This is a genomic window from Pseudomonas sp. PDM18, assembly GCF_014852585.1.
Classification (GTDB): domain Bacteria; phylum Pseudomonadota; class Gammaproteobacteria; order Pseudomonadales; family Pseudomonadaceae; genus Pseudomonas.
This window is the reverse complement of the sequence record NZ_JACVBX010000011.1, coordinates 226,880-268,018: the sequence shown is the minus strand read 5'-3', so window position 1 is coordinate 268,018 and position 41,139 is coordinate 226,880. Positions and strand designations below refer to the sequence as shown.

33 protein-coding genes (1 of these 33 running past the window's edge) are annotated in these 41,139 nt (G+C 66.2%); 15 read left to right on the top strand and 18 right to left on the bottom strand.

What is annotated here, in order from left to right; all coding sequences use genetic code 11:
* The first annotated feature begins 409 nt into the window (after positions 1–409).
* From imuA to lysA, 5 genes are all read left to right on the top strand, one after another.
* On the top strand, positions 410–1,024 hold the full coding sequence (gene imuA, locus IB274_RS22070) for a translesion DNA synthesis-associated protein ImuA (protein ID WP_192434778.1): 615 nt from the start codon (positions 410–412) through the stop codon (positions 1,022–1,024).
* Between the two features lie 2 nt (positions 1,025–1,026).
* Positions 1,027–2,436, top strand: coding sequence for a Y-family DNA polymerase (locus tag IB274_RS22065; protein WP_192434776.1), 1,410 nt, complete (start codon positions 1,027–1,029; stop codon positions 2,434–2,436).
* A complete protein-coding gene (locus tag IB274_RS22060; protein WP_192434773.1) occupies positions 2,433–5,522 on the top strand; it encodes an error-prone DNA polymerase in 3,090 nt (1,029 codons plus the stop codon). Before IB274_RS22065 ends, IB274_RS22060 begins: the two co-directional genes overlap by 4 nt.
* Positions 5,523–5,790: 268 nt before the next feature.
* Entirely contained in the window at positions 5,791–6,726 is a 936-nt protein-coding gene (locus IB274_RS22055; protein WP_192434771.1) for a LysR family transcriptional regulator, read from the top strand.
* Between the two features lie 79 nt (positions 6,727–6,805).
* Positions 6,806–8,050, top strand: a complete 1,245-nt coding sequence (gene lysA, locus IB274_RS22050) for a diaminopimelate decarboxylase (RefSeq protein WP_192434769.1) — start codon at positions 6,806–6,808, stop codon at positions 8,048–8,050.
* Positions 8,051–8,225: 175 nt separating this feature from the next.
* On the opposite strand, the gene IB274_RS22045 is transcribed toward lysA, so the two are convergent.
* Positions 8,226–8,654 (bottom strand): Lrp/AsnC family transcriptional regulator, encoded by a 429-nt coding sequence (locus IB274_RS22045; RefSeq protein WP_192434767.1) that lies wholly within the window; start codon positions 8,652–8,654, stop codon positions 8,226–8,228.
* 237 nt (positions 8,655–8,891) lie between these two features.
* Here IB274_RS22045 and IB274_RS22040 point away from each other — a divergent pair, with 237 nt between their 5' ends.
* Both IB274_RS22040 and IB274_RS22035 read left to right on the top strand, forming a co-directional pair.
* Entirely contained in the window at positions 8,892–10,574 is a 1,683-nt protein-coding gene (locus IB274_RS22040) for a flavin monoamine oxidase family protein (protein ID WP_192434765.1), read from the top strand.
* Positions 10,575–10,666: 92 nt separating this feature from the next.
* Complete coding sequence (locus IB274_RS22035) at positions 10,667–11,455, top strand: carbon-nitrogen hydrolase family protein (protein ID WP_192434763.1); 789 nt, start codon at positions 10,667–10,669, stop codon at positions 11,453–11,455.
* Between the two features lie 113 nt (positions 11,456–11,568).
* Here the strand turns inward: IB274_RS22035 and IB274_RS22030 are convergent, their stop codons facing one another.
* From IB274_RS22030 to IB274_RS21975, 12 genes are all read right to left on the bottom strand, one after another.
* Positions 11,569–11,940 carry a cytochrome c3 family protein gene (locus IB274_RS22030; RefSeq protein ID WP_192434761.1) on the bottom strand — a complete coding sequence of 124 codons (372 nt, stop codon included), beginning with the start codon at positions 11,938–11,940 and terminating at the stop codon, positions 11,569–11,571.
* Positions 11,937–12,641, bottom strand: coding sequence for a ferric reductase-like transmembrane domain-containing protein (locus IB274_RS22025; protein WP_192434759.1), 705 nt, complete (start codon positions 12,639–12,641; stop codon positions 11,937–11,939). Before IB274_RS22025 ends, IB274_RS22030 begins: the two co-directional genes overlap by 4 nt.
* 426 nt (positions 12,642–13,067) lie before the next feature.
* On the bottom strand, positions 13,068–14,588 hold the full coding sequence (locus tag IB274_RS22020; RefSeq protein ID WP_192434757.1) for an aldehyde dehydrogenase family protein: 1,521 nt from the start codon (positions 14,586–14,588) through the stop codon (positions 13,068–13,070).
* A 782-nt stretch (positions 14,589–15,370) separates the two neighbouring features.
* Positions 15,371–17,140, bottom strand: coding sequence for a methanol/ethanol family PQQ-dependent dehydrogenase (locus tag IB274_RS22015; RefSeq protein WP_192434755.1), 1,770 nt, complete (start codon positions 17,138–17,140; stop codon positions 15,371–15,373).
* A gap of 266 nt (positions 17,141–17,406) precedes the next feature.
* Positions 17,407–18,357 carry a PDR/VanB family oxidoreductase gene (locus IB274_RS22010; RefSeq protein WP_192434753.1) on the bottom strand — a complete coding sequence of 317 codons (951 nt, stop codon included), beginning with the start codon at positions 18,355–18,357 and terminating at the stop codon, positions 17,407–17,409.
* A gap of 335 nt (positions 18,358–18,692) precedes the next feature.
* Positions 18,693–19,433, bottom strand: coding sequence for an SDR family NAD(P)-dependent oxidoreductase (locus tag IB274_RS22005; protein WP_192434751.1), 741 nt, complete (start codon positions 19,431–19,433; stop codon positions 18,693–18,695).
* Positions 19,434–19,443: 10 nt separating this feature from the next.
* A complete protein-coding gene (locus tag IB274_RS22000) occupies positions 19,444–19,941 on the bottom strand; it encodes an aromatic-ring-hydroxylating dioxygenase subunit beta (RefSeq protein ID WP_192434749.1) in 498 nt (165 codons plus the stop codon).
* The gene (locus IB274_RS21995; protein WP_192434747.1) at positions 19,938–21,221 is read right to left on the bottom strand and encodes an aromatic ring-hydroxylating oxygenase subunit alpha; all 1,284 of its coding nucleotides are present in this window, start codon (positions 21,219–21,221) and stop codon (positions 19,938–19,940) included. The genes IB274_RS22000 and IB274_RS21995 overlap by 4 nt, the downstream gene beginning before the upstream one ends.
* Positions 21,222–21,231: 10 nt before the next feature.
* Positions 21,232–22,383, bottom strand: coding sequence for an amidase (locus IB274_RS21990; protein ID WP_192434745.1), 1,152 nt, complete (start codon positions 22,381–22,383; stop codon positions 21,232–21,234).
* On the bottom strand, positions 22,380–22,880 hold the full coding sequence (locus IB274_RS21985) for a nuclear transport factor 2 family protein (RefSeq protein WP_401091875.1): 501 nt from the start codon (positions 22,878–22,880) through the stop codon (positions 22,380–22,382). Before IB274_RS21985 ends, IB274_RS21990 begins: the two co-directional genes overlap by 4 nt.
* A gap of 3 nt (positions 22,881–22,883) precedes the next feature.
* Positions 22,884–23,255, bottom strand: coding sequence for a hypothetical protein (locus tag IB274_RS21980; protein WP_045207771.1), 372 nt, complete (start codon positions 23,253–23,255; stop codon positions 22,884–22,886).
* Positions 23,256–23,284: 29 nt separating this feature from the next.
* A complete protein-coding gene (locus IB274_RS21975; protein WP_192434743.1) occupies positions 23,285–24,436 on the bottom strand; it encodes an acyl-CoA dehydrogenase family protein in 1,152 nt (383 codons plus the stop codon).
* Positions 24,437–24,648: 212 nt separating this feature from the next.
* On the opposite strand from IB274_RS21975, the gene IB274_RS21970 reads away from it, so the two are divergent.
* Positions 24,649–26,124 (top strand): ATP-binding protein, encoded by a 1,476-nt coding sequence (locus IB274_RS21970; protein WP_192434809.1) that lies wholly within the window; start codon positions 24,649–24,651, stop codon positions 26,122–26,124.
* 473 nt (positions 26,125–26,597) lie between these two features.
* Here IB274_RS21970 and fusA read toward each other — a convergent pair whose 3' ends face one another.
* Positions 26,598–28,706: an elongation factor G gene (gene fusA, locus IB274_RS21965; RefSeq protein WP_192434741.1), complete on the bottom strand. Its 2,109-nt coding sequence runs from the start codon at positions 28,704–28,706 to the stop codon at positions 26,598–26,600.
* Positions 28,707–28,964: 258 nt separating this feature from the next.
* On the opposite strand from fusA, the gene IB274_RS21960 reads away from it, so the two are divergent.
* The 4 genes from IB274_RS21960 (at position 28,965) to IB274_RS21945 (ending at position 33,951) form a co-directional block, all read left to right on the top strand.
* Positions 28,965–29,468, top strand: a complete 504-nt coding sequence (locus IB274_RS21960; protein WP_192434739.1) for a sigma-70 family RNA polymerase sigma factor — start codon at positions 28,965–28,967, stop codon at positions 29,466–29,468.
* Positions 29,468–30,403, top strand: coding sequence for a FecR domain-containing protein (locus tag IB274_RS21955; protein WP_192382970.1), 936 nt, complete (start codon positions 29,468–29,470; stop codon positions 30,401–30,403). Before IB274_RS21960 ends, IB274_RS21955 begins: the two co-directional genes overlap by 1 nt.
* Before the next feature lie 301 nt (positions 30,404–30,704).
* The gene (locus tag IB274_RS21950) at positions 30,705–33,116 is read left to right on the top strand and encodes a TonB-dependent receptor (RefSeq protein WP_192434737.1); all 2,412 of its coding nucleotides are present in this window, start codon (positions 30,705–30,707) and stop codon (positions 33,114–33,116) included.
* 175 nt (positions 33,117–33,291) lie between these two features.
* Positions 33,292–33,951, top strand: a complete 660-nt coding sequence (locus IB274_RS21945; protein WP_192434735.1) for a DsbA family oxidoreductase — start codon at positions 33,292–33,294, stop codon at positions 33,949–33,951.
* 328 nt (positions 33,952–34,279) lie between these two features.
* On the opposite strand, the gene IB274_RS21940 is transcribed toward IB274_RS21945, so the two are convergent.
* Entirely contained in the window at positions 34,280–34,615 is a 336-nt protein-coding gene (locus IB274_RS21940) for a ribonuclease E inhibitor RraB (protein WP_024762270.1), read from the bottom strand.
* Positions 34,616–34,822: 207 nt separating this feature from the next.
* On the opposite strand from IB274_RS21940, the gene ptrC reads away from it, so the two are divergent.
* Positions 34,823–35,023, top strand: a complete 201-nt coding sequence (gene ptrC / locus IB274_RS21935) for a type III secretion system co-regulatory protein PtrC (protein WP_192434733.1) — start codon at positions 34,823–34,825, stop codon at positions 35,021–35,023.
* Between the two features lie 72 nt (positions 35,024–35,095).
* Here ptrC and IB274_RS21930 read toward each other — a convergent pair whose 3' ends face one another.
* The 3 genes from IB274_RS21930 to IB274_RS21920 form a co-directional block, all read right to left on the bottom strand.
* Positions 35,096–37,339, bottom strand: coding sequence for a xanthine dehydrogenase family protein molybdopterin-binding subunit (locus IB274_RS21930; protein WP_192434731.1), 2,244 nt, complete (start codon positions 37,337–37,339; stop codon positions 35,096–35,098).
* 11 nt (positions 37,340–37,350) lie between these two features.
* Entirely contained in the window at positions 37,351–37,809 is a 459-nt protein-coding gene (locus IB274_RS21925; protein ID WP_081516800.1) for a (2Fe-2S)-binding protein, read from the bottom strand.
* A gap of 453 nt (positions 37,810–38,262) precedes the next feature.
* Positions 38,263–39,282, bottom strand: a complete 1,020-nt coding sequence (locus IB274_RS21920; protein WP_081516799.1) for a zinc-dependent alcohol dehydrogenase family protein — start codon at positions 39,280–39,282, stop codon at positions 38,263–38,265.
* Positions 39,283–39,595: 313 nt separating this feature from the next.
* Between IB274_RS21920 and IB274_RS21915 the strand changes: the two genes are divergently transcribed.
* Complete coding sequence (locus IB274_RS21915) at positions 39,596–40,510, top strand: LysR family transcriptional regulator (protein WP_017517481.1); 915 nt, start codon at positions 39,596–39,598, stop codon at positions 40,508–40,510.
* A gap of 400 nt (positions 40,511–40,910) precedes the next feature.
* Positions 40,911–41,139, top strand: partial view of a multidrug efflux RND transporter periplasmic adaptor subunit MexE gene (mexE, locus tag IB274_RS21910; protein WP_192434729.1) — the start only. It continues 1,007 nt past the right edge of the window; the window shows 229 of its 1,236 coding nt (coding positions 1–229); it begins with the start codon at positions 40,911–40,913; its stop codon lies beyond the right edge, outside the window.

Genomic DNA, 41,139 nt, shown 5'->3' with positions numbered 1-41,139 from the left:
AAGTGGCCTTGGTCGCTTGCATGCGCAAGCTGCTCACCATCCTCAACGCAATGCTCCGTGACCAGGCACCTTTTCGGCCCAAAATAGCTTGACGCCGAACACGGTTGCTCGCCCGAGGGGGCGAAACAAGAAATTTGGGCGCACGCCGGTGCGGCGCAGAAACACCCAAAGCACAAGCAACGGCATCGCGTAGAAGCTCCGCTCCTACGCAAACCACAGCGCCGAAACCGCTCCTACAGTGAGCCCCATGGCAGTCAGACCAACCGCCATTGACGGCGCCTTCCCACCAGATAAACTGTATATCCATACAGCTATTTCCGAGCAACCCCATGCAACCCTCAACTCCTTCCCTCCCCCGGCCCTCTCGCCGGACGCATGACCGTCGCCGCTCGCCGGCCGGGAGGCCGTGATGGGCAGTGTGGTCGCACTCGACACCCTGTTCCACCAGCGCCAGGTCTGGAAGGGGCAGCCCCAGGGCCTGCCGCCCAGCCAGCAGCCCACCGGCCACGCGGTGCTGGATGCCGCCCTGCCCAGCAGCGGCTGGCCGGAAGCGGCGCTCAGCGAAATCCTCCTGGCCGCCGAAGGCACCGGCGAACTGCAACTGGTCTGGCCGACCCTCGCCCGGCTCAGCGCAGCGGGCGAACGCATCGTGCTGGTCGCACCGCCCTATATTCCCTACCCGGCCACCTGGCAGGCCGCCGGTGTCGCGCTGGAGCAGCTCGCCATCATCCATGCGACCGGGCGGGATGCGCTCTGGGCCGCCGAACAGTGCCTGCGCTCGGGCAGCTGCGGCGCCGTGCTGTGCTGGCCGCAGCAGGCCGACGACCGCGCCCTGCGCCGCCTGCAGGTAGCCGCCGAAACCGGGCAGACTCTGGCCATCGCCTACCGCCCGCAGCGCGAAGCGCTCAATCCGTCGCCCGCCGCGTTGCGCCTGGCGCTGGACGCCAACCCGGCGCAACTGCGCGTGCTCAAGTGCCGTGGCGGCCTGGCGCCGGCGCGGCCCATTCCGCTGCCCTGGCACTGACTATGCTCTGGGCCTGTATTCTCCTGCCGCAACTGGCGATGGACGGCGTGCTGCGCGGCCGTCCCGAGCCGGACGCCGCCCTGGCGCTGCTCGCCGGACCGACTCAGCGTCGCCTGCTGCAGGCGGTGAACCCGGCCGCGCGGGCGCTGGGGCTCAAGCCCGGCCAGTCGCTCACCGCCGCCCAGGCCTTGAGCCGCGACTTTGCCACCGCCGAATACGACCTGCACGACGTGCAACGCTGGCAGAACCTGCTGGCCGCCTGGGCCTACGGCTTCAGCTCGCAGGTCAGCCAGCACTACCCGCGCGCGCTGCTGCTGGAGGTAGAGTCCAGCCTGCAGCTGTTCGGCCCCTGGCCGCGCTTCGAAGCGCGCCTGCGCGAGGAGTTGAACGGGCTTGGCTTCCGCCATCGCATCACCGCCGCGCCCAATCCGGCCGCCGCGCGCATCCTCGCCAACGGCCACGACGGCCTGGCAATCCATGACAACCAGCAACTGCGCCAGTACCTAGGCCGGATGCCGCTGGAACGTCTGGGCCTGGAGCGCGACGTCGCCACTTCGCTGGGCCGAATGGGCCTGCGCAGCCTGCAGCAACTGCTCGCCCTGCCGCGCGAAAGCCTGGCCCGGCGCTTCCCGCCACAGGTGCTGCGGCAGGTCGACACCCTGCTCGGCCAACGCCCACTGGCCCTGGAGTTCTACCGGCCGCCGGACTGTTTCGAGTCGCGTATCGAGCTGAATTTCGACGTGGAGTCCACCCAGGCGCTGCTGTTCCCGCTACGCCGCCTGACCGCCGATCTCGCCGCCTTCCTCGCCGGACGCGACAGCGGCGTGCAACGCTTCGTCCTCCATCTGGAGCACCACGAAGGCAGCGACACGCTGATGCCGGTCGGTCTCCTCAGCGCCGAGCGCGAGGCGGCGATGCTCTTCGAGCTGACCCGTGGCCGCCTGGAGCAACTGCAACTGCGCGCCCCGGTGCACAGCGTGCGGCTGCTGGCCAACGACCTGCCGGCCTTCGTGCCGCAGCACCGCGAGCTGTTCGACGACCGCCCGCAACAATCGCTGCCCTGGGAACAGCTGCGCGAACGCTTGCGCGCACGACTGGGCGACGATGCCGTGCACAGTCTCGGTGGCCGCGCCGACCACCGCCCGGAGCGCGCCTGGCAAGGCAGCTCCACGCCGCTGAAAGTCGTCACCGATATCCCGCGCCCCGGCTGGCTGCTGGCCGAGCCCCAGCCACTGCGCGAATTCGCCCCGGCGCTGCTGGCCGGCCCCGAGCGCATCGAATCCGGCTGGTGGGACGGCGAGGACATCCGCCGCGACTACTACCAGGTGCGCACCCGCAGCGGCCAGCGCGCCTGGGTGTTCCGCCCGGTGGGCGACGACGGCCCGCTGCTGCTGCACGGCTGGTTCGCATGAGCACGCCGACCGAAGGCATCGACTACGCCGAGCTGCACTGCCTGTCCAACTTCAGCTTCCAGCGCGGTGCCTCCAGCGCCGCCGAGCTGTTCGAGCGGGCGAAGAAGCTCGGCTATCGGGCGCTGGCGATTACCGACGAATGCAGCCTGGCCGGTATCGTCCGCGCCTGGCAGGCGGCGAAGGAGAAGGAGATCCCGCTGATCACCGGCAGCGAGCTGAGCATCGAGCAAGGTCCGAAGCTGGTGCTGCTGGCCGAGAACCTAGCCGGCTACGAAAACCTCTGCCGCCTGCTCACCCACGCCCGGCGCCGCGCCGAGAAAGGCAGTTACCGCCTGGTACGTGTGGACTTCGACGGTAACCTCGATCACCTGCTGGCGATCTGGCTGCCACGGGACGGGCAGGACGACGACGGCCTCTGGCTGCGCGGGCTTTTCCCCGAGCGCCTGTGGCTGGGCGTCGAACTGCACAAGGGCCCGGACGACGCCGGCAAGCTGCGCCGCCTGCAGGAACAGGCCGTGCGCCTAGCCATCCCCGCCGTGGCCTGCGGTGACGTGCACATGCACGCCCGTGGCCGCCGCGCCCTGCAGGACTGCATGACCGCCATCCGCCAGCACCTGCCGGTGCACGAGGCCGGGCAGTACCTCTATCCCAACGGCGAGCGGCATCTGCGGCCGAAGGAGGCGCTGGCGTCGATTTACCCGGCCGAGTTGCTGGCGGAGACGCTGAAGATCGCCGGGCGCTGTACGTTCGATCTGGGTGAGGATTTGAAATACCAGTACCCGCGCGAACTGGTGCCCGAAGGGCATACGCCAGCCAGTTGGCTTTGCGCCCTGACGCACAAAGGTATTCACGAGCGCTGGCCAGGAGGGGTGAGAAAAAAGGTCATCAAACGCATCCGCAAGGAACTGCGGCTGATCATCGAACTGGGATACGAAAGCTATTTCCTCACGGTCCATGACATCGTCCGATTTGCCCGCTCGCAACACATTCTCTGCCAAGGACGTGGCTCAGCCGCCAACTCCGCCGTGTGCTTCACGCTGGGGATTACCGAACTCGACCCGAGACACATCAATCTGCTGTTCGGCCGTTTCATTTCCCGCGAACGCAAAGAACCACCGGATATCGACGTCGATTTCGAGCACGACCGCCGTGAGGAAGTCATCCAGTATGTGTTCCAGCGCTACGGCCGCACGCGCGCTGCACTTACGGCAGTCGTCAGTACCTATAGGGGCGCCGGAGCTGTCCGCGACGTGGCCAAGGCACTGGGCCTGCCGCCGGACCAGGTCGGCGCGCTGGCCGATTGCTGCGGACATTGGAGCCGCAAAGGTCCGCCACGCGACCGTCTGATTGAGTCCGGATTCGATCCGGACAGTCCAGTGCTTCGTCGTGTCCTCGCATTGACGGAACAACTGGTTGGCTTTCCCCGCCACCTGTCACAACACCCCGGTGGTTTCGTGATTTCCCAGCAGCCATTGGAAACCCTGGTGCCGGTGGAAAATGCCGCGATGCCCGAACGCACCTTGATCCAATGGGACAAGGATGATCTTGACGCAGTCCGTCTGCTCAAAGTCGACGTGCTCGCTTTGGGGATGCTCAGCGCCCTGCGCCGCTGTTTCGACCTGATAGAACGTTATCGTGGTCAGCGTTGGACACTCGCGACCCTGCCGCAGGAGTGCCCGAAGACCTACGAAATGATCAGCCGTGCTGACACCGTTGGCGTGTTCCAGATCGAGTCCCGCGCACAAATGGCCATGCTGCCGCGACTCAAGCCCAGGACCTTCTATGACCTGGTGATCGAAGTGGCCATCGTCCGCCCTGGGCCGATCCAGGGCGACATGGTGCATCCCTATCTGCGCCGACGGAACAAGGAAGAGCCCGTTACCTATCCGTCCAAAGCCTTGGAAAAGGTCTTCAGACGTACCTTGGGTGTTCCGCTGTTTCAGGAGCAGGTCATGGAAGTGGCCGTCATTGCCGCCGACTACACCCAAGGCGAAGCGGACCACCTGCGCCGGTGCATGGCCGCGTGGAAGCGTCATGGCGGTCTGGAGCCGCACCGCCAGCGTCTTTTCCAAGGCATGTTGAAAAACGGCTACACGGAGGATTTTGCCGAGCGCATCTTCAAACAGATAGAAGGCTTCGGCAGCTACGGCTTCCCCGAATCCCACGCCGCCAGCTTCGCCCTGCTCACCTACGCCAGCTGCTGGCTGAAATGCCACGAACCGGCGGCCTTCACCTGCGCGCTGATCAACAGCTGGCCCATGGGTTTCTACAGCCCCGACCAACTGCTGCAGGACGCCCGCCGCCATGGCCTGGAGATTCGCCCGGTGGACGTGCGCCACAGCCACTGGGACTGCACCCTGGAACCTATCCCTGACCGCCAGCCGGCGATCCGCCTCGGCCTGCGCATGGTGCGCGGGCTGCGCGAGGAAGTCGCCAATGCCGTGGCCCGGGCGCGCGAGCAACGTCCTTTCGCCGACGTCGCCGACCTCTGTCTACGCGCCCACCTCGACGGCCGCGCTCGTGAACAGCTGGCCGACGCCGGCGCCCTGCGCGGCCTCGCCGGGCACCGGCACAAGGCACGCTGGGCGATTGCCGGGGTCGAGCCGCAGTTGCCGCTGTTCGCGGGGCAGGCCACCGAGGAAGCGCCGGTCAGCCTGCCGTTGCCTAGCCGCGGCGAAGACCTGCTCACCGACTACGCGACCCTTGGCACCACCCTCGGCCCGCACCCCATGACCCTGCTGCGCGGTGCCCTCAAGACCCGTCGCTGTCGCAGTTCCAGGGAACTGGCCAGCCTGGAAGCCGACCGCCCGGTGCGCGTCGCCGGTCTGGTCGTCGGCCGCCAGCGCCCCGGCACCGCCAGCGGCGTCACCTTCGTCACCCTGGAAGACGAGTTCGGCATGATCAACGTGATCGTCTGGCGCGACCTCGCCGAACAGCAGCGTCGCCCCTTCCTCAACGCCCGCCTGATGCAGGTGGACGGCACCCTGGAAGCCAAGGACGGCGTGCGCCATGTGATCGCCGGGAGGCTGACGGACCTGAGTGAGCTACTGGAGGGGCTGGATGTGCGGAGTCGGGATTTTCATTGATGCACTCTTTGCACCAAGCGGTTCGCGAGCAAGCTCGCTCCTACAGGTCGGATTTGTACCGCTCGCTCTTCGTAGGAGCGAGCTTGCTCGCGAACCCCGCCTGACGCCGAACGTACTGGCGAAAAACGGAACAACGTAGGGCGGATAACGCCCTACATGACACCACCCTGATGATCGAGCGCTGGGCCTGTCGCAGGCATGGCCAGCCCCACTGGTGCCACACCCCGAACAACGCCACAATGACCCGCACTCCAGCATCGGACCCAGCATGATCACCCTCCGCCACATCGAAGTCTTCCGCGCGGTCATGACCACCGGCAGCGTCACCCGCGCGGCGGCGTTCCTGCATACCAGCCAGCCCACCGTCAGCCGCGAGCTGGCGAGGCTGGAGCAGCTGGTCGGCTTCGAGCTGTTCCTGCGTGAGCGTGGGCGGCTGGCGCCGACGGCGCGGGCGTTGATGCTGTTCGAGGAGGTGGAGCGTTCCTTCACCGGGCTGGACCGCATCGTCGCCTTCGCCGGCAGCCTCGGGCAGTTCGCCGAGGGCAAGTTCTCCATCGGCTGCCTGCCGGCGCTGTCCCAGGCACTGTTGCCGGAAGCCTGCAAGCGCTTCAGCCGGGAAAACCCGGCCATCAGCCTGGAGGTGGCGGCGCTGGAGTCGCCGCATCTGGAAGAGGCGCTCAGCGCCCAGCACCACGACATCGGCCTGATCGAGAACGACGACGCCCCGCGCGGCACCGAGCTGCAGCCGCTGCTGGCGGTGGACGAGGTGTGCATCCTTCCCGACGGCCATCCGCTGCTGGCTCGCGAGCGTCTGGAGGCGGCGGATTTCGCCGGCCAGCCCTTCGTCAGCCTGGCCACCAGCGACCGCTATCGGCACCTGATCGACGCCGTGTTCCTCGGCGCAGGCGTGCAACGGCAGATGCAGGTGGAAACCCACAGCGCCGTCTCGGTGTGCAGCATGGTCCGCGCCGGGCTGGGCCTGGCCGTGGTCAACCCGATTACCGCGCTGATGTTCCAGGGCCAGGGCATTCAGCTACGCCCACTGGCCTTCTCGCTGCCGTTCCAGGTCAGCGTGGCGAAACCGCTGTACCGCCCCGCTACGCCGCTGCGCGAGCGCTTCGTGGCGGCGCTCCAGGCCGAGGCCGGCGTGCTGGTGCAGCGGCTGCGCGAAGCCGGCGTCGGCTGCACCCTATATCAAAATTGAATTGATTCGATAACAAGCGGCATTATTCAGCCATCCAAAGGGCCGGTAGACTAGCGCCATCTACCTTCGGAGCCCATTCATGACTTTCCTCGCCTTGCCCCGCGCCGAACAGCTTGCCCTGCAATTCGGCACCCCGCTGTGGATCTACGACGCAGCCTCCATCCGCGGCCAGATCGAGCGCCTGAAGAGCTTCGACATCATCCGCTTCGCCCAGAAGGCCTGCTCCAACCTGCACATCCTGCGCCTGATGCGCGAACAGGGCGTGAAGGTCGACGCGGTCTCCCAGGGTGAACTGCTGCGCGCCCTGGCCGCCGGTTACTCGTGCCGCGAGGATGAATCCGAGATCGTCTTCACCGCCGACCTGCTGGACCGTGCCACCCTGGAAACCGTGGTCGAGCACGGCATCCCGGTGAATGCCGGCTCCATCGACATGCTTCGCCAACTGGGCGAAGTCGCCCCAGGCCATCCGGTGTGGCTGCGCATCAACCCCGGTTTCGGTCACGGCCACAGCAACAAGACCAACACTGGCGGCGAACACTCCAAGCACGGCATCTGGCACAGCGACCTGCGCGCCGCCCTGGACGTCATCCGCGAGCGCGGCCTGCGTCTGGTCGGCCTGCACATGCACATCGGCTCGGGCGTCGACTACGGCCACCTGGCCCAGGTCGGCGAAGCCATGCTCGGCCTGGTGCAGCAGGTGAAGGACGCCGGCCACGACCTGTCCGGCATCTCCGCCGGCGGCGGCCTGTCCATCCCCTACCGCGCCGGCGATCCGGAAGTGGACACCGCGCACTACTTCCAGCTTTGGGACAAGGCGCGCAAGGCCGCCGAAGCCGTAGTCGGTCACAAGCTGCACCTGGAGATCGAACCGGGCCGCTACCTGGTCGCCCAGTCCGGCTGCCTGCTCAGCGAAGTACGCGCCACCAAGGACGCCGGCCGTAACCACTTCGTGCTGGTGGACGCCGGCTTCAACGAGCTGATGCGCCCGTCCATGTACGGCAGCTACCACGGCATCCGCGTGCTGGCCGGCGACGTGGCCAGCCGCGAGGTGATCGATACCGTGGTGGCCGGCCCGCTATGCGAGTCCGGTGACGTGTTCACCCAGGGCGATGGCGGCGTGGTCATCCCCCGCGCCCTGCCGCGTGCCCAGGTCGGCGACCTGCTGCTGATCGAGGACACCGGTGCGTATGGCGCGTCCATGTCGTCGAACTACAACAGCCGGCCGCTGATTGCCGAGGTGCTGCTCGAAGGCGCCGAGGCGAAGCTGATCCGCCGCCGCCAGCGCGTGGAAGAGCTGCTGGCCCTGGAAGAAGACCTGGGCTGATACCAGCCGTCATGCACTGCCGGCACTGCCGGCGGTTCGCGAGCCAGCTCGCTCCTACAGGTCCAGCTCCAGCTTCGGAGCGCTCTTCGTAGAAGCGAGCTTGCTCGCGAACAATCGGGAACGCTGACTTTCCGGCGAATCTCAGCTACAGCTCAATTTCTGAGAAAGTGCCTCCTCACCGATCGATACGCGTCGACAGAATGATCGACGACATCGTCCGCTCCACCCCGTCCAGCGCGCCGATGCGGTCCAGCACCGCGTCCAGGTCGCGGATCGACAGCGCCTCGACGATCACGATCATGTCGAAGTTGCCGCTCACCGAATGCAGCGTCTTCACCTCGGCAATCTTCTCCAGCGCCTGCACCACCTGGTGTGACAGCTTGGGCAGCGCCGTCACCAGCACGTGGGCGCGCACTAGTGATTGCGCGTAGCTGTCCGACACCTTGATCGAATAGCCGGTGATGACGCCCTGCTGCTCCAGCCTTTCGATGCGGCTCTGCACCGTGGAGCGCGACACCCCGAGCTTGCGCGCCAGCTCGGAGATCGACTCGCGGGCGTTGGCGCGCAGCAGGTTCAGCAAGGCCGCATCGGATTTTTTCGTCATATTGCTCATCGTATTGGTCAATCTGCCTGAAAGCTCTCGCCAATCTTGCAGATTGTCAGGTTCATTTCAACGACGGCCTTTGTAATAGTGGACGCCACGGCGAGCCTTCACAGCTCGCCATTTCTTTGCCCGCGCGCCATCCATCGACTGGCCTCTGCGGGCCGCAAGAAGCCTTGCCAAGCTGGTGATACAAGCCGGCCAGCCGCATAAGTCGAACAAGATTGAAGGGAGCCTTCCATGCACAAGAACCGCCACCCCCACACCCCCGGCAAGAAACCGGTGACCATCTTCGGCCCGGACTTCCCCTTCGCCTTCGACGACTGGATCGAGCATCCCGCCGGGCTGGGCAGCATCCCCGCCGACAAGCACGGCCAGGAAGTGGCCATTGTTGGCGCCGGCATCTCCGGCCTGGTGGCGGCCTACGAGCTGATGAAGATGGGCTTAAAGCCGGTGGTCTACGAGGCCTCGAAAATGGGCGGCCGGCTGCGCTCGGAAACCTTCGAAGGCGCCGACGGCATCATCGCCGAGCTGGGCGGCATGCGCTTCCCGGTGTCGAGCACCGCCTTCTATCACTACGTCGACAAGCTCGGCCTGGAAACGAAACCCTTCCCCAACCCGCTGACCCCGGCCTCGGGCAGCACCGTGGTCGACCTGGAAGGCACCAGCCACTACGCCGAGAAGATGGCCGATCTGCCGGAAATCTTCCGCGAAGTCGCCCAGGCCTGGGCCGACGCGCTGGAAGACGGTGCGCGCTTCTCCGAGATCCAGGACGCCATCCGCGAGCGCGACACGGTCAAGCTCAAGGCCCTGTGGGACGAGCTGGTGCCCAAGTGGGACGATCGCACCTTCTACGACTTCGTCGCCTCCTCCAAGGCCTTCTCGCGCCTGTCCTACCGCCACCGCGAAATCTTCGGCCAGGTCGGTTTCGGCACCGGCGGCTGGGACTCGGACTTCCCCAACTCCATGCTGGAAATCTTCCGCGTGGTGATGACCAACTGCGACGATCACCAGCATCTGGTGGTAGGCGGTGTCGAGCAAGTGCCGCGCGGCATCTGGAGCCACGTGCCGGAGCAATGCGCGCACTGGCCGGCTGGCACCTCGCTGGCCTCGCTGCACAACGGCGCGCCGCGTCCGGGCGTGAAGAAGATCGCCCGCGCCGCCGACGGCACCTTCGCCGTCACCGATTACTGGGGCGACACCCGCCACTACGCCGCCGTCCTGGCAACCTGCCAGACCTGGCTGCTGACCACCCAGATCGAGTGCGAAGAAGCGCTGTTCTCGCAGAAGATGTGGATGGCCCTGGACCGCACCCGCTACATGCAGTCGTCGAAGACCTTCGTGATGGTCGACCGTCCGTTCTGGAAGGACAAGGACCCGCAGACCGGCCGCGACGTGATGAGCATGACCCTCACCGACCGCCTCACCCGCGGCACCTACCTGTTCGACAACGGCGACGACAAGCCGGGGGTGATCTGCCTGTCCTATTCCTGGATGAGCGACGCCATGAAGATGCTCCCACACCCGGTGGAAAAGCGCGTGCAGCTGGCGCTGGACGCGCTGAAGAAGGTCTACCCGAAGGTCGACATCGCCGGGCACATCATCGGCAACCCGATCACCGTGTCCTGGGAGGCCGACCCCCACTTCCTCGGCGCCTTCAAGGGCGCGCTGCCGGGCCACTACCGTTACAACCAGCGCATGTATGCGCACTTCATGCAGGACGACATGCCCGCCGAGCAGCGCGGCATCTTCATCGCCGGCGACGATGTGTCCTGGACACCGGCCTGGGTGGAAGGCGCGGTGCAGACCTCGCTGAACGCCGTGTGGGGCATCATGAAGCACTTCGGCGGCGCCACCCATCCGGAGAACCCCGGCCCGGGCGACCGCTTCGCCGAACTGGGCCCGATGGCACTGCCGGACTGATCCGCGCCATTGACTGAACAGCGGCTCGCGCGGGGCCGGGATCGGGTGCAAACTGGCTGATCCCGGCCCCGCGCGTTTCCAAGGAGAACCCCATGTACCTCGCACTCTACCAGTGCCCACCCGGCCCCGACGACGTCGCCGGCAACCTGCGCCGCCTGGAGCAGGCCGCGCAACAGGCGGTGCAGAACGGTGCGGACCTGCTGGTGCTGCCGGAGATGTACCTGTCCGGCTACAACATCGGCGCCCAGCGCGTCGCGGAGCTGGCGGAAAGCTGCGACGGCCCGTCCGCCCAGCGCATCGCCGAGATCGCCCGCGAGCACAAGCTCGGCATCCTCTACGGCTATCCCGAACGTGACGGCGACGGCGCCGTCTTCAACAGCGTGCAGTTGATCGACCGCCAGGGCGAACGCCGCGCCAACTACCGCAAGACCCACCTCTACGGCGACCTCGACCGCAGCCAGTTCAGCGCTTCCGACGAGCCGCCGGCGATCTTCGAGCTGGAGGGCTGGAAAGTCGGCCTGCTGATCTGCTTCGACGTGGAATTCCCCGAGGCCGTGCGCACGCTCGCTTTGGCCGGCGCGGATGTCGTGTTGGTGCCCACTGCGAACATGCGCCCCTACGAATTCGTCGCCCAGGTCCTGGTGCCGACCCGCGCGTACGAAAACCAGGTGTTCCTTGCCTACGCCAACTACGTCGGCAGCGAGGGGGAGATCGAGTATTGCGGCCTGAGCAGCATCGTCGCCCCGGATGGCCAGGTGCTGACCAAGGCCAAGCAAGGCGAGGAACTGCTGGTGGCCGAACTGGACCCGCAGCGCATCGCCCTGGCGCGTGAGGGGTACAGCTATGTGCACCTGCGGCGGCCGGTGCTGTATCGCAGCTGAAAAAAGCCCGGCTAAATGCCGGGCTTTCTTTTGCGCAACAGCAATCGTAGAGCGCATAACCCGGAACGGGTTATCCGCCGCAATGGCGGATCACGCCTCAGGCGTTATGCCCCCTACGGGTACGACTTCCCGGTTGTATCGCGGTGGCAGGCCTGGCAGCTACGCACCGGCCCACTGGCGTGGATCGCCTGCAAGCGCTGCAGGTGGCAGCTCTGGCAGAGCTGGTGGAAATCTGCCTCGATGCGCATGGCCAGCGCCGGGCTCTGCTTGTGGCAGAGGATACAGGTGCGGTTACCAGAGACCGAAGGCGACTGGTCCTTGTAGTCGTGATGACAGGTGATGCAGTTCACCGAAGCGTGCGGTTCATGGGGGAAGGCCAGCGGCATCAGCGGCCGGCTGCGTTGCCAGTGCTCGTGGGCGTACCACGTGCCTGCCGACAGCACGGCGATTGCGACAACGGAGACCCCGATCCAGATACGCCTCACAGCGGCAGCTCCAGATTCGCCAGCAAGCTGTAGAGCGCCGATAAGCCGATGATCGCGCCGCTGGCCGCCAGCGCGAACCAGGTAGCACGCTGCGCCGTGTTGCGCTTGCGCCCGCTGATGCCGTTGGCGGGTTTGGGCAGGCACGGCCAGATGGCCACCGCCAGCATCAGCGCCACCAGCAAGGCGCCCTTCCAGACTCCGCCGCTGTAGTAGCCCGCGCCCAGCACATGAACGGCCATCAGCACCAGGGCGAGCAGGCTGCCGCCGTAATGCCAGCGGCGGAACGAAGCGGCGCCGCTGCTCCAGCGGGGGCGGACGCGGCTCAGGCTGGAAACTGCCAGCACCAGCATCAGCATCGCCGACGCCAGCCCGGCCAGCATGTAGCCGGGGGCTGATGGCAACAGGTCCTCGATCAGCAGCGGCTCATCGATCAGCAGTACGACGATGTGCACCAGCAGCAATGCGACGGCAGCAAAACCCAGGTCGCGGTGCAGGCGCAGGAAGAACTTGCCCTCGTACAGCGGGCGCGGTTGCGGGCGGCCACCGATAACGAACAGCAGCCCTAGCAGGCAGGCGCCGAGCAGCCCTGCGGCGTTGGCGAAATCCCAGGCATAGCCGAGCCCCGGCATGGCGCCGAGGCCGAGCAGGATGGCGACCGGCAGCAGGCAGCCGAGCGCCAGGCGCGCGATCAGCGTAGGCATGGGGGATTCCGAACGAGGGATTGTCGCTGCAGGCTAGCAAGCGCCGACGGCGCGCGAGTGTCGCTGCCTGCCAGACGAATTGCCAGCTCTGCCACACCCTGTAGGAGCGAGCTAGCTCGCGAAAGGAAGCCGGCACCCACCGGGATCGCACTGTTTTCCTGCAGGAACGCGCCACGGGCGTTCGCGGGCATGGCCCGAGCGCAGAACCCTTACATTTGCTCGCGAAAAACGGCGTATCGGAAAAAGAAAACGCGGCAGAAGCCGCGTTCGACGAAGGCCATCGCCCATGGAAGTGGGCACGGAAGCGGACGGCCACCCAAACGGGCGCGTCGACACAAGGGATGCCTGATGGAGTGCCAGGCGGTGCACCAGAGAAGAGAGCCGGCGAACCTGATGGGAGAAGGCCCGCCGGCTTGCAACAACGCTTTAGAAGAAGCCCAGCGGGTTGATGTCGTAGCTCACCAGCAGGTTCTTGGTCTGCTGGTAGTGGTCGAGCATCATCTTGTGGGTTTCGCGGCCGACACCGGATTTCTTGTAGCCGCCGAACGCGGCATGGGCCGGGTACAGGTGGTAGCAGTTGGTCCACACGCGGCCGGACTGGATGCCACGGCCCATGCGCCAGGCGCGGTTGATGTCGCGGGTCCAGACGCCAGCGCCCAGGCCGAACTCGGTGTCGTTGGCAATCGCCAGGGCTTCCGCTTCATCCTTGAAGGTGGTGACGCCCACCACCGGGCCGAAGATTTCCTCCTGGAACACACGCATGCCGTTGTGCCCTTTGAGCAGCGTCGGCTGGATGTAGTAACCGCTCGCCAGGTCGCCTTCCAGACGCTCGCTGGAGCCGCCGGTGAGCAACTCGGCGCCCTCGCCCTGGGCAATGTCGAGGTAGGAAAGGATCTTCTCGTACTGCTGCTGCGAGGCCTGCGCGCCGACCATCGTATCGGTGTCCAGCGGATTGCCACGCTTGATCGCCTTGATCTTCTTCATCACCTCGACCATGAACGGCTCGAAGATCGACTCCTGCACCAGCGCTCGCGACGGGCAGGTGCAGACTTCGCCCTGGTTGAAGAAGGCCAGCACCAGGCCCTCGGCGGCCTTCTCGATGAAGGCCGGCTCGGCCTGCATGATGTCTTCGAAGAAGATGTTCGGGCTCTTGCCGCCCAGCTCTACGGTGGACGGGATGATGTTCTCCGCCGCGCAGTGGAGGATGTGCGAGCCGACCGGAGTGGAGCCGGTGAAGGCGATCTTGGCGATGCGCTTGCTGGTGGCCAGCGCCTGGCCCGCTTCCTTGCCGAAGCCCTGGACGATGTTCAGAACGCCCGGCGGCAGCAGGTCGCCGATGATCTCGGCCAGCAGCATGATCGACAGCGGTGTCTGTTCCGCCGGCTTGAGCACCACGCAGTTACCGGCGGCCAGGGCCGGGGCGAGTTTCCACGCGGCCATCAGCAGCGGGAAGTTCCACGGGATGATCTGCCCGACCACGCCCAGCGGTTCGTGAATGTGGTAGGCGACGGTGTTCTCGTTGATCTCGGCAGCACCGCCTTCCTGGGCGCGGATACAGCCGGCGTAGTAACGGAAGTGGTCGGCGGCCAGCGGCACGTCGGCGTTCAAGGTCTCACGCACGGCCTTGCCGTTGTCCCAGGTTTCGGCGACGGCGAGTTGCTCCAGGTTCTGTTCGATGCGGTCGGCGATCTTCAGCAGGATCAGCGCACGGTCCTGCACCGAGGTGCGGCCCCAGCTGGCGGCCACGGCGTGGGCGGCATCGAGGGCGCGCTCGATGTCTTCGGCGGTGGAGCGCGGGAACTCGGCGATGACTTCGCCGTTCACCGGCGAGGTATTACTGAAGTACTGGCCCAGCACCGGCGCGACGAACTCGCCGCCGATGTAGTTGCCGTAGCGTGGCTTGAGGGTGACGACGGCGCCTGGGGTTCCGGGTGCGGCGTAGATCATGGGGATGCTCTCCTGTCGGTTCCCAGCCTCCATCGGCCAGGTCATGGAGCGATCTTAGGCAACGCCCTTCCCGGCCCGGAATGCACCCATGGGAGTGGTGGGTTACTCATTTGGTAGTAGATGCGGCGAGCTTTGCAGGTTATGCGCCCTACGGTGCTGGGTGGTTCGCGAGCAAGCTCGCTCCTACAGGAGGCGGCGAGCAGCTGGTGTTGCCTGCCAGCGTAAGGTCCGCCGCGATGGATTTCGCGGACAAGGTCCGCTCCTACGGAAATCCCACAACACAGCTCTGGCTGTGGCTGTGGCTGTGGCTGTGGCTGTGGCTGTGGCTGTGGACTTTAAGGACTTCCAGAGAAGTATCCGCACACGCCGAATGCCCCGTTCAGGAGGCCTCGTTGAAGCGGAGTTTCAGGGGTTGAGCGACATGGATGTCGCGAGAGCGCTGTCGGGCCAGGGATGGTCCGTCAGCGCGAGCCCCTGAAACTTCGCTTCAACGAGGGTATTTTTCGCCCCAAGCGAAAAACCGGATGTCCGGGGCAAGACCTTTGCCTACTTTGGGGCGTTTGCCAAAGTAGGTCGCCCGAGGGGGCGAAAAAAGAAATGCGCGCGCACGCCGGAGCGACGCAGAACACCCAACCAAAAGCATCGCGCACAAAGTCCGCTCCTTCGCTTCATCCGCCGCCTGTAAGAGCCAGCGGTAGGCCATGTCCGCGAACAGCCCCGACAAGCGCGCAAAAACAAAGGGCCGGCATAATGGCCGGCCCTTTGCCTAGATCAAACGACCATCACTTCTTCGCCACCAGATCCTTGGGCAGCTTGAAGGTCCAGATCATGCCGCCCTGGTCCAGGTCCTTGATGCGCTTGGCCACCTCGCCACCCCACAGCGGCACCGCGCCGCCCCAGCCGGAGAGGACGGTCACATACTGCTCGCCGTCCATCTCCCAGGTGATCGGCGAAGCGATCACGCCCGAGCCGGTGTTGAACTGGTAGAGCTTCTTGCCGGTCTTGGCATCGAAGGCCATCAGGTAGCCTTCGGGGTTGCCAGTGAATACCAGGTTGCCGTGGGTCGCGAGCACGCCACCCCACAGCGGCGCGTAGTTCTCGTAGCGCCAGACCTGCTTGCCGGTCTTCGGATCGATGGCGCGCAGCACGCCGATGTACTTCTCGTTCAGCGGCTTGATGGTGAAGCCGGCGCCGAGGTACGCCGCGCCCTTCTTATAGGCGATGTTCTCGTTCCACATGTCCATGCCCCATTCGTTGGACGGCACGTAGAACAGCCCGGTGTCCTGGCTGTAGGCCATGGGCATCCAGTTCTTGCCGCCCAGGAAGGATGGCGCGACAAACACCGAAGTGCCCTTGGCGTCGGCACCCGGCGCTCCCGGACGGTGGGCATCGTCGTAGATCGGGCGGCCGTTTTCATCCAGGCCCTTGGCCCAGGTCACCTTGTCGACGAAGGGGAAGCCACGGATGAACTTGCCGTTGGTGCGGTCAAGCACGTAGAAGAAACCGTTGCGGTCGGCGGTGGCTGCGGCCTTCACGGTCTTGCCGCCGTCCTGGTAGTCGAAGGAGACCAGCTCGTTCACGCCGTCGAAGTCCCAGCCATCGTGCGGGGTGGTCTGGAAGTGCCACTTGATCGAGCCGTCTTCCGGGTTCAGCGCCAGGCGCGAGGAGGAGAACAGGTTGTCGCCCGGACGCAAGTGCGAGTTCCACGGCGACGGGTTGCCGGTGCCGATGAACAGCGAGTCGGTGCTCGGGTCGTAGTAGCCGCCCAGCCAGGGCGCGGCGCCGCCGGTCTTCCAGAGGTCGCCCGGCCAGCTCTTGCCCGCTTCGCCGCCGGAGATGCCGTTCTCCACCGCCTTGCCGTCCTTGTAGACGTAACCCATGTGACCTTCCACCGTCGGGCGGCTCCACAGGAGCTCGCCGTTGGTGGGGTTGTAGGCCTCGATCTTGCCGACCACGCCGAACTCACCACCGGCCACGCCGGTGATCAGCTTGCCCTTGGCGATCAGCGGTGCGGCGGAGATGGAGTAGCCGGCCTTGTAGTCCGCCACGGTCTTCTTCCACACCACCTTGCCGGTGTCCTTGTTCAGGGCGACCAGCTTGGCGTCGAGGGTACCGAAGATCACCAGGTCACCGTACAGGGCCACGCCACGATTGATCACGTCGCAGCAGGGCATGATGCCATCGGGCAGGCGCGCGTCGTACTGCCACAGCTTGCGACCGGTGCGTGCATCGGCGGCGAACACCCGCGAGTAGGAAGCGGTGACGTACATCACGCCGTCCTTGATCAGCGGTTGCGCCTGCTGGCCGCGCTGCTTCTCGCCACCGAAGGACAGCGCCCAGACCGGCCGCAGCTCCTTCACGTTGTCGCTGTTCAGGGTATTGAGCGGGCTGAAACGCTGGCCCTGCTGGTTGATCCCGTTGACCACGATCTGGTCGGTGCGCTTGGCGGAATCGCTGATGTCCTGGTCGGTTACCCCGGCTTGGGCGCCCAGGGAGGCCAGGCTGATAGCGGTGAACAGCACGGTGCGGGCGGAAGGTTGAAGCTGTCTCATGGCGGTGCGCCTCTGCGATTGTTGTTGTACCCGGGAAAATTTCCCGGTCTGTCGCAGATTCTTGGTTTGGTGGGCTGGACCAACAATTGAACGCAGTGCCGAATTTCCTAGTTCCTTGGTAGCAATACCGGCCTTCGAAGGCACGGAAATAGCGGGTTGCGCAGGAGCGCTCGAACCATCCCTGCTGGAGCGGGCCCGCAACGGAGATATCTGGGAGCGCATGGGCGGACGACTGCGCTCCACCCATCATCGAAGAACGCTGCGGTTTAAAGATCCAGCACCAACCGCGCCGACCTGGCGCGCGAAACGCAGGCGCAGATCTGCTTGTTGGCGGCCTTTTCCTTGTTCGACAGGCAGTTGTCGCGGTGCTCCGGCTCGCCTTCCAGCACGTCGACGATGCAGGTGCCGCAGATGCCTTCGCGGCACTCGGTGTCGATGTCGCAGCCATGGGCCTGGAGCACGTCCACCAGTGTCGAATCCGCCGGCACGTGAAGCACCACACCGGAGCTGGCCAGTTCCACTTCGAAGGAGCCGGCCGGCGCCGCGTTGGCGGCCGGGTCAGCCTGGAAGTGCTCCAGGTGAATGGCGTCTTCCGGGCGGCTGCGCGCGGCGATCTCCACCACCTTGTTCATGAACGGCGCCGGGCCGCAGGTATAGACGTGAGCCTGTGGCGCCGCGCGCTCCAGGCACGCGCCCAGTACATGGTCGAGGTCGGCGGGTTCGACGCCGTAGTGCAGCTCCACCTTGCCGGCGAAAGCCTCGCTGGCCAGCAGCTCGGCGAAGGCCGCGTGCTCGGCGGAACGGGCGAAGTAATGCAGGCGATAGGCCTCGCCCTTGGCGTTCAGCCGATAGGCCATGCTCAGCAGCGGCGTGACGCCGATGCCGGCGGCGAACAGCACGTGCTCGCGCGCTTCCGGCGCCAGGCGGAACAGGTTGCGCGGCGCGCCGATGTCCAGCTCCATGCCTTCGCGCACTTCGTGCAGCGCGCTGGAGCCGCCACGGGAGGCGCCTTCCTTCTTGATCGCCACCAGGTAGGCCGTGCGGTCGTCCGGCGGGCTGCACAGCGAATACTGGCGCGTTACCCCGGTGGGGCCGGTGACGTCGACGTGGGCGCCCGGCTCGTAGGCGTCGAACGGCTGGCCATCACAACGTACGAGGCGCAAGGAACGGATGTCCTGTGCTTCCTCGACGATCCTTTCGATTCTGACTTTCATCATGGCGTTACCTGCAAGGCGTTGAGTGCGGGCTCTGTGGCCCCTTTCCGGCCTCTTTTTCACGAGCGGACGGGTTGTCGATGTTGCTCTGGAGAGATTTCATCTCTCCGATTGATTGGTTTCGGAGCAAGGGCACTGCCCTCACCCCAGCCCTCTCCCCGAGGGAGAGGGAGCAGAATGTGCCGGCTGACGATGCGGCTTCATCCTGCTCCGGACGGTCCCCTCTCCCTTCGGGAGAGGGTTAGGGTGAGGGAGTCTTGAGGCCCACCACCCAAGCCAGGACCGAGCACAGGGCGGATAACGCGCAGCGTTATCCGCCGATCACTCAGCCCAAAGCCTCAACGCATGAACAACCCACCATTGATATCCCAGCAGGCGCCCGTCACCGATCCGGCGTTCTCCGCGCAGAGCAGCAGCACGCTGTCGGCGATGAAGGTCGGGTCGCCCAGGCGGCCGGCGGGGATGGTTTTGAGGATCTGTTCCAGGCGCTCGGGCGCCACGCTCTCGTAGACCACTGGCAGGTCCAGCGGCCCCGGCGAGATGGCGTTGACGGTCACGCCCTGCCCCGAGAGTTCGCGGGCGAACACCTTGGTCAGCGTCGCCACGCCGCCCTTGGCCGCCGCATAGTGGCCGCCGGTGGCGGTGCCGCCGTTCTGCCCGGCCAGCGAGGCGATGTTGACGATGCGGCCGAAACCGCGCGCCGCGAAGTGCGTACCGAAAACCTGGCAGGCGACGAAGGTGCCGCGCAGGTTCACCGCCATGGAGGCATCGAAGTCCTCCGGGCTGATGTCCATGAGCGCGGCCACCTTGGACATCCCGGCGTTGTTCACCAGGATGTCGGTGCCACCCCAGCGCTCGGAAAGCAGGTCACGGGAGCGCTCGAAATCGGCTTTCTCCCGCGCGTCGAGACGAATGCCGAGGGCGGTGCGGCCCTCGGGGTCGAGCTCGTCAGCCAGACGCTGCACCGCTTCTTCGTTCAGGTCGGCCAGCGCAACGCGCAGGCCGGCCGCGTGAAGGCGGCGCGCGATGACCTCGCCCAGCCCGCGTGCGGCGCCGGTTACCAGGGCTACTCGTTGCATGGCGCGGCCCTCAGAGCAGGAAGCCGAGCGCGTTGAGCGCGTCTTCGGCGTTGATCAGGCGGATCACCTTGCGCTCCAGGCGGGCTTGCCCGTCGACGAAGCGGATGCGGTGGTTCAGGTCGGCAATGAATGGCGTTGCAACGCCGCGCTTGTAGGCGTAGAGCACCTGCGCCGAGTTCACCTCGACGAGATCGCCCGCCGCTTCCACCAGGGTGAAGCGCGAGACGGTGCGCACGGTCTTGGCCGCGTCCACCGCCGACGGCGAGTGGCCGCCGGTGAGGCGTTCAATACGCAGGGCACGCATGCGCGCGTCGTCGAACACGTAGTTCAGGCGCGAGGCAAAGTCATCGTCCTCGCCGTCGATCGGCACCACGTAGACGCCGTCCTCGCTCCACAGCTGCGACCATTGCGCGTAGTCCTTGCGGTCGAGCAGCTCGGCTTCGCGCCAGACGAATTCGATGGCCTTGGCCAGCGGGCCGGAGAAGCCGTTCAGGGTGTCGTTGCTCATTGGCTCATCATCCTTTTCCACATCTGGTACGCCTCGCGCATGCCGCCTTCGTCGGTGGCGTGGGAGACCTTGTCACCGTTCGGCGCGACCACTTCGCGGTTCAGGCCGCGGTTAACCAGGATCGGTGCGTCGACGCCGGCATAGGAGCCACGCTGCACGCGGTCCCAGGCCTCGGCGTCATCCGGGCTGCCGAAGCCGAACGGGCCCTGGAAGTGCTCGTGGATGCGCATGCGCTCGCGGTTGGCGATTTCCGGGCCGCCGTCCATGCCCAGCGCGACGTGACGAATCTCGGTCTCGGTGACGGAGATCGGCCGCAGCACGCGGAAAAACGACATGGACATGGCCACGTTGGGGAACAGGTTGAGGTTGAAGCCGGCGCCGTGCAGCGAACGGACGATGCGGCGCACCTGTGCAGGCTCCATGGTTTTCGACAGTTCCTCGGTAACGTGGGCGAAGCGCTCCTGGAGCTGCTCGGTGCCGTCGTCGTGGTCGAGGTCGACGTGCTCGGGAACCATCACCATCACGCTGTGGCCGTTGCCCAGAGCGTGGGTGACCGCCTGCTCGTCGCTCATGAACGAGAGCATTTCCTCGGTCTCTTCATCCACCGAGGACATGAACGACTTGTGCACGATGGGGAAGTGGTAGCCGTCGGTGGTGTTTTCCAGCTGGATCTTCCAATTGCCGCGGAAGGTGAACTTGTGTTCGCCCTGGGTCTTGATCGGGTAGCCGGCGCCCTGCTTCATGAACAGGTCCATCCAGTGCTTCGCCCCGCCGAGGAAGTCCTCCAGCGGTTCGATCTCCTCGTTGTAGGTGGCGAACACCATGCCGGCGTAGCTCTCGACGCGCAGGCTGGTCAGCGGCAGCTCGGACTTGTCGAGGATGTCCTCGTAGCCGTCCGGGTATGGCAGCGCACGCAGCTTGCCATCCAGTGCATAGGACCAGCTGTGGTACGGGCAGGTGAAGCCGGTGGCGTTGCCCTTGTGCTTCTCGCATACGGTGGCGCCACGGTGGCGGCAGCGGTTTTCCAGGACGTTGATAGTGCCCTTCTTGTCGCGCACCACGATCACCGGGCGGCGACCAACGCTGGTGGTCTTGAAGTCGCCGGCGTTGCGCACTTCGCTTTCGTGGGCGACCCACACCCAGGTGCGGTAGAAGATCTTGTCCATCTCCGCTTCGAACAGCTGCGGGTCGTTGTACAGCGAAACATCGACGCGGTCGTCTCCGACCAGCTCTTCGACGCTGCGCGACCGGGCGATCAGCCGGTACTCGTGAGCGCTCATGCCCATCTCCTCATGCCGATTTCTTATGTTTTTGCACAGGCCGCGTGGCAGCCAGGCTGTGTTCGAGTTGCGCGCCAAAGGCGCACACGCGTTCGTCGTCGCCCTTGCGGCCGACGATCTGCAGGCCGACTTTCAGCCCGCCGCAATCCAGGTCCACCGGCACCGTCAGCGCCGGGTGTCCGCTCAGGTTGAAAGGCCGTACCAGGGGCGTCATGCCGGCCACGGACTTGCCGTTGCGCGCATCGCTGAGCAGCGGCGGCAGGTCGGGCATGGTCGGCAACAGCAGGACTTCGAAGTCCTCCAGCGCAGCGTCGATAGCGCGGGTGAAACCGTCGCGCACTTTCTCCGCCTCGGCGCGCTCGGCGTCGGTGGTGCGACTGGCCAGCAGCAGGCGCTGCTCGACGTCGGCGCCGATCAGTCCCTTGCCGGTCAGCGCCGCATAAGCGGCCCAGTTCTCGTAGTTGATCACCACCAGCCCGGCCTGGAAGGCCGCCTCGAACTCGCCGAGGAACAGGTGGCTGCGGCGCCATCCGGCGCGGTCGGCGGCGGCACCCAGGCAAGCCTGGATGTGCGGCGCCGATGGCACTTCGAGGAAGGCCACGCGGGCACCCTCGCCCGGCATCCGCACCGCACCGAAGCCGGGGCAGATGACCTGCATGGCGGCGATCAGGTCGGCCATGTTGGCGGCGAACGGACCGACGCAGTCCAGGCTGCTCTGTGCCGGATGCACGCCGTCGCGGCTGACCCGGCCGAAGGTCGGCTTCAGCCCGGCGATGCCACAGCAGGCCGCCGGTACGCGGACCGAACCGCCGGTATCAGTGCCCAGGGCGATATCCGCCAGCCCGGCCGCCACGGCAGACGCGGAACCGCTGGACGAGCCGCCCGGCACGCGGTCGGGCGCCATCGGGTTGATCGGGGTACCGGTCCAGTCGTTGATGCCGGTGACGCCGAAGGCCAGTTCGTGAAGGTTGGTCTTGCCGACGATCTGCCAGCCGGCGTTGAGCACGGCGTCGACGACGAAGGCGTTGCGCTCGGCTGGCGCGGCATCGGCCAAGGCGCGGGTGCCGCAACGGGTCGGGTAGCCGGCGATGTCGATGCTGTCCTTGACCGCAACGCGCTTGCCGCCGTTGCCGAGGAGGAACTCGCTGACGAAGATGCTCATTGACGGGTCTCCTCTGCGCTGCCCAGCAGGCGCTGCGACAGGCGCTGGGTGCGGAAGTGACTGATCTGCCAGCGCCCGTCGATCTCGCGAAAATCGATGTCCAGGCGCGTGCCGAACAGCTCGGTGTGGCCCTCGGCGTAGGTCGAAAGCTGCTGCATGATCCATTGCCCACGAGCGGTGCGACCGTCAACTCGGATCGACTCGCTGGTGAGGAAGTGCAGGTTCAGCGTGAAGTGCGGCGACGGCGGCAGGTAGCCGAAGACGAACACGGCAATCGCCTCGCGGCCCTGGTGATGGCCGAAGGTCTGTGCAGTGGAAGTGCCGATGCCCTCCCACACCGCGTCCTCGCTGAACAGCTCAGCCAGCTCGCTCATCGTCACCGGCGCGTGCGGTACGTCGCAGAGGTCCATGTAGCGCGCCATCAGCCGGCGCACCTGGCTTTCCCCTTCGAGAACCTCCAGGCGGCGGTTCAGCTCGGCCATGCTCAGGCTGCTCATGACTCAGGTCCGCGCGGCTTCGGGAATGGTCAGCGGGCGGCCGATGCGCGCCTCGACCTTGGCGTACTTCCACAGGCTGTACTCGCCCACCGGGGTGGTGCGGAACAGGTTGCAGGCGTCGATCACGGTCTGGTGGCAGTCCACGTCGGCCATGATGTAGACGGTCCAGGGCGAGGTGGTGGACGGGCCGACCATCAGGCGGTCGTCATCCAGTACGCCGAGCACGTTCATGCCCGGCAGCGCGCCGAGGTCGCCCATCATCTGCGAGAAGCCTTTCCACACGGTGATGCCTTCCCCGGTGGGCAGGTCGAAGAACGGCTGGGCGATGCCGATGCAGAACAGTACGCGCAAGGGTTCGGTGGTGGGACGGGTCATGTCGTGATCCTTGTTCTTATGGGTTCGAATCAGATGTATCCGGGGAACGGCGGCACATCGAGCAGCACCGCGCCGGCGCCGTCGTACATGCCATCGCTCAGGAAAGCGTGCTGGGTCACCACCATGGCGTCGCGCAGGTAGCGCTGCAGCGGGTGGTTGAGGTAGATCGCCGTGGTGCCGGCCAGGCTGTAGGCGCGGCGCACCACATCGGCACCGGCACGGGATACATGCACGGCGGCCAGGCGCAGCTGGCTGACCTGCTCGGGCGTCACGGCGTTGCCGGCGAGGATGGACTCCCAGACCGTCTCGGTAGCGTCATAGAAGAATCCGCGCGCGGCCTGCAATTCGGCTTCGGCCTTGCCGATCTCGATGCGTACGTAGGCCCGATCACCCAGCTTCGGCGCGCCGGTCACTCCGCTGGAAGACGCCATGCGGGTGATCTCGTCCAGCGCCGCGCGGGCCAGGCCGAGGTTGACCACGGCCAGTACCTGGGCGGCGTAGGCGATGGTCGGGTAGCGGTACAGCGGTTCGTCGATATTCGATTCGCCGCCGCGGATGAAGGTCCAGTCGTCCGCAACGAAGGCGTTGTCCAGCTTCAGGTCGTGGCTGCCGGTGCCCTTGAGGCCGACCACGTTCCAGTTCTCGACGATCTCCACGTCCCTGGCGCGCAGCAGCGCGGTGCGCGGCTTGCCCCCCGGGCCACCGATACCGATGCCGACGCCGAGCACGTCGGCGCCCTTGCAGCCGCTGGCGAATTTCCAGGTGCCGCTGACGCGCCAGCCGCCTTCCACCTGCGTGGCCGGCTGGATCGGGAACAGGCCGCCGGCGAACACCAGGTCCGGGCCGTCGGCATAGAGCTCGGCGAGGGTGTGGCGCGGCAGCGCGGTGAGGTAGGTGCTGGCGCTGCCGAAGCTGGCCACCCAGCCGGCGGAGCCGTCGGCTTCGGCGATGCGTTCGACCAGGCGCAGGAACTGCGCCGGCGGCAGCGCGTCGCCGCCGAAGCAGCGCGGGGTCGCGGCGCGGTAGATGCCCACGTCGCGGAAGCGTTCGATCATGTCGCGGGGAACGTGGGAGCGGCTGTCGAACTCGTCGCGGCGTTGGCGGACTTCGTCGAGCACGCGCTGGAATTCGAGGGCACGGCCGTCCGCATCGAGCGGTTCGGCGAGGGCGGCACGCAACATGGCGTCATCTCCGGTTGTTCTTGTAGGGCCGGCCCGTTCGATGCGGGGCGGTCGTCGTTGGGGCCAGTGTATGAACCGCCCTGCCCGCCCAACTATTGGGGCGTGCAGCCCCATGCCTAAAGGAATCCCCTAGTCGGTGCCGAGTTACTCCGCAGTCCCTTCGCGTTACGCTGCGCGGTATAAAGACAGCACTGCCCAAAGAGTCCCGCATGATGTTCCAGCCCAAGCCCGACGACTTCCTCGCCCTGCTCCAGGCCATGCCGCTGTGCGTGATCCTCCACGACGCGCAGACCAAGGAGATCCTCTGGGCGAACAACGCAGCGCTGGCCGTGCTCGGTTTCACCCTCGAAGAACTGGTACCGCTGAAAGCCCCGGACATGACTGCCAAGGCCCCGCAGTACCGCCGCTCGGTCGGCCTGCGCTGGCTGGAAGGCGCCGCGCGCACCGGCCAGCGCACCATCGAGTGGTGCTACCGCTCCAAGCAGGGCGTGGAGATTCTTTCCGAAGCCGTCGCCACCCGCGTGCACCTGCAGGAGCGCGACGTGCTGATGGTGCAGTTCCGCGATATCTCGAAGGAGAAGCAGGTCGAGCGCGACCTGCAGCGCTTCGAGAGCCGCCTGAAGGCCTTCATGCAGGACCTTGCAGAAGGCGTGGCGGTACTGGACGCGGACGGCAACCTGCGTTTCTTGAGCGAGTCCGCCCTGCCGCTGCTGGGCGGCGGCCAGGACGACTGGCTGGCGCACAACTTCCTCGGCCGCTGCGACACCACCACGCGCCCACGCCTGGAGCACCACCTCGCCATGCAGCCGCCGAGCCGCGAGCCCTACTCGGTCAGTTACCAGCTGCAGCGCCTGGACGGCGAATGGCGTTGGCACCATGCGACCTGCCGCTACATCGAGATCGAGGACGACCTGGTCGGCCACCTGCTGCTGTTCCGCGACGTCACCGACCAGGTGCGCGCAGCCCAGGCGCAACGCCAGAGCGACCAGAAGCTGGAGTACCTGGCGCGCTATAACGCCATGGGCGAAATGGCCCTGGCGATCGCCCACGAGCTCAGCCAACCGCTGGCGGCCACGCGCAACTTCATCGAGGGCGCGCTGATCCGCCTGGACCGCGAACAGAAGACCGAAGCCTCCGCCGCTTGGGGCCTGGACAGCGCGGTGCGGCAGATCGAGCACGCCTCGCTGATCATCAAGAGCGTGCGCGAATACGTGGTGAAGCTGGAGCAGGCCGAACAGCGCATCGACCTCAACGAACTGCTCGGCGAGACCCTCTACTTCATCAGCCTCAAGGCCCAGCCGAGCAACGTTCGCGTGGAGCTGGAGCGCTGCGCCGAGCCGCTGTGGGTGAGCTGCGAGAAGGTGCTGGTCGGTCAGGTGATCCTCAACCTCGCTTTCAACGCCATCGAGGAGATGCTCAACCTTCCCGAGGAACTCCGCCTGCTGCGTATCCGCACTTCTCGCGAAGGGACCTCTGCGCGGCTGTCGGTCCTCGACCAGGGCCGGGGCATCGATGCCGGGGCCAAGGAGCGCTTGTTCGATGGGTTCTTCACTTCGAAGGTGAGCGGCAACGGCATTGGTCTTGCGTTGTGCCAGAGCATCGTCTCGCGGCATCGCGGGGACATCTGGGCGGAGAACGTCGAGCCGTGCGGCGCGATGTTCTGCTTCGAGTTGCCGTTGGCGGAGTGAGGGACACCCCAGCGCACCCCTTGTAGGAGCGGGCCATGCCAGCGATCCGTCGGCAGGGCCGGCGTCTACCCTTTGCTCCGGCGCCGCAGATTTTCTGCTTCGGCCTGGGCGTTCCAGCGCCGCTTTGGCATACGCCCGGGCTTCTTATTTCGCCCCCTCGGGCGACCTACTTTGCCAAGCGACGCAAAGTAGGCAAAGGTCTCGCCCCTGACATCCGGCTTTTCGCTCCGCGAAAAGTACCCTCGGTTCCTCGGAGTTTCAGGGGCCCGCGTTGTCGGGCCAGGGATGGCCCGTCAACGCGGGCCCCTGAAACTCCGATCACCTTCGGCCTCCTGAAAGGGGCACTTCGGCGCGTGCGGTTGTTTCACTGGAAGACTTCAAACAGATAAGCCAAGAACCAAGAGCTGTTCGCGAGCAAGCTCGCTCCTACGAAAAACGGCGCCCGAAGGCGCCGTCGTCCACTCAGGCCACCTTTACCCCTGGGACTTCTTGATGATCGCCTCGGCAATGTTCACCGGCGCCTCGGCGTACTTGGTGAACTCCATCGAGTAGCTCGCCCGCCCCTGGGACATCGAGCGCACGTCCGTGGCGTAACCGAACATCTCGCCCAGCGGCACCTCGGCGCGGATGACCTTGCCTGCCGGCGTATCCTCCATGCCCTGGATCAGCCCGCGACGGCGGTTGAGGTCGCCCATCACGTCGCCCATGTAGTCCTCGGGCGTCACCACCTCGACCTTCATCACCGGCTCCAGCAGCACCGCGCCGCCCTTCTGCGAGAGCTGCTTGGTAGCCATGGAAGCGGCGATCTTGAACGCCATCTCGCTGGAGTCGACGTCGTGGTAGGAGCCGTCGAACACCGAGGCTTTGAGGCCGATCAGCGGGTAGCCGGCGAGCACGCCGTTCTGCATCTGTTCCTCGATGCCCTTCTGGATCGCCGGGATGAACTCGCGCGGGATCACACCGCCGACCACCTCGTTGACGAACTCCAGCCCGTCCTTGCCCTCGTCGCCCGGCTCGAAGCGAATCCAGCAGTGGCCGAACTGGCCACGGCCGCCGGACTGGCGGACGAACTTGCCTTCGATCTCGCACTTCTTGCGGATCGCCTCGCGGTACGCCACCTGCGGCTTGCCGATGTTGGCCTCGACGTTGAACTCGCGGCGCATGCGGTCGACGATGATGTCCAGGTGCAACTCGCCCATGCCGGAGATGATGGTCTGCCCGGTTTCCTCATCGGTTTTCACGCGGAACGAGGGGTCTTCCTGGGCCAGCTTGGACAGGGCGATGCCCATCTTCTCCTGGTCGGCCTTGGTCTTGGGTTCCACAGCCACGGAGATCACCGGATCGGGGAAGTCCATGCGCTCGAGGATGATCGGCTTGTCGATGGAGCACAGGGTGTCGCCAGTGGTGACGTCCTTCATGCCGATCAGCGCGGCGATGTCGCCGGCGCGCACTTCCTTGATCTCTTCGCGCTGGTTGGCGTGCATCTGCACCATGCGGCCGACGCGCTCCTTCTTGATCTTCACCGAGTTGAGCACGGCGTCGCCGCTGCTCAGTACGCCGGAATAGACGCGGGCGAAGGTCAGGGTGCCGACGAAGGGGTCAGTGGCGATCTTGAAGGCGAGCGCGGAGAACGGCTCGCTGTCGTCGGCGTGGCGTTCCAGGTGCTTCTCTTCGTCGTCCGGGTCGGTGCCGTTGATCGCGGGGATTTCCGTGGGCGCCGGCAGGTAGTCGATCACTGCATCGAGCACCAGCGGCACACCCTTGTTCTTGAACGAGGAGCCCAGCACCGCCGGGACGATCTGGTTGGCCAGGGTGCGCTGGCGCAGGCCGGCCTTGATCTCCTCGATGGTCAGTTCCTGGCCTTCGAGGTACTTGTTCATCAGCTCGTCGTTGGCTTCGGCCGCGGCCTCGACCATGTGCGCGCGCCACTCGTCCGCCAGCGCCTGCAGTTCGGCCGGGATAGGTTCCTCGGTGTAGCTGGTGCCCTGGTCGGCGTCGTTCCAGACGATGGCCTTCATCTTCACCAGGTCGATCTGCCCGGCGAAGGTTTCTTCCGAGCCGATGGCCAGCTGGATCGGCACCGGGGTATGCCCCAGGCGCTGCTTGATCTGCGCCACCACACGGAGGAAGTCGGCGCCCTGGCGGTCCATCTTGTTGACGTAGGCCAGGCGCGGCACGTGGTACTTGTTGGCCTGGCGCCAGACCGTCTCGGACTGCGGCTCGACGCCATCGGCGCCGCTGAACACCACCACCGCGCCGTCGAGCACGCGCAGGGAGCGCTCCACCTCGATGGTGAAGTCCACGTGGCCGGGGGTGTCGATGATGTTGAAGCGGTACTTGTTGGGGTACTGCTTGGAGGAGCCCTGCCAGAACGCCGTGGTGGCCGCCGAGGTGATGGTGATGCCGCGCTCCTGCTCCTGCACCATCCAGTCCATGGTCGCCGCGCCGTCGTGAACCTCGCCCATCTTGTGGTTCACACCGGTGTAGAAAAGGATGCGCTCGGTGGTCGTGGTCTTGCCGGCGTCGACGTGGGCGACGATGCCGATGTTGCGGTAAAGCTCGATAGGCGTGGTGCGAGCCATGGTGTGCTCCGTATCTGCTGGGTGACTGCCGGGCCTGCTGCTGCGGGTCCGTTGCCTGCGCGGGACGGCGAAAGGAAGTGCGGCATCAGAAATTTCTGAGCGCAACAGGCTCAAGGTAGCGCGTCTTCGTGGCAATTCCAGTGTCAGAGGGTCGCGGGCGGTGTCGTCCGACCAGCTGCGCCGCCGTGCCATTGCGCTATGCGGCGGGAAAACCATAAAATGATAGGCATTCTCAAATGAAAATCTGACGCACACACTGTGGCCCTCGTCGAAACCCCGTCCCCGCAGCATCTGCACAACCTCTACAACGAGCACAACGGCTGGCTCCAGCAGTGGCTGCGCGGCAGGCTGGGCAACGCCTGGGATGCCGCCGACCTCGCCCATGACACCTTCCTGCGCCTGCTGCGGCGGCCGCTGGAGGACCTCGGCGAGCGCCCGCGCGCCCTCCTCACCCACATCGCCAAGGGCCTGCTGGTGGACCGCTGGCGGCGTCAGGAGATCGAACGCGCCTATCTGGAAAGCGTCGCCGCGCTGCCCGAAGAGCAGGCGCCCGGCCCGGAAACCCGCGAGCTGATCCTCGAAGCGCTGGAGCGCATCGATGCCGCCCTGAGCGAGCTGCCGGCACTGACCCGCGAGGCCTTCCTGCTGTCGCAACTGGATGGCCTGACCTACCCGGTGATCGCCGGGCAGCTGGGCATCTCCCTGGCCAGCGTGAAGCGCTACATGCGCGCCGGCTTCGTCGCCTGCCTGAGCATCGCCTGATGCGCGAACAACCGCTGGACCCCGGCATCCTCGGCGAAGCCGCCGACTGGCTGGTGCGCCTCAACGAACATCCCGCCAGTAGCGCCGACCTGCAGGCCATCGAGCAATGGCGCGCGCGCAGCGCCCAGCACGCCGAAGCCTGGCGCCGCGCCGAAGCCCTGCTGGGCCTGCGCCAGCTGCCGCCGGGCCTGGGCCGGCAGAGCCTGCAACGCAGCGGCCTGAGCCGCCGGCAGATGCTCAACCGCCTGGGCGTGCTGATGGCCGTGGCGCCGGCCGCCTGGCTGGCGGCGCGGCAGTTGCCCTGGGCGGAATGGAACGCCGACCTGCGCACCGCCGTGGGCGAGCGCAAGCACCTGCGCCTGCCCGATGGCAGCCAGCTGACCCTGAATACCGACAGCGCGGTGAACGTGGCCTTCAACGCCCGCGAAAGGCGCCTGAGCCTGCTCGAAGGCGAAATCCTCGTCGACGCCCTGCCCGACCCGCGCCCCTTCCTCGTCGACAGCCGCCACGGCCAGCTGCGCACCCCGGCCGCACGTTTCAGCCTGCGCGACCTGGGCGATGCATGCCGCGTCGCGGTGCTCGACAAGGAGGTCAGCATCGAGCTGCCGGGCTACGCAAGCCAGACAGTCGGCGCCGGCCAGCAACTGGTGTTCGGCGCGCAGGGCTTCCAGCCGCTGCAGACAGCGGATGCCAACGCCAGCGCCTGGGAAAACGGCATGCTGCTGGCCCAGGGCATGCGCCTGGACGACCTGCTGGGCGAGCTGGGCCGCTACCGCAGCGGCTTCCTGCGCTGCGACCCGCGCCTGGCGAACCTGCGCGTGACCGGGGCGATCCCACTGGGCGACAGCGACGCCGGCCTCGCGCTGCTGGCGGACATGCTGCCGGTGAAGCTGCGGCGGATGACGCGCTATTGGGTCACCGTGGAGCCGGCATGAACGACCACCCCCGTAGGGCGCATAACCTGGAACAGGTTATCCGCCGGCATGCCCGTGGCGGATAACGCTGGCGCGTTATGCGCCCTACGAACTGCCGACCGTCCTTGCCATGAGCACCTTTGTAGGATGGGTGGAGCCTAAGCCATACCCCTGCTGTTTCCGCACGAACCGATGGGTATCGCTGCGCTCCACGCCATCCTAAAAATGGCCTCTCTGAATTTTTTTCGCCCACCCCTGACACCTTTTTCGACTTCGCCCGGTGAAGAGGAAGACAACCTCCATTCGCCGACAGGAACACTCCATGCTCCTCCGCTCCCGCCTCCGCCCGCACTCCCTCGCCCTGGCCGTCGGCCTGGCCCTGACCGGCGGCGTCGTGCTGCCCAGCCTGGCCGCCGAAGCCGCCAGCCAGCAGCGCCAGTACGACATCGCCCCCGGCCCGCTGGGCGAGGTGCTGGCGCGCTTCGCCGCCCAGGCCGGCGTGCCGCTGGCGTTCGAGGCGCAGGCGCTGAACCGCCAGCAGAGCGCGGGCCTGAAAGGCAGCTTCGCCCCCGAGCAGGGCCTGGAGCAGTTGCTTGAAGGCAGCAGCTACCGCCTGGTGCGCAAGAGCAGTGGCTACGGCGTGGAGGCCGCCCCCGATGACAGCGGCGCCCTGGAAATGGACGCCACCACCGTCAGCGGCGCCGCCCGGCAACCCGGTGACCTGCCGCCCGCCTATGCCGGCGGCCAGGTCGCACGGGGCGCGCAACTGGGCATGATGGGCAACCAGGATATCCAGGACGTGCCCTTCAGCTTCGCCAGCTACACCGCCAAGACCATCCAGGACACCCAGGCGCAGACCGTCGGCGACGTACTGCTCAACGACGCCTCGGTGCGCCAGGGCAACGGCTACGGCAACTTCTCGCAGATCTTCGTCATCCGCGGCCTGCCGCTGAGCACCGACGATGTCTCGCTCAACGGCCTGTACGGCGTCACCCCGCGGCAGATCATCGGCACCGAGTCGCTGGAGCGCGTCGAGCTGTTCAGGGGCCCCAACGCCTTCATCAACGGCGTGACGCCCAGCGGCAGCGGTATCGGCGGCGCGGTCAACCTGCAGACCAAGCGCGCCGAGGACACCCCCACCCGCAGCGTGACCCTGGGCTACGGCAGCGACAACCAGATCGGCGAGCACCTCGACCTCGGCCAGCGCTTCGGCGAGGACAACCGCTTCGGCGCACGGGTCAACCTGGCCCAGCGCGAGGGCGAGACCGGCGTCGACGACGAGAACCAGCGCTACAAGCTGGCCACCGTCAACCTCGACTACCGTGGCGAGCGCCTGCGCCTGAACACCGACTTCGGCTACCAGAAGCAGCGCATCAACCAGGGCCGCCCGGTGGTCTACGTCGGCAGCGGTGTCACCAGCATCCCCCACGCCCCGGATGCCGACCACAACTACGGCCAGTCCTGGAGCTACTCGCAGCTGGAAGACACCTTCGGCATGTTCCGCGCCGAGTACGACCTCAATGACAACTGGACGGCCTACCTCTCCGGTGGCGCCAAGCACACCCGCGAGAACGGCGCCTACTCCGCGCTGACCCTCAACGACAACAGCGGCGACGCGGGCGGCGGCATGATGGACGCCACCCACGACGAGGACAACAAGAGCGCCATGGCCGGCCTCAACGGCCACTTCGCCACCGGTCCGGTCAGCCACCAGATGAACCTCAGCGTCGCCGGCATCTGGGCCGAACAGCGCAGCGCCTACACCATGACCACCAAGCGCTACCCGACCGACCTCTACCACCCGGTGCAGACGCCCAAACCCGCGCCAACCCTGGCCGGCGGCGACTACAGCGACCCGGGCATCGTCGGCAAGACCCTGAACAGGAGCCTGGCCGCCGCCGACACCCTGGGCTTCCTCGATGACCGCGTGCTGCTGACCGTGGGCGTGCGCCGCCAGAGCATCGGCACCGACGGCTGGAACTACGTCGGCAAGCGCACCGCCAGCTACGACGAATCCATCACCACACCGGTCTACGGTCTGGTGGTCAAGCCCACCGAATACCTGTCGCTATACGCCAACCGCATCGAAGGCCTGGCCGCCGGCCCGACGGCACCCAGCAGCGCGGCGAACTTCGGCGAAGTCTTCGCGCCGAACCGTTCCAAGCAAGTGGAACTGGGGGCCAAGCTGGACTTTGGCAGCTACGGCGGCAACCTGGCCTTCTACCGCATCGAGCAGCCCTTCAGCACCACAGACCCGGATTCGAAGATCTTCAGCGTCGATGGCGAGCAGGAAAACCGTGGCATCGAGCTGAACGTCTTCGGCGAACCGGTCGACGGCCTGCGCCTGCTGGCCGGCGGCACCTGGATCGACACCGAGCTGAAGAACACTGCCGGCGGCAAGACCGACGGCAACCGCGCCGTGGGCGTGCCGACCTTCCAGTACAACCTGGGCGCCGACTGGGACGTCCCCGGCATCCAGGGCGCCGCCATCAACGGCCGCGTGCTACGCACCGGCGGCCAGTACCTGGACACGGCCAACGACCTGAGCATCCCGGCCTGGACCCGCTTCGACCTCGGCGCCCGCTACGCCTTCAAGGTGGACGAGCGCGATGTGACCCTGCGCGCCAACCTGGAGAACGTCGCCAACAAGTCGTACTGGGCCTCCACCATCGGCGGCTACCTGACCCAGGGCGACCCGCGCACCCTGAAGCTGTCGATGACCGTCGACTTCTGATTTCCCCATCGCGACAGGGACGTCGCACCCCATCCCCGCTTGCGCCGCCTGCGCTTCAGCCCGGCGGCGCAGGCACCGGCAAGCACGCGAAAACACTCCCGGCCGTCTCGCCACTGGATCGAAACGCCCTTCCGGGTCCATGCTGGAAGCTCGCCCAATTGCCGGAGTTCGCCCCATGAGCGACGCCATCACCATCGATTTCGTCTCCGACGTGGTCTGCCCCTGGTGCGCCATCGGCCTTAACGGCCTGCTGGAAGCCATGCGCCGCGTGGACGGCGAACTGACCGTGGAACTGCGCATCAAGCCCTTCGAGCTGAATGCCGACATGCCCGCCGAAGGGGAAGACCTGGTGGAGCACCTGCAGCGCAAGTACGGCAGCAGCGCCGAGGACATCGCCCGCAATCAGGAGCACCTGCGTTCCATGGGCGAAGAGGTCGGCGTGCACTTCGACCTGAAGAAGCGCAGCCGCATCTACAACACCTTCGACGCCCATCGCCTGCTGCACTGGGCGGGTGAATCGCACCGCGACATCGCCCTGAAGCAGGCGCTGCTGCACGCCTACTTCGGCGAAGGGCGCGACCCGAGCGACCCGGAAGTGCTGCTGGAAGTGGCCGTCAGCGTCGGCCTGGACGCGGTGCGCGCGCGGGAAATCCTCGACAGCGACGCCTACGCCGACGAGGTGGTGGCCGAGGAGGACTTCTACACCAGCCATGGCATCCGTGCGGTGCCGGCGGTGATCCTCAATGGTCGCCAGCTGATCTCCGGGGCGCAGAGCACCGACTACTACGAGCAGGCGCTGCGCCAGGTGGCGCGTAATGCACCATTGCCGGAGTGAGCCTTCCACCGCAGTGAAATGGCCCGCTTCGCGCGGGTCTTTTCATGGGGACACAGTAGCCTCCTGCAGACACGGAGTTTCCCTGTAGGAGCGGGCCATGCCCGCGACCGCGCGTATGACGCGCTCCTGCAATTCAGCTCCACGGCATCCGCTGGCGCAGGAGCAGCCGTTTTACAGGTGCACGCCGATACCATCCGCGCATTCAGCTGGCGCCGGCCCTGCCGGCGGTTCGCGGGCATGGCCCGCTCCTACAATTCAGCCCCGTAGGGCGGACGCACAAAAGAAAAACGGCGCCCGCAGGCGCCGTTTCTCGTGCAGCATCAGCCGATCAGAGCGCCGACCAGCCGTCCATCTGACCGCCCAGGTCGGCGGAGTGCTCGGACAGCAGCGCCGCGTAGCCGCTGATGTGCTCGTGGGAGAGCTCCATCACCGGGTAGGCCAGGACCTGCCAGGGCAGCTTGTCGTTGCCGTCGTACTCGGAGTACGCCACCTTCTGCCCGTTCTGCAGCAGCATGATGGCGAAGTCCAGGGCGGACTGCTCGTCCGGGAAGATCACCGCGAACTCCACCTCATGCTCGAGGGAGAGGTCTTCGCCGTCTTCCTGCAGGGCCCACAGGGCATCGCCGATTTCGTCTTCCGGGAAAAGCTGCTTGTCGCGGCTCATGTCACTGCTCCAATTCGATTTACAAAGTGCCCGGTGTGGGCACGCCCGCGCAGGATACCCGTCCTGCATGACAACTGCCGGAAAATCTCGCCGGCACCATCGCCTTTCGTGATGTTCACCATCACGCCGTTTCACTTCCGAGCTTGCCCGCCTGGCGCGAGGATGTGTCCATCGGGCCTGCGCCCTCCCCTCATCGAGCCTGCGACCATGCACACGCACAGCACCGAGGCCTACCGTATTACCTACATCACCCTGGACGAGGTGCAACTGCACTTCGAGACCGAGATCGCCGTCACCGACGAGGAAGGTGGACTTGCCCTGCTCAGCGCCACCACTCTGCCCGAAGAACGCCGGGTACTGCGCGAGCTGATCTGCGAGGCGCACGAACAGCAGGCCCTGATCGCCTGACCTCAGGAAAGCTTAGACCCTGAAAGACAAATGCCCCGCAGATACGGGGCATTTGTCTTTCAGGGACGAACCTTAAGCCTGCAACTGGTTACCGATAGGCAAGGTGCGGATGCGCTTGCCGGTCGCCGCGAACAGCGCGTTGGCCAGCGCCGGCGCCAGGGGCGGCACGCCGGGCTCCCCGACACCGGTCGGCGGTTCGGCGGACGGCACGATGTGCACCTCCACTACCGGCATCTCGTTGATACGCAGCACCTGGAAGTCGTGGAAGTTGGACTGGTCGACCTTTCCGTCTGTCAGCGTGATGGCACTGTGCAGCGCCGCCGACAGGGCGAAGCCGATGCCTCCCTCCATCTGCGCCTTGATCACGTCCGGATTGATCGCCAGACCGCAATCCACCGCGCAGACCACGCGGTCCACCTTGAAGCTCTTGTCCGCCTTGTAGGTCACTTCCACCACCTGGGCAACGTAGCTGCCGAACGACTCGTGCACGGCGATACCACGGCCACGCTGCTCGCCGTCCTTGCCCTTTTCCAGGGGCGCGAGCCAGTTCGCCCGCTGCGCCGCCAGCTCCAGCGCGCCGCGATGACGCGGGTGCTTCGCCAGCAGCTTGCGGCGGAACTCGTACGGGTCCTGCTTGGCGGCGATGGCCGCTTCGTCGATCAGCGTCTCGGTGGAAAACGCCGTGTGGGTATGGCCCACCGAACGCCACCACTGGGTCGGCACCGTGACGTTTTCTGCCAGCGCCTGTTCGACGCGCAGGTTCGGCACGGCGTAAGGCAGGTCGGCAGCACCCTCGACAGCGATCTTGTCGACGCCGTCCTTGACCATGAACTTCTCGAACGGCGTGCCGACGATGAAGGATTGCCCCACCAGCCGCTGCTCCCAGCCCACCAGGTTGCCCTGGGCGTCCACCGCCAGCCGCGCGCGATGGAGGAAGGCCGGGCGATAGTAGCCGGCGCGGGTGTCGTCCTCGCGGGTCCAGACCATCTTGATCGGTACCTTCACGCCCTGCTCGCGGGCCGCCTTGGCAATGGCGACCGCTTCCAGCACGTAATCCGAATGCGGATTGGCACGGCGGCCGAAGCTGCCGCCGGCGTAAAGCTGGGTGATGCTCACCTGCTCGGGCGGCATGCCCAGCAGCTGCGCCACGGACATCTGGTCGCCGGTCTGCCATTGTTCGCCGTTCCAGATCTGGCAGCCGTCCTCCTTGAGGAACACCAAGCAGTTCAGCGGTTCCATGGCCGCGTGGGCGAGATAGGGGAACTGGTATTCCGCCTCAATCAGGTGCGCTGGCTTCTCCAGCGCCTTGCCGATGTCCCCTTCGTTGCGCGCCACCAGGCCCGGCTTGCTGGCCATGTCGCGGTACTGGGCAAAGATTTCCTTGCTGCCCATCTTGAAGGCCTTGCTCTCGTCCCACTCGACCTGCAGCGCGTCACGGCCCTGGCGCGCGGCCCAGGTGTTCTTAGCCAGCACCGCGACGCCGGCGAAACGCCGATCGCTGCCGGGGAATTGCACCACGTCGACCACACCGGGCACGGCCTTGGCCTTGCTCGCGTCGACTTTCGCCGGCACGCCGCCGAAGCGCGGCGGGTGGGCCACCACGGCCACCAGCATGTCGGGCAGGTGCACGTCCTGGGTGAACTGCGCGGTGCCGTCTGTCTTGGACGGGCTGTCCTTGCGCGGCAGCTGCACCTGGCCGATCAGCTTGAAGTCCTTCGGGTCCTTGAGTTTCACGTCCGCCGGCACCGGCTGCTTGGCCGCCGCCTCGGCCAGTTCGCCGAAGCCGGCCTTGCGCCCGGAAGCCGGATGGGTGACGACACCGTCGTGTACTTCGATCTGGGCCACCGGCACCTTCCACTGCTCAGCCGCCGCGCCGACCAGCATGGCGCGGGCGCTGGCGCCGGCCTTGCGCATCTGCTCGAAGGAGTTGGCCATGGCGTTGCTGCCGCCGGTGCCCTGCAGGTTACCGAAGGCCAGGTTGGCGTAGCGCTTGGCATCCGCCGGGGCGCCTTCTACCTGCACGTGGTTCCAATCGGCGTCCAGCTCCTCGGCCACCAGGGTGGCAAGGCCGGTGTAGCTGCCCTGGCCCATTTCCACGTGTTTGGCGATCACGGTGACAGTGCCGTCCGGGGCGATGCGCACGAAAGCGTTGGCCTCGAAATCGCTGGCCGCCTGGGCATCGCCCCGCTTGCCCAGCAGCGGCGCAAAATAGATACCCAGGGCCAGACCGCCAGCGCCACGCAGGAAGCTGCGACGGCTGACGTTGAGGATGCTGCCGGGCTGTGCCGGCTGTTCGTCGGTACGGGGTTCGAGCATGACTTCGGTCCTCAGGCCAGGGTCTGGGCGGCGTCGTGGATGGCCGCGCGGATCCGCGCATAGGTGGCGCAGCGGCAGATGTTGCCGCTCATGGCGGCGTCGATGTCGGCATCGCTGGGCTTCTTGTTCGAGGCCAGCAGCGCAGTGGCCGACATGATCTGTCCGGACTGGCAGTAGCCGCACTGCACCACGTCGAGCTTGCGCCAGGCTTCCTGCACGGCCTTGCCGGCGGCCTGCTCGGCCACCGCCTCGATGGTGGTGATCTTCTTGCCGGCCACCGCCGCCAGCGGGGTGACGCAGGAGCGCGTCGGCTGGCCGTCGATGTGCACGGTGCAGGCGCCGCACAGCGCCATGCCGCAGCCGTACTTGGTGCCGGTCAGCCCGGCGACGTCGCGGATGGCCCAGAGCAGCGGCATCTCGCCGGGGGCGTCGAGCTCGTGGTCCTTGCCGTTCAGGTTCACGGTAATCATCTGGAGATTCACCTCTTGAGCTGGGTGATGAAATGGCGGGTGATGCAAATGGAGCGAAGCGCAGCGGCTCCGACACGCAATGGATTCAGCCTAGGCCCAGAGGCCCGCGGGTGCCGCGACGATACGCGAGGAAGGCGCCGAGCGGTTTGCCTGGTTATCCCAAGGCTTGCCTGATACTGCGGGGAATGTATCGGCGTATAGAAGGCTCTATTCCGATACTTTGCCGTCAACCAGCAGATCTTCTGCCCATTTCGGGGATGCCGCTCGTGCTCGACGTAGGATGGCGTGGAGCGCAGCGATACCCATCAATCCTGCGCGGCGACAGCATGGGTATCACTTAGGCTCCACCCATCCTACATTTCAGCAAGCCTTTAACCGTCGCCGGGGTAGCGATAATGGGCGCGCACAAAAAAGCCACTCCGGAGAGTGGCTTTTTCAGCTACCGATGACGGATCACTCCGGCATCTTCATCACCACACGGCCGCCGCCCGGGCAGGTTTCCATGTAGTAGTTGGCGTCGCGGTACTGGGCGAAATCGAACACCCGGTCGATGCTCGGCTTGAGCAGCTGGTCGGCGGTCATCTGGTTGATCGCGGTCAGCGCCCGTTGCACGGCTTCGTCATTGCGGGTCAGGCCGATCTCCGGTTGCCCGGTGAAGTCCAGCACGCAGTGACGGTAGAACTGCAGGTGCTTCTTGAACGCCGCACAGGCCGGGAAGGCTGCGTCGTTGCCGCCATTGATGCCGTAGAGGATCAGCTTGCCGCGCGGCGCGGCGACGTCACCCAGCAGTTTCATCTGCGGGCCGGCGCACTGGTCGAGGACGATCTCCACGCCTTCCCCCTTGGTGAAGCGTTCGACTTCCAGCACCAGGTCCTGCTCCTCGGTGTAGATGATCTTGTCCGCACCCAGGCCCTTCAGAAACTCGCGGGTTTCCTCATGGCTGGTGGTGGCGATCACCTGGGCGCCGAGCGCCTTGGCCAACTGCACCGCCTGCGGGGCGAGGCAATGACCGGCCTCGGTAATCAGCACGCGCTGGCCGGGCTTGATCTGCGCCAACTCCACCAGGGCGAAGTAGGAATACAGCAGGCCGGTGTAGTGCACGGCGGCTTCGACCGGGGTCAGCACCTCGGGATAACGGGTCAGCGAGGTGCGCGGCACGATGACGTGGTCGCCCCAGGCCGGGTACAGGTTCGGCGAGTTCGCCGGGAAACTGGCCACCGCCACGCCGGGCTCGAGGTCTTCAACGCCCTCGCCCACGGCTTCGACGATGCCGGAGAGTTCATAGCCGATGCCCGCCGGCAGCTTGGCCTGATCCGGGGCGAGGTTCTGCCGCCAGAGCACGTCGCGCCAACTGACGCCCAGTGCCTGGGTACGGACCAGCACTTCACCCGGCCCCGGTTGCGGGGTCGGCATTTCCTCGATCTTCAGGACCGAGGCGTCACCGAACTGGTGGAAACGGATCATGCGGGACATCACATACCTCGCCTTAGTAGTGCTCATAGCCACGGACTCTATCCGGGCTTTAGGGGTGACGCCACCGTTCACCATTGATAGTTGACATAAATGGCGATGATTCGGCCCACCCTGCGAGCCTTGTCCGGTGCGGCCGCGGGGCTCTGCGACGGGGCTGAGGGAAGGACCTGGGCGGCTCTGTTCATACAGAGTCTGACCACATTGCCGGGGCGAGATTCTCATTAAAAAAGTAGAAATTGATCAAGGACTTATCTGACAGACTTGACTCAGGACACGCTCGGCCCCACTTTTCCCCCATCGCCAGGGAGTCCCTATGAACCGCAACGACCTACGCAAGGTTGATCTCAACCTGTTGATCGTTTTCGAGACGCTGATGCATGAACGCAGCGTGACCCGCGCCGCCGAGAAGCTGTTCCTCGGCCAGCCGGCGATCAGTGCGGCCCTGGCGCGCCTGCGCGGTCTGTTCGACGATCCGCTGTTCGTCCGCACCGGGCGCAGCATGGAGCCCACCGCGCGGGCGCAGGAAATCTTCGGTCACCTCTCGCCAGCGCTGGACTCCATCTCCACCGCCCTGAGCCGCGCCGCAGACTTCGACCCGGCCACCAGCAAGGCGGTCTTCCGCATCGGCCTGTCCGATGACGTGGAATTCGGCCTGCTGCCGCCGCTGCTGCGCCGCCTGCGCTCCGAGGCGCCGGGCATCACCCTCGTAGTGCGCCGCGCTAACTACCTGCTGATGCCGCAGCTGCTGTCGTCCGGGGAAATATCAGTGGGCGTCAGCTACACCGACGAGCTGCCGGCCAACGCCAAGCGCAAGACCCTGCGCCGCAGCACCTGGAAGATCCTCCGTGCCGACTCGATTCCCGGTGCGCTGACCCTCGATGACTACTGCGCGCGTCCGCACGCGCTGGTGTCCTATGCTGGCGACCTGGACGGCTTCGTCGACCAGACCCTCGCCGAGATGGACCGCAAGCGCCAGGTGGTGCTGGCCGTGCCGCAGTTCGTCGGCCTCGCCCAGTTGCTGGCCGGCACCGACATCATCGCCACCGTGCCCGAATACGTGGCCCTGGCGCTGACCGCCGCCGGAGGCCTGCGCGCCGAGGAACCGCCCTTCCCCACGCGCCTGGCCGAGCTCTCCATGGTCTGGCGCGGCGCCCAGGACCAGGACCCGGCAGAGCGCTGGCTGCGCTCGCGCATCACCATGTTCGTGGGTGATCCGGACAGTCTCTGACCCCACAGCACCTCACCTGTAGGAGCGAGCCTGACCAAGCATCGGCGCGGGTGCATCCCCTCACCCCGACCCTCTCCCGAAGGGAGAGGGAGCCGTCCGTGCCGTCTGATGCTGTAGTTTCCACCTGCGCCGATCAGTCCCCTCTCCCTCTGGGAGAGGGTCGGGGTGAGGGCAGCCCGGGCGAATCAAACTATCAAGTAGCACTCGCGGCAATCCCCGTGCCCACTCCTTCTATCTATTCCTGCGCGCCCTCTATCTATTCCTACGAATAGTGCAAAAGCATTTATCACTGCGCGTGATAATCAAAATCTACTCGTTCGATTAGTTCCCGGGCGCCCCCTTGCGCAGACTCCGCTCCATCAGAAATCCCAAAACCAATTAGATCGCCGGAGTCTTTTCCATGGAGCGAAATCTGAACACCTTGCGTATTCCGTTGGCGTTGGCCGCCGTGCTGGTTCTCAGCGCCTGCGGCAAGGGCCAGGAGGCGGCACAGAAGATGGCCGCCCCCAAGGTCAGCGTGGCGGACGTCATCGAACAACCGATCAACGAATGGGACGAGTTCACCGGCCGCCTGGAGGCTCCGGAGTCCGTCGAACTGCGTCCGCGCGTCTCCGGCTACATCGACCGCG

Excerpts from the sequence above, each read along its gene's own strand:
- IB274_RS22060 (WP_192434773.1), top strand. The coding sequence starts at position 2,433 with ATGAGCACGCCGACCGAAGGCATCGACTACGCCGAGCTGCACTGCCTG.
- IB274_RS21995 (WP_192434747.1), bottom strand. The coding sequence starts at position 21,221 with ATGAGCGCTCACGAGTACCGGCTGATCGCCCGGTCGCGCAGCGTCGAA.
- IB274_RS22065 (WP_192434776.1), top strand. The coding sequence starts at position 1,027 with ATGCTCTGGGCCTGTATTCTCCTGCCGCAACTGGCGATGGACGGCGTG.
- IB274_RS22055 (WP_192434771.1), top strand. The coding sequence starts at position 5,791 with ATGATCACCCTCCGCCACATCGAAGTCTTCCGCGCGGTCATGACCACC.
- IB274_RS21975 (WP_192434743.1), bottom strand. The coding sequence starts at position 24,436 with ATGTTGCGTGCCGCCCTCGCCGAACCGCTCGATGCGGACGGCCGTGCC.
- IB274_RS21925 (WP_081516800.1), bottom strand. The coding sequence starts at position 37,809 with ATGATTACCGTGAACCTGAACGGCAAGGACCACGAGCTCGACGCCCCC.
- IB274_RS22000 (WP_192434749.1), bottom strand. The coding sequence starts at position 19,941 with ATGAGCAACGACACCCTGAACGGCTTCTCCGGCCCGCTGGCCAAGGCC.
- IB274_RS21945 (WP_192434735.1), top strand. The coding sequence starts at position 33,292 with ATGAGCGACGCCATCACCATCGATTTCGTCTCCGACGTGGTCTGCCCC.
- IB274_RS21955 (WP_192382970.1), top strand. The coding sequence starts at position 29,468 with ATGCGCGAACAACCGCTGGACCCCGGCATCCTCGGCGAAGCCGCCGAC.
- IB274_RS21990 (WP_192434745.1), bottom strand. The coding sequence starts at position 22,383 with ATGAGCATCTTCGTCAGCGAGTTCCTCCTCGGCAACGGCGGCAAGCGC.
- IB274_RS21940 (WP_024762270.1), bottom strand. The coding sequence starts at position 34,615 with ATGAGCCGCGACAAGCAGCTTTTCCCGGAAGACGAAATCGGCGATGCC.
- fusA (WP_192434741.1), bottom strand. The coding sequence starts at position 28,706 with ATGGCTCGCACCACGCCTATCGAGCTTTACCGCAACATCGGCATCGTC.
- IB274_RS21970 (WP_192434809.1), top strand. The coding sequence starts at position 24,649 with ATGTTCCAGCCCAAGCCCGACGACTTCCTCGCCCTGCTCCAGGCCATG.
- IB274_RS22015 (WP_192434755.1), bottom strand. The coding sequence starts at position 17,140 with ATGAGACAGCTTCAACCTTCCGCCCGCACCGTGCTGTTCACCGCTATC.
- IB274_RS21980 (WP_045207771.1), bottom strand. The coding sequence starts at position 23,255 with ATGACCCGTCCCACCACCGAACCCTTGCGCGTACTGTTCTGCATCGGC.
- IB274_RS22035 (WP_192434763.1), top strand. The coding sequence starts at position 10,667 with ATGTACCTCGCACTCTACCAGTGCCCACCCGGCCCCGACGACGTCGCC.
- IB274_RS22020 (WP_192434757.1), bottom strand. The coding sequence starts at position 14,588 with ATGATCTACGCCGCACCCGGAACCCCAGGCGCCGTCGTCACCCTCAAG.
- imuA (WP_192434778.1), top strand. The coding sequence starts at position 410 with ATGGGCAGTGTGGTCGCACTCGACACCCTGTTCCACCAGCGCCAGGTC.
- IB274_RS22040 (WP_192434765.1), top strand. The coding sequence starts at position 8,892 with ATGCACAAGAACCGCCACCCCCACACCCCCGGCAAGAAACCGGTGACC.
- IB274_RS21930 (WP_192434731.1), bottom strand. The coding sequence starts at position 37,339 with ATGCTCGAACCCCGTACCGACGAACAGCCGGCACAGCCCGGCAGCATC.
- IB274_RS22010 (WP_192434753.1), bottom strand. The coding sequence starts at position 18,357 with ATGATGAAAGTCAGAATCGAAAGGATCGTCGAGGAAGCACAGGACATC.
- IB274_RS22045 (WP_192434767.1), bottom strand. The coding sequence starts at position 8,654 with ATGACGAAAAAATCCGATGCGGCCTTGCTGAACCTGCTGCGCGCCAAC.
- IB274_RS21920 (WP_081516799.1), bottom strand. The coding sequence starts at position 39,282 with ATGTCCCGCATGATCCGTTTCCACCAGTTCGGTGACGCCTCGGTCCTG.
- lysA (WP_192434769.1), top strand. The coding sequence starts at position 6,806 with ATGACTTTCCTCGCCTTGCCCCGCGCCGAACAGCTTGCCCTGCAATTC.
- IB274_RS22005 (WP_192434751.1), bottom strand. The coding sequence starts at position 19,433 with ATGCAACGAGTAGCCCTGGTAACCGGCGCCGCACGCGGGCTGGGCGAG.
- IB274_RS22025 (WP_192434759.1), bottom strand. The coding sequence starts at position 12,641 with ATGCCTACGCTGATCGCGCGCCTGGCGCTCGGCTGCCTGCTGCCGGTC.
- IB274_RS21950 (WP_192434737.1), top strand. The coding sequence starts at position 30,705 with ATGCTCCTCCGCTCCCGCCTCCGCCCGCACTCCCTCGCCCTGGCCGTC.
- ptrC (WP_192434733.1), top strand. The coding sequence starts at position 34,823 with ATGCACACGCACAGCACCGAGGCCTACCGTATTACCTACATCACCCTG.
- IB274_RS21985 (WP_401091875.1), bottom strand. The coding sequence starts at position 22,880 with ATGAGCAGCCTGAGCATGGCCGAGCTGAACCGCCGCCTGGAGGTTCTC.
- IB274_RS21915 (WP_017517481.1), top strand. The coding sequence starts at position 39,596 with ATGAACCGCAACGACCTACGCAAGGTTGATCTCAACCTGTTGATCGTT.